Genomic DNA, 56,745 nt, shown 5'->3' with positions numbered 1-56,745 from the left:
ATTATCGCTGTTCTTGTAGCTGCTGCAGACGCGTTATCTGCTGCTCGTCCGGGAGCTCGAAGCGAGACGTTAGAAAACTATATTCGTCGCCTAGAGAAGCTTGAAGAAATCGCTGAGTCATATGAAGGTGTCGAAAAGTCATATGCCATTCAAGCAGGGCGTGAAATCCGTATTATGGTCAAGCCAGACCTAATTGATGACTTGGAAGCGCATCGTTTGGCACGTGATATTCGCAAGCGCATTGAAGAAGAACTTGACTATCCAGGTCATATTAAAGTTACTGTCATTCGTGAAACGCGGGCTGTGGAATATGCAAAATAAAAGCTACTCCTCATATGGGGTAGCTTTTTCGTATTGATAAACGCTTTATTTTGTGCGAAACTGAAAAATAGAGATCATGAGTATAGAAAGGGTAATACGATGAAAATATTATTTATCGGTGATGTTGTTGGACAGCCGGGGAGAAAGATGGTTGATGAATACGTCCCGAAACTAAAGGCGAAACATAAGCCACACGTGATTGTTGTTAACGGCGAAAATGCTGCTGGTGGGAAAGGGATGACTGAAAAAATATATCGCCGTTTTTTAGAGATGGGAGTACATGTGGTGACGCTTGGAAATCATTCGTGGGATAATCGTGAAGTTTTCGAATTTATTGATCAAGCGAAAGTACTTGTTCGTCCGGCAAATTTTCCAACAGGTACACCTGGAAAAGGGATTGTGTTTATTCAAGTAGAAGGATATGAAGTCGCAGTGATTAATTTACAAGGAAGAACGTTTTTGCCAGCGATTGATTGCCCATTTAAAAAAGCAGATGAATTAGTAGAAACGGCGCTCGCGCGAACTCCTGTCATTCTTGTTGATTTTCATGCGGAAGCAACGAGCGAGAAACAAGCGATGGGATGGTATTTAGATGGGCGAGTAAGCGCTGTTGTTGGTACGCATACACATGTCCAAACGGCTGACTCACGCATTTTGCCAAACGGAACAGGTTATATTACCGATGTCGGTATGACGGGTCCTTATGATGGAATTTTAGGGGTGGATCGTGAGGCGGTATTACGCAAATTTTTAACGGGTTTACCGGTTCGTTTTGAAGTGACAGCAGGTCGCGCGCAGTTGAATGCTGTGCTCATTGAGGTAGATGAAAAAAGTGGAAAAACGAAATCGATTCAACGGATTATGATCAATGACGACCACCCGTATTTTGACTAGTTCCTCTTTTAAGATTTTTCAGAAAAAATATATATGGTAGCAGGAATACAAGCAAATAGCAACGAATATATAATGAACAGTACAACTTTTTTACAAGCAATTGTTAGAAACGAGGAGGAGCTAGAAATGGAAATATTAAAAGTTTCAGCAAAGTCTAATCCTAATTCCGTAGCTGGTGCACTTGCAGGCGTGTTGAGAGAACGCGGTGCAGCTGAAATTCAAGCAATTGGCGCAGGTGCATTAAATCAAGCCGTTAAGGCAGTAGCGATCGCGCGAGGATTTGTAGCACCGAGTGGAGTTGATCTTATTTGTATTCCTGCATTTACGGACATTCAAATTGACGGGGAAGAGCGGACAGCAATTAAGCTTATTGTGGAGCCGCGTTAATACACATAAACCTGTTTGCTACACAAGCAAACAGGTTATTTTTGTGGAGGGATGATTGTGCGTATATTTGATGCTCATTGTGATGTGTTATATCAAATATTTTGTGATCAAGATTTATCATTCGAACAAAGCCCATCATTACATGTAACATATGATGGACTAAAGCAGGCTGGTGTAACTGTACAGGGGTTTGCGATTTATATCCCGAAACATGTAAGACCTGAGTCGCGTTTTTTTGTAGCTTTAGAGATGATTGATTATTTTTATGAGAAGGTTGTATCACAGCCGAATATGAAAGTTGTTCGTTCAAAAAAAGAAATTGATCAGTTGCAGCCGAATGAAATTGGGGCGATGCTCACATTAGAAGGGTGTGAGGCCATTGGGGAAAGTTTAACGCAGTTGCGCACACTTCTTCGACTCGGTGTTCGTTCTGTCGGTTTAACGTGGAATGATGCGAATATGGTAGCGGATGGGGCACTCGAGCAACGAGGGGGAGGGTTAACGAAATTTGGGAAAGAAGTTGTTCGTTTATTGAACGAACAACAATGTTGGACAGATGTGTCACATTTAAGTGAACGAGCGTTTTGGGATGTCATTGAATTAGCTCATTATCCGATTGCTTCACATTCAAATGCGTATACTCTTTGCCCGCATCCGCGCAATTTGCGTGATGATCAAATTCAAGCCCTTATTAAGAAAAACGGAGTCATTGGTGTGACGTTTGTTCCACAGTTTTTACGTCATGACACCCAAACGACGACGGTAACAGATGTATTGCGTCATATCGACCATATTTGTTCATTAGGCGGGGAAAATCACATCGGTTTTGGTTCTGATTTTGATGGCATTTTTGAAACAGTCGATCAATTGGCGAAGGTTTCTCATTACACTTATTTCATTGATGAGCTGCTAAAACATTTTAAAGAAGAGCAAGTGAGAAAATTTTTGTTTTGCAATTTTTATGAGCGAATTCCTCAATAAAAAATCGGAAGAAAAATTCACATTTTTGTAACAAATATGTTGCAATTTTTTTGCGATAGGGCTAGAATGAAAGCGTTTAGTATATGAAATTTTTCAAAAAATTTATTAAGCGAAATGGTAGAGCTTTTTTTGGAAAAGTGCTACACTTATAATCGTACAATGTTACGTCACAATTGATGGAACTTTAAAGGGGTGTAAGACATGATTAGTCAACTTTCATGGAAAGTTGGAGGACAACAAGGGGAAGGTATTGAAAGTACGGGAGAGATATTCTCCATTGCGCTCAACCGACTAGGCTACTATTTATACGGTTATCGCCACTTTTCATCTCGAATTAAAGGTGGTCACACGAACAATAAAATTCGTGTTAGCACAACACAAGTTCGTTCGATTGCCGATGATCTTGATATATTAGTAGCTTTTGACCAAGAGACGATTGATTTTAACTTTCACGAGTTGCGTCAAGGTGGGATCGTCATTGCAGACGCGAAGTTTAATCCGACGATTCCAGATGAGTCAAAAGCTACGTTGTATGCGGTTCCATTTACAGATATTGCAACAGAATTAGGAACAGCGTTAATGAAAAACATGGTTGCAGTCGGAGCTTCTAGCGCAGTACTCGGTCTCGACATTAGCGTATATGAAGGGGTCGTTCAGGAGATTTTCGGTCGCAAAGGTGAACAAGTCGTTGCTAAAAACATGGAAGCGATCAGAGCGGGCGCTCAGTTTATGCGAGAACAACTTGGTGACAACATTCAATTAATGCAACTTGATAAAGCAGATGGCAAAAAGAGAATGTTTATGATTGGGAACGACGCGATTGCGCTCGGCGCACTTGCTGGTGGTGCTCGTTTTATGGCAGCTTACCCAATTACGCCAGCATCTGAAATTATGGAATACTTAATTAAAAAGCTTCCACAGTTCGGTGGCACGGTCATTCAAACAGAAGATGAAATCGCAGCTTGTACGATGGCTATTGGCGCAAACTATGCGGGTGTACGTACGTTGACAGCCTCAGCTGGACCTGGTCTTTCGCTTATGATGGAAGCGATCGGATTAGCTGGAATTACAGAAACACCAATTGTCATTGTTGATACGCAACGCGGTGGTCCAAGCACAGGTCTTCCAACGAAACAAGAGCAGTCAGATTTAATGGCAATGATTTACGGTACACATGGAGAGATTCCGAAAGTAGTCATCGCCCCAAGTACTGTACAAGAAGCGTTTTACGATATGGTCGAAGCGTTTAATATTGCAGAAGAGTATCAATGCCCAGTCATCGTTTTAACAGACTTACAACTTTCGTTAGGAAAGCAAACGGTAGAACCGCTAGAATACGACAAAATTGAAATTCGTCGCGGCAAGCTTGTCACAGGAGAACTGCCTGAAATTCCAGACAAAGGTTGTTTTAAACGATATGAAGTGACAGAAGACGGCGTGTCACCACGTGTGTTGCCTGGAATGAAAAACGGTATTCACCATGTGACAGGTGTTGAGCACGATGAAACAGGTCGTCCTTCTGAAGTAGCAGCGAACCGTATTGCACAAATGGATAAGCGTTTACGCAAACTAAAACATATTCAATTCCCGACACCAGTTCATACACATGTGAAGCATGAAGAAGCAGATTTATTAATCGTTGGGTTTAACTCCACTCGTGGAGCAATTGAAGAGGCGATGGAACGTTTAGAGCGCGATGGTATCAAAGTGAACCATGCACACGTTCGTCTTATTCATCCGTTCCCAACTGAAGAAATGTTGCCGCTTGTGCAATCAGCGAAAAAAGTTGTTGTTGTTGAAAATAACGCAACAGGACAACTTGCCAACATTTTAAAAATGAGCGTTGGACATGCTGAGAAAGTATTTAACGTGTTGAAGTATGATGGCAACCCGTTTTTACCGCACGAAGTTTATACAAAATGCAAGGAGTTGTTTTAAACATGGCGACATTTAAAGATTTCCGAAATAACATTAAACCGAACTGGTGTCCAGGTTGTGGTGACTTCTCTGTGCAAGCAGCCATTCAACGCGCAGCTGCCAACGTTGGACTTGAACCACATGAACTTGTTGTTGTATCTGGAATTGGTTGTTCTGGGCGTATTTCTGGTTACATTAATTCATACGGCTTCCACGGCGTGCACGGTCGAGCGCTTCCAATCGCTCAAGGGGTGAAAATGGCCAATCGTGACTTGACTGTCATTGCTGCTGGTGGTGACGGTGATGGATTTGCGATCGGAATGGGTCATACGATTCATGCGATCCGTCGTAATATCGACATTACGTACATCGTCATGGACAACCAAATCTACGGTTTAACAAAAGGTCAAACATCACCGCGTAGTGAAGTGGGCTTTAAAACGAAAAGTACGCCACAAGGGTCAGTTGAACCGGCGTTGTCGATTATGGAAATGGCGTTAACTGCAGGAGCAACGTTCGTCGCTCAAAGCTTTTCTAGCGACTTAAAAGAATTGACGCAATTGATTGAAGAAGGCATGAAGCATAAAGGGTTCTCGCTCATTAACGTATTTAGCCCTTGCGTCACGTACAATAAAGTGAACACATACGATTGGTTTAAAGACAATTTAACGAGTTTAAGTTCTATTGAAGGGTATGATCCATCTAATCGCGAAATGGCGATGCAGACGTTAATGAAACATAAAGGGCTTGTTACAGGGCTTATTTATCAAAATAAAGAGCGTAAATCATATCAAGACCTCGTGCCAGGTTATAGCGAAAAACCGCTGACAGAAGCGGATTTAACAATTAGTAAAGAAAAATTTGATCAACTTGTGGCAGAATTTATGTAAGAAAGAAAATAGGGTGGTAGAGGCCACCCTCTTTTTTATGGAAAAACATTGTTTAAAAGTCCGGAAAATAATATACTATGTTAGTGTGCACGTACGAAAAAAGAAAGGAGAATAACGATGAACGAAAAGCAACGTTTACAGTACACAGCACAAATTGAAGCCGATCATCCAACGGACAAAAAATCCGCTTTGGATGACAATTTACAACGTCTAAAGCAAAAAACAAGTCAAGACTATGAAAAATATTTTTCAACTGTATTTGTGCCACCATCTTTGAAAGAAGCAAAAAAACGCGGGAAAGAGGAAGTGAAATATCATAAAGATTTTTCTATTCCAGAAGAATTTCGTGGCATGGGGAACGGTCGTAAATTTTACATTCGTACGTACGGCTGTCAAATGAACGAGCATGACACAGAAGTGATGGCTGGAATTTTTATGGCGCTCGGTTATGAACCAACGGATCGTCCAGAAGATGCCAACGTCATTTTATTAAATACGTGTGCCATTCGTGAAAATGCGGAGAACAAAGTATTTGGAGAAATTGGTCACTTAAAGCCATTGAAACAAAATAACCCTGATTTATTGCTTGGTGTATGTGGCTGTATGTCGCAAGAGGAATCAGTCGTCAATAAAATTTTAAAACAATTCCAATACGTCGATATGATTTTCGGTACGCACAATATTCATCGCCTTCCGCATATTTTGAAAGAAGCGTACATGTCGAAAGAAATGGTTGTTGAAGTATGGTCAAAAGAAGGCGACGTCATCGAAAACTTACCAAAAGTGCGAAAAGGAAACATTAAAGCGTGGGTCAATATTATGTACGGTTGTGATAAATTTTGTACGTACTGTATTGTTCCGTATACGCGCGGAAAAGAACGGAGCCGTCGTCCAGAAGATATTATCCAAGAAGTGCGGCATTTAGCAGCACAAGGATATAAAGAAATTACGTTACTAGGGCAAAACGTGAATGCGTATGGAAAAGACTTTACGGATATGAAATATGGTCTTGGCGATTTAATGGATGAGTTACGTAAAATTGATATTCCACGTATTCGTTTCACAACAAGCCATCCGCGTGATTTTGATGACCGTTTAATCGAAGTGTTGGCTAAAGGTGGAAATTTAGTCGAGCATATTCATTTGCCGGTTCAATCGGGAAGTAGTGAAGTATTAAAAATGATGGCGCGCAAATATACACGCGAACGATATTTAGAGCTTGTCCGCAAAATTAAAGAAGCAATTCCTGGTGTAGCGCTCACAACAGACATCATCGTCGGGTTCCCGAATGAAACGGATGAACAATTTGAAGAAACGTTGTCGCTATATCGGGAGGTTGAATTTGATTCTGCATTTACGTTCATTTACTCGCCACGGGAAGGAACGCCAGCAGCAAAAATGGTCGACAACGTACCGATGGAAGTGAAAAAAGAACGTTTACAACGATTAAATGCATTAGTGAACGAAATTTCTGCGAAAAAGATGAAGGAATATGAGGGACAGGTTGTCGAAGTATTAGTAGAAGGGGAAAGTAAAAACAACCCGAATGTTCTCGCTGGATATACACGTAAAAACAAACTCGTCAACTTCATCGGGCCAAAGTCAGCAATTGGTCAACTTGTAAAAGTACGAATTACCGAAGCGAAAACGTGGACGTTAAACGGAGAAATGGTAGAAGAAGCGATTGAGGTGAAATAACGTGGCGAAATATACGAAAGATGACATTGTACAAAAAGCAAAAGAATTAGCTAAAATGATTGCTGAAACAGAAGAAGTAGAGATTTTTAAACAAGCAGAAGCGAAAATTCATGAAAATGAAAAAGTGCGCACGATGATTGCTAAAATTAAATCATTACAAAAACAAGCTGTAAATTTGCAACATTACGGTAAAATTGAAGCATTAAAAAAAGTAGAAGCGGAAATTGATGACATTTACGAACAGCTCTCAGAAATCCCGATTGTAGAACAATTTAAACAATCGCAAGTAGAAATTAACGATTTATTGCAACTTGTTGCTTCCACTATTTCAAAGACAGTAACAGATGAAATTATTACATCGACGGGCGGAGATGTATTACGAGGAGAAACAGGCGCTCAAGTGAAACATAGCCATTGTGGCCATTGTCATTAAAGAGTCCATTTTATATGGGCTCTTTTCTATGTTTTTTGTACATATTTCGAATGAGTTGCATACAATGAACTATACGGAATGATTGTTTTTTTTGTACACTTTTATGTTTTTAGTGCATAGGATAAAATGAACAATGCATTTTTGAGGAGGGTTTGCTTCATGTCCCAATACAGAGAAATTATTACAAAGGCCGTTGTAGGAAAAGGTCGAAAGTTTACGCAATCGACACATACAGTTTCCGCTCAACATCGCCCAACGAGCGTGCTTGGTTGCTGGATTATTAATCATCGGTACGAGGCAAAAAAGGTAGATCGCCATGTTGAAATTCATGGCAAGTATGATGTGAACGTTTGGTATTCGTACAACGATAATACAAAAACGGAAGTGCTTACAGAGACGGTATCGTACACCGATGTGATTCCGTTAAAGTATCGTAACGAAGAACTCATTAGTGAAGAACAAGAAGTGATCGCGCGCGTTGTTCAACAACCAAATTGTTTAGAATGTACGATTGCTCCAAACGGAAATAAAGTAACTGTTGAAGTAGAGCGAGAGTTTGTTGCAGAAGTCATCGGGGAAACAAAAGTACGTATTGCAGTCGTCGATACATCATCAGACGAAATAGATGAAGATATTGAGGCGGAATTAGAGAAGTTAGATGAAGAGCTTCTTCAAGAAGAAAGTAATAAAAACTAGGAAGTTTGTTCTTCCTAGTTTTTATTTTTGTTATAATAATTGAAGTCAATATTTCGAACGTTGGAGGAAAGATCATGGCTTATACACCGATGATTCAGCAATATTTAGCGATTAAGTCACAATATAAAGATGCTTTTCTGTTTTTTCGCCTCGGTGATTTTTACGAAATGTTTTTTGAAGATGCAATTAAAGCGTCTCAAGAGTTAGAAATTACTCTGACAAGTCGTGACGGTGGAGGCGAAGAGCGCGTACCGATGTGCGGGGTGCCTTATCATTCAGCTACTATGTACATCGAACGTTTGATTGAGAAAGGCTATAAAGTTGCGATTTGCGAACAAGTCGAAGATCCAAAAACAGCGAAAGGGGTAGTGCGCCGAGAAGTCGTACAACTCATTACACCTGGAACGGTCATGGAAGGGAAACAACTTGAAGAGAAAGCAAATAACTATTTAGCCTCATTGACGTCATTTGAAGACGGTACGTACGGACTCGCGTATACAGATTTAACGACCGGGGAAAGTCGCATCACGCTTCTTCATTCGTTTGAAGATGTGTTCAATGAAATTTATTCCATTGGCACAAAAGAAATTGTTGTTGCGACGACGTCTACAGAGCAATGGAAATCCCTACAAGAACGATATGCTCTTACGATTTCATGTGAAGATGAAACAATGATTCCACCTGTGTGTGAATCCGTTGTTTCTCATTTGAAACAAGAGAAATTACTTGTGACGTTTGGAAGATTATTAAATTATTTAATAAAAACACAAAAGCGGAGTTTAGCTCATTTACAGCGAGTAGAATTGTATGAAGTCGATGCATATATGAAAATGGATGTATATTCCAAACGAAATTTAGAGTTAACGGAAACGATGCGCACAAAAGGTAAAATGGGTTCGCTTTTTTGGCTTCTTGATGAAACAATGACAGCAATGGGTGGTCGCCTGCTTAAGCAATGGATTGATCGCCCGCTATTAGACCGTCAAAGCATTGAACATCGGTTACATCTTGTTGAACAGTTACTAGTGCACTATTTCGAGCGACAAGAATTACGCGAATATTTGCGCGGTGTATATGATTTAGAGAGACTCGCTGGGCGTGTGGCATTTGGAAATGTTAATGCGCGTGATTTAATTCAATTGAAAAAGTCGTTAAAACAAGTGCCGTTGATTGCTACGCTTCTTATGCAAATTGATGACGAAAACGTTCAATTATTTGCGCAACATTTGGATGCATGTGAAGAACTTGTCCAATTGTTAGAAGTAGCGATTGAAGAAAATCCACCGCTTTCTGTGAAGGAGGGTGGAATCATTAAAGATGGTTACAACGAAACGTTAGATCGATTTCGGGATGCTAGTCGAAACGGAAAAACATGGATTGCGCAGTTAGAAGCGAAAGAGCGTGAATTAACAGGAATTAAATCGTTAAAGATTGGTTACAATCGAGTGTTTGGATACTATATCGAAGTAACAAAAGCCAACTTGCATTTGTTGCCAGAAGGACGGTATGAGCGGAAACAAACATTAGCTAATGCTGAACGTTTTGTGACAAAAGAGTTGAAAGAAAAAGAGGCACTTATTTTAGAAGCAGAAGAAAAAAGCATAGAATTAGAATATGAATTGTTTGTTTCTATACGTGAACAGGTAAAACAATATATTATTCGTTTACAAAAATTAGCAAAAAACATAAGCCAATTAGATGTTTTACAATGTTTTGCAACGGTTAGCGAAAAATATAACTACTCTAAACCGCAGTTTTCCGATGATCGCCGTCTTGTTATTCAACAAGGGCGCCATCCTGTCATTGAAAAAGTATTAGGATCAAATATTTATGTTCCAAACGATTGTTATATGAATGCTGAACGGGAAATATTGCTTATTACAGGACCGAATATGTCTGGAAAAAGCACATACATGCGTCAAATTGCATTAACAGCTATTGTGGCGCAAATCGGATGTTTTGTTCCAGCAGAAGAAGCGGTATTGCCGATTTTTGATCAGGTGTTTACGAGAATCGGAGCGGCTGACGATTTAGTTGCGGGTCAAAGTACATTTATGGTGGAGATGTTAGAAGCACGTCATGCGATCGTTCACGCGACACAAAATAGCCTTATTTTATTTGATGAAATTGGTCGTGGAACATCCACATATGACGGTATGGCGCTCGCCCAAGCCATGATTGAATACATTCACGACCGAATTGGCGCGAAAACGTTATTTAGTACGCACTATCATGAATTAACGGCACTCGAACAACGATTGCCACGCTTAAAAAACGTTCATGTGAGTGCAATTGAAGAAAATGGTGAAGTCATCTTTTTGCATAAAATGAAAGAGGGTCCAGCGGATAAAAGTTACGGCATTCATGTAGCTCAATTAGCTAAGTTGCCGTTAGATTTGATTCGACGGGCTGAACAAATTTTACTTGAATTTGAATCAAATTCGACACCGATCATAAAAGAGAAGAAAGAGAAGTTTGAGCAATTAAGCATGTTTGAAGAGCAACATGACAAAGTGCGTTCGGATATATCGAAAAAAGAAAAAGAAGTGATTAAGCGTATTCAGGCACTCGATTTACTTGATATGACACCGCTTGAAGCGATGAATAAATTATATGAAATTCAAAAGCTAATAAAATGAAAGGAGGGAAAACGTGGGGAAAATTCGCAAGCTTGATGATGCGTTAGCGAATAAAATTGCGGCAGGGGAAGTTGTGGAGCGCCCGGCTTCTGTCGTAAAGGAACTTGTTGAAAATGCGATTGATGCTCATAGCACCATCATTGAAGTCGAGTTAGAAGAAGCGGGATTGGCGAAAATTCGCGTCGTTGACAACGGGGATGGATTAGAAGAGGAAGACTGTTTTTTAGCGTTCGAACGACATGCAACAAGTAAAATTAAGGATGAGTCCGATTTGTTCCGAATCCGTACGCTCGGTTTTAGAGGAGAGGCATTACCGAGTATTGCTTCGGTCTCACATTTAGAATTAAAGTCAAGCACAGGTGAGGGGCCAGGGACGTTGATCGTCTTAAAAGGTGGAGAGCTTGTGCAACATGGTCGGACGAGCAGTCGAAAAGGAACGGATATCACGGTTTCTCATTTATTTTTCAATACGCCAGCTCGTTTAAAATATATGAAAACAATTCATACGGAGCTGGGTCATATTGTTGATGTGATGAATCGTTTAGCACTTGCTCATCCACATATTTCGTTTCGATTAACACATAACGGGAAGCAGCTGTTTTATACGAACGGAAATGGGGATGTGCGGCAAGTGTCAGCTGCAATTTACGGATTTGATGTTGCGAAAAAAATGGTTGCAATTTATGCAGAAACGCTTGATTTTACGATTGACGGCTACGTTGCTTTACCTGAAGTGACGCGCGCTTCTCGGAACTACATGACAACGATTGTAAATGGAAGATATATTAAAAACTATTCGTTATATAAAGCGATTGAAGAAGGGTATCATACGCTTCTTCCAATTGGACGGCATCCGATTGCATTTTTAAATATTGTTATGGATCCGCTTCTTGTAGATGTGAACGTTCATCCAGCCAAGTTGGAGGTGCGTTTTAGTAAAGAATCCGAGTTAAACGAGCTTGTCGAGCAAACGATTCGCCAAGCGTTTCAAAAAAAGACGTTAATTCCTGAGATAACTGTACCTCAAGTAGAAAAACCGAAGACAGAGCAACAGACGTTTTCTTTTGAACATATTGTGAAGGAATCGAACATTTTTCCAACGCGAACGATTTCATCTTGTGAGCCAGAAAAAAAAGCAGACCAACAAATCGTATTAGAGAAAAGCGGAGAACATGCTAGCGGTGTGGATACGGAGTCGCCTAATGTGGAGAGCCTAGAGGAAATAGATCAAGAACGCATTCCACCGCTATATCCGATTGGACAAATGCACGGAACGTATATTTTAGCCCAAAATGAAAATGGATTGTACATCATTGATCAACATGCTGCACAAGAGCGAATTAAATATGAATATTTTCGCGAAAAATTAGCAATGGTCACAAATGAGTTACAACCGTTGCTTATCCCACTGACGTTTACTTATTCATCAAGTGAATATTTGCTTATTGACAGTCATCGCGATCAATTAGCTGCGTGTGGTGTATTTTTAGAGCCATTTGGCCATAACAGTTTTATTGTTCGTTCTCATCCTCAATGGTTTCCAAAAGGGGAAGAAGCAACAATTATTGAGGAAATGATTAAGCAAGTGTTAGTGATGAAAAAAGTAGACATTAAGCAACTCCGAGAAAAAGCAGCGATTATGATGAGTTGTAAACAATCCATCAAGGCAAATCAATTTTTGCGCAACGATGAAATATTTGCGTTGCTTGAATCGTTGCGGAAAACGAGCGATCCGTTTACATGCCCGCACGGTCGGCCTATTATTGTTCATTTTTCTACTTATGAGCTAGAAAAAATGTTTAAACGCGTCATGTAGAAAGCGAATATGTTTCGTCCGCTTGCGAATGAAATTTTTCAAAATGAGATGATAAAATGCACAAGGTTTGTCTATAATAAATAAATGTGAATTAGCGTGGAAAGTAGTGGTATTTTATGGGAGAGAAAGTCGTTGTGTTAATTGGTCCAACGGCTGTAGGGAAAACAAAAATGAGCATAGAGTTGGCCAAGCGTTTACATGGAGAAATTATTAATGGAGACTCGATGCAAGTATATAAAGGATTAGATATTGGAACCGCTAAAATTCGTCAAGAAGAAATGGATGGTATTCCCCACCATTTACTAGATATAAAAGAGCCGCATGAATCTTTTTCTGTTGCAGAGTTTCAGACGCTTGCTCGTTCGCTCATTACAGATATAACAAAACGCGGAAAGCTTCCGATCATCGTTGGTGGTACAGGGCTATATATTCAATCTGTGATTTACGATTATCAATTTTCAGATGCACCTTCAAACAACTTGTATCGTCAGTCGCTCGAGCGATATTCGCCTGATAAGCTGTATGAACAACTGAAACGTATAGATCCTTTAAGTGCAGAACGTATCCATCCGAACAATGTTCGCCGTGTCATACGTGCGTTAGAAATTTACCATTGCACAGGGAAAACAATGACAGAATGGCTAAAAGAACAAAAACGGCAACTTGTTTACAACGTTGCGCTCATTGGATTGACGATGGAACGGGAAAAACTATATGAACGTATTCATCGGCGAGTTGATGAAATGATTGCTCAAGGATTGATTGAAGAAGTGAAGCGATTGTATGATCAAGGTTTACACGACTGTCAAGCCATTCAAGCGATCGGTTATAAAGAGCTATATGCACACTTAGATGGAAAAATTACGCTTGAAGAAGCGATCGAACAGTTGAAACAAAACTCTCGTCGTTATGCGAAACGTCAGTTTACATGGTTTCGTAATCAAATGCCTGTTCAATGGTTTGACATGACGGATGACACAATGTTTGAGATGCGAGTCAATGAAATTTTGCATTACATAGAAGGAAAGTTTCACTTTCAAGCGAATATATAGACGTAATGTAGAGAGAAAAAGAGGAGGACGAAGTAATGAAAAACACAATAAACATTCAAGATCAGTTTTTAAACCAATTGCGGAAGGAAGAAACGACGGTTACTGTATTTTTACTCAATGGATTCCAATTGCGTGGTTTAGTAAAAGGATTTGACAATTTTACAGTGTTATTAGAAGTAGATGGAAGACAACAATTAATTTATAAACATGCGATTTCTACATTTGCACCTCAAAAAAATGTGAAAATTGAAATGGAGTAAGCCAAATCGCTCACCATATCGGTGGGCGATTTTTTTCGTTAGGCATTTGTCACGAAATGGGCGACAACAGCGTATATTGATAAAAGAAGCAACGATGAAGGAGAGGTGACGTCGCCTTGTCAGAGTTGACGATGAAGCAAACGAAAAGTCAAATTAATATCGTGCTTAACGCGAAAAATGTCAATTACTTGCCGAAAGAAGAAGCGGTTAATCGAATTGATTATCATCAACATGCGGTGCTGAAAGAGATTCAAAAAGAGCTAGATGAATTAGTCGGGTTAAATGAAGTGAAAAAATTAATTAAGGAAATTTACGCATGGTTATATATTAATAAAGCACGTCAAGCCAATGGATTGAAAGGGAATAAACAATCGCTCCATATGATTTTTAAAGGAAATCCTGGGACAGGGAAAACAACAGTGGCCCGTATTCTTGGAAAGTTATTTTTAGAAATGAATGTCCTATCTAAAGGACACTTTATTGAAGCAGAACGTGCAGACTTAGTTGGGGAATATATTGGACATACGGCGAATAAAACGCGCGATTTAATAAAAAAAGCGCGAGGTGGGATTTTATTTATTGACGAAGCGTATTCACTTGCACGCGGAGGAGAGAAAGATTTTGGAAAAGAAGCAATTGATACGTTAGTAAAAGGAATTGAAGATTTTTCGGATGATTTAGTCGTTATTTTAGCGGGATATCCAGCTGAAATGGATTATTTTTTGTCGTTAAATCCAGGATTACCTTCCCGCTTTCCATTGATGCTCGAATTTCCTGATTACACAACGGAAGAGCTTGTACAAATTGCAAAACAAATGCTCCATATAAGAGAATACGAGCTTACTTCTGAAGCCGAGCGAAAGTTGCGCGAACATATTGAACAACTACTAGCTGGGGGATATCAAAGAAAATTTAGTAACGGTCGCTACATTCGAAATTTGATTGAAAAAGCAATTCGGAAACAAGCAGTGCGCCTGTTGCATGAAGGGCGCTATGACAAAAAAGAATTGATGATCATACGAGAGAGGGATTTAGTTGTTGAATAAATCGGGAAGGGAAACCTTCCTTATTTTTTATGTAAGAAAGAAGGGTTTCTTTTTTATTTTGTAGAATATAATCTGAAAATAAAAAATATTACTTATATTAATATAAAAAGTGAGGAGGGATTATTTTGTATATTACAATTGGAGAACTATTTTCACAGTCTGTAAGGAAATTCCCAAAAAAAGAGGCGCTTGTTGATGTTCGTACAGGGCTTCGTTATACGTACGAAGCATGGGAAAAAGAAGTGGACCAACTTGCAAACGCTTTCTTAGAAGCAGGAGTCCGAAAAGGAGATCGCGTATCGACTGTGTTATTTAATACGGCAGAACTGGCGGCTGCTTTTTTTGCGTGCGCGAAAATCGGGGCTGTCTTCAACCCAATCAACTTTCGTTTACGCTCGCAAGAAATCGCTTACATTTTAGCTGATGCCACTCCAAAAATCGTGCTATTTGAACAAGCCGTTGAACCACAAATCACAGCCATCCATCATGAATTTCCACACATTTCTTTTTGGGTCATTGATGGGCAAGCACCAGCGTATGCAGTTTCCTATCATGAACAAATCCAACGCGCAAGTAGCGAGCTTCCAGCAATCGACGTTTCCGAAAATGATTTGTATGCGATTATGTATACAAGCGGAACGACAGGGCGGCCAAAAGGAGTGATGCATCGGCATCGCGACATAATTGAACAAAGCTTGATTTGCAATTCTGTTATGCGCATTCGCGAAACAGAGCGGGGACTTGTCACCGCACCGATGTTTCATTGCGCAGAATTGCATTGCTGTTTCCTTCCGCGTGTTCACGCTGGCGCAACGAACGTCATCGTCCACCATTTTGACCCGAAACAAGTGTTAAGCGTCATCGAGCAAGAGCGAATTACTATATTATTTGCTGCACCGACGATGTGGAATATGCTGTTGCAAGAAAAATTGTCCGATTATGATTTATCGTCGCTTCGCATCGGATTATACGGAGCTGCTCCGATGGCACCCGTGCTTGTAAAAGAATGCAAAGAGCGGTTAGGCATTGACTTAATTCAAGCGTACGGCATGACGGAAATGGGACCAGCGGTGACTTTCTTATACGAAGATGAGCAATTAACGAAAGCGGGATCTGCCGGGCGCGCGTGCTTAAACCATGAAATTCGCATCGTCAAACCGCGCGAAGATGGACCGTCTGACCCGGATGATATCTTGCCGCCAGGACAAGTCGGCGAAATTATTGTCAAAGGCCCGTGCATGATGGTTGGCTACTACAACCGTGAAGATGCGACGGAAAAAGCGATGTATAAAGGCTGGTATCATTCCGGCGATTTAGGCTATATGGATGAAGAAGGGTATTTATACGTTGCCGATCGCGTCGATGACATGATTATTAGCGGCGGCGAAAACGTCTATCCGCGCGAAGTAGAAGACGTGCTTTATGAACATGAAGGCGTGCTTGATGTCGCTGTACTTGGCGAACCGGATGCGCTATGGGGAGAAAAAGTCGTTGCATTTGTTGTGAAAAAAGACGAATCGCTTAGCGCCGAACAGTTAGAGGCGTTTTGCAAACAAAGCGACAAACTCGCGCCATACAAACGACCGCGCGCCTATTATTTCATTGATGCACTGCCACGCAATGCGAGCGGAAAAATTCAAAAGTTTTTATTGCGCGAGCAAATGAAAAAAATGGCGCAATCATAAGGTGGTGACAGCATGGCAACATATTTACAGGAAGAACATCATATATTTCGCGAAGCGTTCCGCAAATTTTTACAAAAAGAAGCGTGTCCGTTTTATACCGAATGGGAAAAACAAGGAATCATCCCGCGGGAGTTTTGGAGGAAAATGGGGGAGAACGGGTTTCTTTGCCCTTGGGTAGACGAAACATACGGTGGATTTGGTGCCGACTTTGGCTATTCAGTCGTCATTAATGAAGAGTTAGAAAAAGTAGGGTCAAGCCTTGTCGGCATCGGCTTGCATAACGATATCGTCGTTCCGTACATTGCGTCGTACGGAACGGACGAGCAAAAGAAAAAATGGTTGCCAAAATGTGTGTCTGGCGAAATCGTCACCGCCATTGCGATGACCGAACCGGGGGCAGGTTCTGATTTAGCAAGTATCAAAACAACGGCGGTGAAACAAGGCGACCATTACATTGTTAACGGGCAAAAAACGTTTATTACAAACGGTATTCATGCTGATTTAGTTATCGTCGTTTGCAAAACGAACCCGCAGGCAAACCCGCCGCATAAAGGCATGAGTCTCCTTGTCGTCGAACGAGAAACACCGGGATTTACACGCGGCCTGAAACTAGAAAAAGTCGGCTTACATGCTCAAGATACAGCGGAGTTATTTTTTAGCGACGCGAAAGTTCCGGGAGAAAACTTGCTCGGCGAAGAAGGAAAAGGTTTTTATTATTTAATGGAAAAATTACAACAAGAGCGGCTTATCGTCGCCATCGCTGCGCAAACAGCGGCAGAAGTGATGTTTGACTTAACGAAACGATATGTGAAAGAGCGTACGGCGTTTGGAAAAACGATTAGCCAATTTCAAACCGTTCAATTCCGGCTCGCGGAAATGGCGACGGAAATTGCATTAGGGCGCGCGTTTCTTGATGATGTTATCGAACAACATATCGCGGGGAAAGACGTCGTGGCCAACGTATCGATGGCAAAATGGTGGATTACGGAAATGGCAAAGCGTGTCGCTTCGGAAGGAATGCAGCTTCATGGAGGCTATGGCTATATGGAAGAATACGAAATGGCTAGACGTTATCGCGACATTCCGGTTAGCGCTATTTATGCAGGCACGAATGAAGTAATGAAAATGATCATCGCGAAACATCTCGGGCTTTAGGGGGGATTTTATTGCTGGACGGAATCAAAGTGATTGATTTTTCCCACTATCTCCCCGATCCGTTTGCTAGCCTTCGCTTAACGGATTTAGGCGCGGAAGTAATCAAAATCGAGCCAAAAACAGGCGATCGGATGCGAGGGCTAGCCGACGACTGCTTGTTTGACGCGAACAATAAAAATAAAAAAAGCATAGCGTTAAATTTGAAAAATGCAACAGATGTTCAAACGGCGCAACAGCTCATCCGCCAAGCGGACGTCGTTATCGAAAGTTTTCGCCCCGGTGTCATGAAAAAGCTTGGGCTCGGCTATGAAGATGTATCCATCATGAATCCATCGCTCGTATATTGTTCGATTAGTGGCTACGGTCAACATAGCCGGTATGCATCGTTTGGAAGCCATGACTTAAACTACATGGCGCTTTCAGGCGTTTTAGCCCAGCTGAAAGCGGACGGTCGTCCCATTCATCCGACGATCACGTTTGCCGATCTCATTGGGAGCATGCATGTAGTTGAACAAATTACCGCTGCGTTGTATGCGCGCGAACGGACGGGAAAAGGACGCAAAGACGCGTTTCGCGACGGGTGGCTCTATACAGGCGATGTTGTGACAGTAGATGAAGAAGGGTTTATTAAAATCGTCGACCGGACAAAAGATGTCATTAAAAGCGGCGGGGAATGGATTTCGTCTGTCGACTTAGAAAATGCCTTGATGGCGCATGAAGCGGTGTTTGAAGCGGCGGTTGTTGCCGTGCCGCATCCACAATGGCAAGAGCGCCCGATCGCATGCGTCGTAGTAAAAGAAGGAAAACATGTGACAAAGGAGGAACTATACGACTTTTTACGTCCGCAATTTGCAAAATGGTGGCTGCCAGATGACATCGTCTTTATGAGCGAAATTCCGAAAACGAGTGTCGGAAAATTTTTAAAAATGAAATTACGTGAACAATTGCGCGATTATTTTACAAACGTTCAATAGGGGGAGTGGGGATGCAAACAATTGCGGTCATCGGTGCTGGATTAATGGGAAGCGGCATCGCCCAGTCGTTAGCAATGGGCGGAAAAACAGTTTATTTATACGATATTTCTGATGCAGCGCTTGAAAAAGGAATGCAGTCCATTCAAAAAAGCGTTTCTCGTTTTGTAAAAGCTAGCAAACTACAAGAACAAGAGGCAACGGCTATTCTTTCACGCATTCAAACCGAAACGAACTTGCAAGAAGCAGTGAAAGCGGCGGACGTTGTCATTGAAGCGGTGCCAGAACATTTGCCGCTCAAAAAACAAGTATTTGAACAGCTTGACCGCTATGCGAAACAAGCGGCGATTTTAGCGACTAATACGTCGGAATTAAGCGTCACCGCGATTGCTGCAGCGACCAAACGTCCAAGTCAAGTCGTCGGCATGCATTGGTTTAATCCGGCGCCAGTCATGAAGCTCATTGAAATCGTAAAAGGGGTAGAAACATCAGAACAAACGATTGAAGCCATTCAACAATTATCGGAAGCCATTGGCAAAGAAACGGTCATCGTAAAAGATATGCAAGGATTTGTGACAACACGGGCTCTTGCGGCGCATATGTTGGAATGCATTCGCATGTATGAAGAAGGAATCGCTTCCGCGGAGCATATCGACAAGGCGATTCGCCTTGGGCTGAATTATCCGATGGGACCGCTTGAACTTGCCGATTTAGTCGGATTAGATACGATGCTATTTGTCAGTGAAAATATGACAGAAGCATACGGCGACCGGTTCCGTCCGCCGCAAACGCTTCGCAAACTCGTCGAAGCAGGGCGTCTCGGACGAAAAACAGGGAAAGGATTTTACACATACGAGTGAAAGAAGGGAAAAGCATGCGTGAAGTGGTCATTGTCGAAGCGGTACGCACTCCTGTCGGCAAGCGAAATGGGGTGTTTCGCGACAAACATCCTGTTCATTTAGCAGCAATTGTGCTGGATGAAGTTGTCAAGCGTGCTGGGGTGGAAAAACAGGTAATTGAAGACATCGTCATGGGCTGCGTAACGCCGATTGGCGAACAAGGCTACAATATCGGGAGGTTAGCAGCATTGGAGGCAGGCTTTCCCATTGACGTTCCCGCAGTGCAAATTAACCGCATGTGCGGATCGGGGCAGCAGGCGCTTCATTTCGCTGCGCAGGAAATTAAATCAAGCGATATGGACATCACGATTGCGGCTGGTGTGGAAAGTATGACGAAAGTGCCGATTTTAAGCGATGGAAACGAGCGGACGATTCCACCATCGCTCCATGAAAAATATGAATTCGTCCACCAAGGCATTTCTGCTGAATTGATTGCCGAAAAATACGGATTGACACGAGAACAGTTAGATGCATATGCGTACGAAAGCCATCAGCGAGCGCTTCGGGCGCAAGCAGAAGGTCGTTTCACAGAAGAAATGGTGCCCGTCAACGGACTTGATAAAGACGGCAACGACATCATCGTAACAGCTGATGAAGGACCGCGCCAAGATACATCGCTTGAAGCGCTAGCGGCGTTGAAGCCCGTTTTTAAACAAGACGGAAAAATTACAGCTGGAAACGCAAGTCAAATGAGCGACGGCGCAGCGGCCGTGCTACTGATGGAGCGCGAAACAGCGCTTTGTCTTGGTTTGAAACCAAAAGTAAAAATTGTTGCTCAAACCGTCGTCGGCTCCGATCCGACGTACATGTTGGACGGTGTCATTCCGGCGACGAAAAAAATATTGCAAAAAGCGAACCTTACGATTGACGATATCGACCTTGTTGAAATTAATGAAGCGTTCGCATCTGTCGTCCTCGCTTGGCAAAAAGAAATCGGTGTACCGCTTTCGAAAGTAAACGTCAACGGTGGTGCGATTGCGTTAGGCCATCCGCTTGGGGCAACGGGTGTGAAACTCATGACGTCGCTCATTCACGAGCTCGAACGACGAAAGGGACGCTATGGCTTATTAACGATTTGCATCGGGCACGGCATGGCAACCGCGACCATTGTGGAGAGATGGGAAGGATAAAAAAGCAGGAGCTCCCTTTGAGGTCTCCTGCTTTAGTTGTTTGTTTTTAACGATTTATTCGGCAATTTCCAGTTGTATGTATACGATAAAATGCGCAATGCCGCAACGACAATAAACAATACATACAAGCTAATTGGAGAATGTGCGATACCGGTTCCGACCGCAACGCCTGCTAAAATCGCCCAAACAGCATAAATTTCATCACGCAATACGAGAGGTTTTCTTCCCGCTAATACATCGCGAATCATTCCGCCTCCACTTCCAGTCAATACAGCAGCAACAATGACTGCACTTAACGGACGATTCATTTGAACAGCATATAATGCTCCTTGAATGGCGAAGGCTGACAATCCGAGAGCATCAAAAAAGTTTCCCCAACGTTGCCAATGGGGTAACGTTTTTTGTGGAAACAAATAGACAATCGTCATCGCGATAAACGCGATGAAAAAAAGTGTTTGTTGTTGCCAAAGGACAGATACAGGTACGCCAATTAATACGTTGCGTACAGCACCGCCGCCGAATGCGGTTACAATTCCCAGAATGTATACACCTAAAATATCGTATTCCTCTTCCATAGCGACAATCGCTCCGCTAATCGCAAAAGCAACAGTGCCAATTATACTTAATACTTCCCAAGTCATCATCGCAATCCTTTCTGTTATGTAACATTACGTTAAAATTTTATGTATAAAATATAAAAAAATCAATGATCATTTTTCGACCATAGCACTTTTAAACTAGATTTGTTATGATGAGAACAGATGTTCAATAGGAAAGAGGGGAAATATGGGAAAGGAACGAGTCATTATTGTTGGTTGCCAATTGCCACACGTCGACGACGAACGGTTTTCGTACTCAATGGAAGAGCTGGCTTCACTCGTTCATACTGCAAACGGTGAGGTAGTTATAAGTCTTATACAAAAACGGGACACGATTCATCCAGCGACATATATCGGTAAAGGAAAAGTGGAAGAACTTGTTCGGCTTGTTGAACAGCTTGAACCAGATGTCGTTATTTTTAATGATGAATTGTCACCAAGCCAAAACCGCAACTTAACGAAGTTATTAAACGTACGCGTCATTGATCGGACGCAACTTATTTTAGATATTTTCGCAAGCCGTGCTCGCTCAAGGGAAGGGAAATTGCAAGTCGAGCTTGCCCAGTTACAGTATATTTTGCCGCGCTTAAGTGGACAAGGTGTAGAACTTTCTCGATTAGGCGGTGGAATCGGAACGAGAGGACCGGGAGAAACGAAACTAGAAACAGACCGTCGTCATATTCGCCGCCGCATCGACGAAATTAAAGCGCAGCTAAAAGCGGTCGTTGAACATCGCGAACGGTATCGCGAACGACGAAAGAGAAATGCGGTGTTTCAAATCGCGCTAGTCGGCTACACAAACGCTGGGAAATCAACGCTTTTTAACCGGCTCACGAACGCGGATGCGTTTGAAGAAAATTTATTGTTCGCGACACTAGATCCGCTCACAAGGAAACTGGTGTTACCAAGTGGCTATACTACGCTTTTGACGGACACGGTCGGGTTTATTCAAGACTTGCCGACAACGCTCGTTGCGGCGTTTCGTTCGACGCTAGAAGAAGTGAAAGAAGCCGACTTGATTTTACATATTGTTGATTCGTCAAATCCGGACTATATTCAACATGAACAAACCGTTTACCGTTTGCTTGAGGAGTTGGAAGCGACAAACATTCCAATGGCGACGGTATATAACAAACGTGACATCGTCCTTCCAAGCTTTGTACCAAGCCCGAAGACCGATTATATGTTAGTGAGTGCGTTTCATGAACAAGATGTTCAAAATTTGCGCAACTTTATTGAAGAAAAGATGACAGAGGCGATGGAGCGTTACGATGTGACGATTCCAGCGTTTGCAGGAAAATTGCTCGCCCAGCTAAAATCAGAAACAATTGTACGACACATTCATTTCAATGAACAAAGTGGTATGTATGAATGTAGCGGTTACCTATTGCCAGAGCATCCACTTTTGTTACAACTAAGAACATACAGTAAATAGAAAGGGTTTTGTTATGTTTCAGCATTTCACACATGGAGAGAAAATTGCTAGGCTCGTTAAAGAAATTGAAGCACAAATTGCATCGATTCATCAAGCGATTGATGAGCGCATTGATTCCAATCAATATCGCGTATTACAAAGCTTTCGCCGCCATCAAGTAAGCGATGCGCATTTTATTCCGTCGACAGGATATGGCTATGATGACATCGGGCGCGATACGTTAGAAAAAGTGTATGCAGATGTATTCGGTGGGGAAGCAGCGCTCGTCCGTCCACAAATTATTTCTGGCACGCATGCGATTACAATTGCCTTATTTGGCGTGTTACGTCCGGGAGATGAACTATTATATATTACCGGCAAACCGTACGATACGCTTGAAGAAATTGTCGGTATTCGCGGCAAAGGCATCGGTTCGCTAAAAGAGTTTCATATCAGCTATAGCAGCGTACCGCTCACTCCAGAAGGTAAAGTCGATTTTGCAGCGGTAAAACAAGCGATCAATGATCGAACGAAAATGATTGGTATTCAACGGTCAAAAGGGTATGACCCACGTCCATCATTTACAATTGCTGAAATAAAAGAGATGATTGATTTTGTCAAAGCAATCAAACAAGACGTTGTCGTTTTCGTCGATAACTGTTATGGAGAATTTGTCGAGGAGCAAGAGCCGTGTCATGTTGGTGCAGACTTAATTGCTGGGTCGCTTATTAAAAATCCTGGTGGTGGACTGGCAAAGACAGGAGGATATCTCATTGGTAAACGCGAATATATCGAAATGTGTGCGTATCGGATGACATCACCGGGAATTGGAGCGGAAGCCGGTGCTTCTTTATACAGTTTACAAGAAATGTATCAAGGGTTTTTCTTAGCGCCACATGTTGTCGGTCAAGCGCTAAAAGGTGCGGTCTTTACTGCAGCTATGCTTGAACGAATCGGAATGAATACGTATCCGGCATGGAATGCGGCACGCACCGATTTAATTCAGTCCGTGCAATTTGACGATGCAGAACAAATGATCGCGTTTTGTCAAGCGATTCAATTTGCATCTCCTGTCAATTCGCATTTTACGCCATATCCAAACTACATGCCAGGCTATGAAGATGACGTCATTATGGCCGCAGGAACGTTTGTACAAGGTGCAAGCATTGAACTATCAGCTGATGGGCCGATTCGACCGCCTTATGTGGCGTATGTGCAGGGAGGATTAACGTATTCACATGTAAAAATTGCTGTGTGTATGGCAATTGATCGATTGCTCGAAAAACAATTGATTCAATTGTAAAATCTTCCAGAAAAAATATGTGATAAAATATAACATGTTATTGACATATAAAGTGACATAGAATAAAATGAAAATACGTATTACGTAAGGAGGGGTCGACATGAATAGTCACATTCGTCGCTCCATGCCATTATTTCCAATGGGCATCGTTATGCAATTAACAGATTTATCAGCGCGACAAATTCGCTATTATGAGGAACACGGTCTTGTTTCACCTGCTCGGACAGAAGGTAATCGCCGATTATTTTCGTTTAATGACGTGGATCGTTTGCTTGAAATTAAAGATTTAATCGAGCAAGGTGTTAATTTAGCAGGCATTAAACAAATTTTTGCTTCGCGTCAACAACAACATACGGAAACAACGCCGTCTGTTGCGCCGAAAGTGATGAAACAAGATTTGTCCGAAGCGGAGTTGCGCAAACTGTTGCGTGCCGAGTTGATGCAAGCCGGTCGTTTTAATCGGGCATCGCTTCGTCAAGGAGATATAGCTCGCTTTTTTCACTAAAAATTTATGTTTTTTAACATAAATAATCTTTTTCATTTTGGGGGAGGAATATGTATGGCTAAGTACACGAAAGAAGACATTTTTCGTATTGTTAAGGAAGAGAATGTAAAGTACATTCGTTTGCAGTTTACAGACATTCTCGGTACGATTAAAAACGTGGAAATTCCAGTTAGTCAATTACAAAAAGCGCTCGATAATAAAATGATGTTTGACGGATCATCGATCGAGGGATTTGTTCGCATCGAAGAGTCAGATATGTATTTGTATCCAGATTTAGATACATTTGTGATTTTCCCGTGGACAGCAGAAAAAGGGAAAGTGGCGCGTTTTATTTGCGATATTTACAATCCAGATGGTACGCCATTCGAAGGATGTCCACGTTATAACTTAAAACGTGTATTAAAAGAGATGGAAGCGCTCGGATTTACAGAGTTTAATTTAGGTCCAGAACCGGAGTTTTTCTTATTTAAGTTAGACGAAAAAGGAGAGCCGACGTTAGAGTTAAACGATAATGGTGGTTACTTTGACTTAGCTCCAACGGATTTAGGAGAAAACTGTCGGCGCGATATTGTACTAGAGTTAGAGGAGATGGGATTTGAAATCGAAGCATCCCATCATGAAGTTGCACCAGGGCAACATGAAATTGACTTCAAGTATGCCAATGCCGTAAAAGCGTGCGACGATATTCAAACATTCAAACTTGTCGTAAAAACAGTCGCACGCAAACACGGTTTACATGCGACATTTATGCCAAAACCGCTTTTTGGTGTGAATGGTTCAGGTATGCATTGTAATTTATCGCTCTTTAAAAATGGTGAGAATGCCTTTTTTGATCCAAATGGTCAATTGCAACTAAGCGAAACAGCATTGCAGTTTATTGCGGGTGTATTAAAGCACGCTCCGAACTTTACAGCAGTAACAAACCCAACGGTGAACTCATACAAACGTCTCGTTCCAGGCTATGAGGCACCTTGTTATGTGGCATGGTCTGCACGTAACCGTAGTCCACTTATTCGTATCCCGGCGTCACGTGGCATGAGTACGCGCATTGAAGTGCGTAGTGTAGACCCTGCGGCAAACCCATATTTGGCAATGGCTGTATTATTGGCAGCTGGATTGGATGGAATTAAAAATAAGTTAACACCTCCTGCACCAGTCGATCGCAATATTTATGTGATGACAAAGGAGGAACGCTTAGAAGAAGGTATTGTTGACTTGCCTGCAACATTAGCAGAAGCGCTTCAAAACTTAAAATCGGATGAAGTAGTCGTTAATGCGCTTGGTAAACATTTATTTGAGCACTTCGTCGAGGCGAAAGAAATTGAATGGGATATGTTCCGCACAGCAGTACATCCATGGGAACGTGAACAATATATGAGCCTCTACTAAAAAAGCTAACGGTTTTTCCGTTAGCTTTTTTATGTTCTCCTTTTTCTTAATGAATCGCACGATATACACCTATGACTTTTCCTAAAATTATAGCATTTTGAACAATAATTGGTTCCATCGCTGAATTTTCGGGTTGCAAACGGATATAATCTTTTTCTTTAAAAAATCGCTTCACTGTCGCCTCATGATCTTCAGTCATTGCTACAACGATATCTCCATTATTAGCTGTTTGTTGTTGACGAACGATCACATAGTCCCCGTCTAAAATACCGGCTTCAATCATGCTTTCTCCGACAATTTGCAGCATAAATACTTGATCATCTGGTGAGACGAACCGTTCTGGAAGAGGGAAATATTCTTCAATGTTTTCAATTGCAGTAATTGGTTGTCCAGCTGTGACTTTTCCAACGATCGGAACATTGATGACATTGGTTTTCGGGATGGATTCGTGCTCGTCCAAAATCTCAATAGCTCGAGGTTTTGTAGGATCACGTCGAATGAAGCCTTTACTTTCTAAACGAGCTAAATGTCCGTGGACGGTAGAGCTCGAGGCTAAACCGACCGCTTCGCCAATCTCCCTTACTGACGGTGGATACCCTTTTGTACGCACTTCTTGTTTAATAAAGTCCAAAATTTGTTGTTGCCGTTTTGACAATTTCGTCATCATTATACACCTCTTCCTTTTCAATCTTTGTCCGTATTATAACATAATTTTGTATGTTAATACAAACATAAGTTCGAAAAAACAGTTGACACGAACAAAGGTTCTCGTTATTATATATACAAACAAATGTTCTAGGGGGTAGGTCGTGTGGGGAAAGTACATTATGTGGTGATGGTTTTATTTAGTGTACTATTTGCATGGGCATTTTTACACGTAACACAATCTGTGGATAAAGAAAAATATGTTGAGATTACAGTATCAGCAGGTGATACATTATGGGAGCTTGCAGATCAATACAAGCACGAGCATCAATTGTCGCACCAGCAATTTATTGAATGGGTAATGAAAGTGAATGGGCGTTTGGATGATCGATTAATCGTTGGTGAGAAAATCGTCATTCCTGTGTTAAAATCAAATCATGAAAATGAACTTGTTGCTAACAAACCATAGGGAAAGGGATGGCGGATGAACGCAATTATTTATTGTCGTGTAAGTACGACAAAACAGACACAAGAAACATCGTTACAAAGACAAAAAGAGGAGCTTGAAAAGTTAGCCCAAGAATATGAAATGAATATTATCAAGATCATTGAAGAACAAGCAAGTGGTTATGACATTGAACGCGTAGGAATTATGGAGTTGCTTGATGCAATTAAACAACATCGCATTGATGTCGTTCTCGTTCAAGATGAAACAAGGCTCGGACGGGGAAATGCAAAAATTGCCCTTCTCCGTTGTTTACAAAAAGAAGGTATTCGCGTGTATACAGTTAGTCATCGCGGAGAGCTTCAGTTGTCAGAAGCAGATTCGATGGTGTTAGAAATCATTAGTATTGTAGAGGAGTATCAAAGAAAAATACATAACTTAAAAATTAAACGTGGGATGCAACGGGCTGTTCAAAACGGCTATCGACCGGAAAATAATTTGCGAAATGTTGGCGAACAGGCTGGGCGAGATCGGAAAGACGTACCGATAGAAGACATTGTTCGTTTACGTCAAAATCGCTTAACGTTCGCAGAAATTGCGGCTACGCTCCGTTCACTAGGGTATGATGTATCAAAAGCGACCGTTCATCGCCGATACAAAGAATATGAGCAACTTGCCAACAAAGAAAAATTTTTGTATGATGATACGAGTAAAAATGTCAATACAAAGGAATGAGATTGAATGTTATCTTCTGAAAAAATAGCACGAATTAATGCGCTAGCTAAAAAAGCAAAGGTAGGCGGTCTTACAGATGAAGAAAAGCAAGAACAGCTTCAACTTCGTACGGAGTATATTGCTGCCTTCCGAGCGTCGATGATTGAAACATTGCATGCTGTAAAAGTTATTGATCCAAATGGCAATGATGTCACACCAAAAAAATTAAAGGATAGTAAGAAAAAACGTTTGCATTAATGCGCTTATCATGGAGAACATACTACGTAGATGTTCTCTTTTTTCAGCAGTTTGTCAAAAAAAAAATGTTGTGAACCATTGTACATTTTACGAACTTTTCTATATCATAAAAGGTGAGAATGCTTGCAAACGAAAGGATGAAGATAATGACAAACTCTATCGAACAATTATCAATTACAGCCATTCGTACGTTGTCAATTGATGCGATTGAAAAAGCAAATTCCGGTCATCCAGGCATGCCAATGGGTGCAGCACCGATGGCGTATACATTATGGACGAAGTTTATGAACCATAATCCACGCAATCCAAAATGGTTCAATCGAGATCGCTTTGTATTATCAGCAGGACATGGTTCAATGCTATTGTATAGCTTGCTCCACCTAAGCGGTTACGATGTCACGATGGAAGATATTAAACAGTTTCGTCAATGGGGAAGTAAAACACCAGGGCATCCGGAATACGGTCATACACCAGGTGTCGAAGCAACAACTGGACCGCTTGGGCAAGGGATTGCGATGGCTGTCGGAATGGCGATGGCAGAGCGGCATTTAGCGGCTACATACAACAAGGATAAATTCGAAATCGTCAATCACTTTACATATGCCATTTGCGGTGACGGTGACTTAATGGAAGGGGTTTCTGCAGAAGCTGCTTCGTTAGCTGGTCACTTAAAACTCGGTCGCCTCATCGTCCTTTATGATTCAAATGATATTTCGCTAGATGGCGAATTAAATCTTTCGTTTTCAGAAAGTGTAGAACAGCGTTTCAAAGCGTACGGGTGGCAATATATTCGTGTAGAAGATGGTAATAACATCGAGGAGATTGCTCGAGCTATTGCTGAAGCTCAAAGAGATTTAGAACGCCCGACATTAATTGAAGTGAAAACAACAATCGGTTACGGTTCACCAAACAAAGCAGGAACAGCAGATGTACATGGTGCTCCGCTTGGGAAAGATGAAATTAAACTAACAAAACAAGCGTATAAATGGACGTTTGAAGAAGATTTTCACGTTCCAGACGAAGTGTACGCTCATTTTGAAAAAGTAGTAAAAGAAGCCGGGGAGAAAAAAGAAGCAGAGTGGAATGCTTTATTTACTGAATATGAAAAGGCATACCCAGATTTAGCAAAACAATTAAAAATGGCGATTGACGGTAAACTTCCTGAAGGTTGGGAAAAAGCGTTACCGATATATGCAGAAGGAAAGAGTCTAGCGACACGTGCTTCTTCTGGAGAAGTATTGAATGCAATTGCGAAAGTCGTGCCACAATTTTTAGGTGGATCCGCAGACTTAGCAGGTTCAAATAAAACGTTGATTAAAGGAGCAGGGGACTTCTTACCTGGAAGTTACGGAGGTCGTAACATTTGGTTTGGTGTACGTGAATTTGCGATGGGCGCAGCGTTAAATGGTATGGCGCTCCACGGCGGTGTAAAAGTGTACGGTGGTACGTTCTTCGTCTTTTCGGATTACTTACGTCCGGCAATTCGGCTTGCTGCGCTTATGGGATTACCTGTCACATATGTATTTACACATGACAGCATTGCGGTTGGTGAAGATGGTCCAACGCACGAACCAATTGAACAACTTGCTTCATTAAGAGCGATGCCGAATGTATGTGTCATTCGTCCAGCAGATGCAAATGAAACAGCAGCTGCATGGCGATTAGCTGTAGAATCCACAGATCGTCCGACGGCGCTTGTGTTGACGCGTCAAAATCTTCCTACGCTAGCAACGACAGCGGAACGTGCGTATGAAGGAGTGAAAAAAGGAGCGTACGTTGTTTCTGAAGCGCAAGAGGAAGTACAAGCATTATTGCTTGCATCTGGTTCAGAAGTAAGCTTAGCGGTAGAAGCACAAAAAGCGTTAGCGAATGAAGGTATTCACGTTTCTGTTGTAAGCATGCCTTCATGGGATCGTTTTGAAGCACAACCAGCGCAATATAAGGATAGTGTCATTCCAAAGCATGTGAAAAAACGTCTTGCTATTGAAATGGGCTCATCTCTCGGTTGGGAGCGCTATACAGGTGATGAAGGTGATATTTTAGCTATCGATCGCTTCGGGGCTTCTGCACCTGGAGAAAAAATTATGCAAGAATATGGATTTACAGTGGAAAACGTTGTGGCGCGAGTCAAAGCATTATTAGACAAATAATAAAACGGGGAGCACATCTCCCCGTTTTATTATCGAATAAAGATTTTTTACTGAACATATTGTACAAACCGTTATTGTTTAGTATAGTGTAATGTAGACAACATGAAGGAGGAAAAAATATGTGGGAAATGATTTTAGTAGGCATTGTAGCGCTTGCTGCTGGCGTTGCCCTCGGATTTTTTATTGCGCGTAAAACAATGATGAACTACTTAAAGAAAAATCCACCGATTAACGAGCAAATGATTCGAATGATGATGATGCAAATGGGTATGACTCCATCGCAAAAGAAAATTAATCAAATGATGAAAGCAATGAACAACCAATTAAAATAAAAGCAAGGCACTCAGCAACGAGTGTCTTTTTTAGCACAGGAAGAAGCTGTTGCTCGTATTTGTATTTTTTTGATAAAATATAATTAAATGAAGAAAGAATGGAGTGTCAATCATATGGACATTCAACTGCTTATTGCGTTTGGGGCAGGTGTGCTTTCGTTTATATCCCCATGCTGCTTACCACTTTATCCAGCTTTTTTATCATATATTACAGGAATTTCTGTTAGTGATTTAAAATCCGATTATGCATTGTTACAAAAAAGAAGTTTGTTACATACGTTATTTTTTTTGCTCGGATTTTCATTTATTTTTATCGCCATTGGTTTTGGTACATCTATGCTTGGACGTTTTTTTTATACATACCAAGATCTCATTCGTCAAATTGGGGCAATATTGATGGTATTTTTCGGATTTGTTATTATCGGCATCTTTAAGCCCGCCTTTTTAATGACTGATCGACGTTTATCATTTCAACAACGTCCATCAGGTTACATTGGTTCTTTTCTTATCGGTATGGCGTTTGCTGCTGGTTGGACTCCGTGTACAGGTCCGATTTTAGTATCGGTTATTGCTCTAGCAGCGACGAACCCGAGTTTAGGTGTTGTTTATATGACGGCTTATTCACTTGGTTTTGCTTTGCCGTTTTTATTTTTATCGTTTTTTATTGGAAAAATGGGTTGGATTCGAAGACATCATGTTAAGCTAATGAAAGTCGGTGGATATGTCATGATTGGTATGGGGGTTGTATTGTTTTTTGACTGGATGACGAAAATCACGATCTATATGACAAATATATTTGGTGGCTTTACAGGTTTCTAGTTTCTTAGGGTGTGGAGGGAAAGAAGATGGCGAGAATTTTAATTGTCGATGATGCAAAATTTATGCGCATGACATTAGCGAACATTTTAAAAAAAGTAAATCATGAAGTCATTGGGGAAGCAGAAAACGGGAGAGAAGCTGTTGAGCTCTATATAGAGTTAAAGCCAGACGTGGTGACACTCGATATTACGATGCCGGTGATGAGCGGACTTGAAGCTGTCAAGGAAATTAAATTGCATGATCCGGATGCAAAAATTATTATGTGTTCAGCAATGGGACAACAAAAGATGGTCGTTGAAGCCATTGAAGCAGGAGCGCTAGATTTTATCGTAAAACCATTTGATGAGAGCCGTGTGATTGAAGCCATTCGGCGTGTGTTACAGTAAGATGGGAAAGGAAGATTCACTTTGGCTATTTTGAGTTCGGTATTTGCGGTATTTATGGCTGGATTTGTTTTCCTTATTCGTATGAAAGCAGCCGAAAAACCGACAAACGCCAAAAAAATTATATTACCTCCTATTTTTATGAGCACAGGTGCTCTTATGTTTCTTCATCCGATGTTTCGAGTAACGGCGCTAGAATGTGTAGAAGCAATTTTTGTTGGAGCGCTTTTTTCTATTTTGTTAATTAAAACGTCTTCGTTTGAAGCTCGAGGCAACGACATTTACTTACAACGCTCAAAAGCGTTCGTTTTTATTTTTGCTGGTTTAATTGTATTGCGTCTAGCTCTAAAAACATATTTAAGTCGCACCATTGAGTACGGAGAACTCGCGGGAATGTTTTGGATTTTAGCCTTCTCGATGATCGTTCCGTGGCGCGTAGCGATGTATGCATCGTATCGTCGACTTCAACGCGAAATAAAAGAAAAAAGCTAACCCGCAAACAGGCGATTAGCTTTTTTTGGCTAGTAAATGTTCGTATTTTGTAAAATCAATTTGTTTTTCTCGTAGTGCTTTCATTAAAAATTTATGATCTCGTTTTGGTGTGGCGAGAATATAGCCACGGACAACTAAATCTTCCGTAATTCGATTCGCTTTCTCTTGTAACGCTAACTCTCCAATTTTGCCAGCAATTTTTTGACGAGCTACATCACGAAACAGCTCGGGAACAGGACGAACTAAATCTTCAAGTAACTCTTTTTCTTTTTCAGACCATAGATGACGCGTTTGTTCAATGTAATACTCTTGCCAGTCTAATTCGGATTTTCCATCTTCTTTTGGTAAGCGTTTTAAAAATTTTCGAAACATAAAAAACCCACCGATCGACATCATAACGAGAAGAAAAACGACCCAGAATAAAATAAACCATAAAAACCAACCTGTTAGCATACATTCCACCTCAACGTTTATTATGTAAAAAAATAATAACGGAATCAAGTAAAAGAGCTGACAATGGCGTCAGCTCTTTTACATATCGTGACTTGAGTTATGCTTTTGACGGGTATGATTCTGATTTTTTACTTTTTTTGAACCACTAAGTGGCTCTGGTTGTCCCGGGTTATCTCCTTTTGGGGCATTTTTGCGCATATCTTTGCTTGTATTTTTGTTCATGCGGACACACTCCTTTCCTTTCATATGATGGCATGATAAACGGTATTTATGCATATTTCGTCCGTGAATAGGCACGATAATATTAAAAAGGGAGGAAGTGAATCACATGCCTTATCATAAAAATAAGCAACAAGCGTTTGAAGCTGCCCAACAAGGAACAATGGAAGCAAAAGAATGGTATGATCATCTTGTAAAAAGCGATGCAGATTATGGAAGTCAATTGCACCATTTAAAACAAGAGGTAAATGAAGCGTTTGAGCAAATTAATAACGCACTTGAAGTAGCTTCGGAAAAACAACGAAAACAGCTTGAACAATTTCGCCACGATTTGCAAGCAATTGTCGACGAAGTCAACATGTATGAATAATCCCGCTTGAAGCGGGATTATTGATTTTTCTTCCGTTTTTTATTATTTTGTTTTTGAGCTTCAGTAAGTGGTTCATTGGAGAGTTCTTCATTGTAACCTGTGCCTTTTCCTTGAGCGCTTGCATCATTCATGCCCGGAATGATGTGATTTGCTTTTCTTTTTACCATCTTTTTTCACCCCCTACAACTATTGTTGGAAAGAGAGCAAAAAAATATGCATTTATCTGAAACTTATAAACAATTATTATTTACTTATGTAGAGCATTGTATTAAGATAAAAGCGTAGGAATTTTGTGGGTGTGGGAGAAGATGATTTGTTTAGAAGGGGGTAATACATAATGGTGAAAAATGATGTGTTTCAAGCTCGTTCTACATTTGAGGTAAACGGAAAAAAATATCATTACTATCGCTTACAAGCGCTTGAAGAAGCAGGAATCGGAAACGTATCATGCCTTCCGTATTCCATTAAAGTGCTTCTTGAATCGGTACTTCGTCAAGTTGATGGACGGGTCATTACAAAAGAGCATGTTGAAAATTTGGCGAAATGGGGAACGAGCGAACTGAAAGATGTAGACGTTCCGTTTAAACCGTCTCGCGTTATTTTGCAAGACTTTACAGGTGTCCCTGCTGTTGTTGATTTAGCATCTATGCGCAAAGCGATGGCGGACATCGGTGGAGATCCGTACGAAATTAACCCCGAAATTCCTGTTGATCTTGTGATTGACCACTCTGTTCAAGTAGATAAAGCTGGAACAGAAGATGCGCTCGAGTACAACATGAATTTAGAATTTGAGCGCAATGCAGAACGCTACAAGTTTTTAAAATGGGCACAAAAAGCGTTTAGCAATTATCGTGCTGTCCCTCCAGCAACAGGTATCGTGCATCAAGTAAACTTAGAGTATTTAGCAAACGTTGTTCACGTTGTTGAAGGGGAAAATGGTGAATATGAAGCGTTCCCGGATACACTTGTAGGTACAGATTCCCATACGACAATGATTAACGGCATTGGTGTATTAGGTTGGGGTGTTGGTGGTATCGAGGCAGAAGCAGGTATGCTTGGACAACCTTCTTACTTCCCAGTGCCAGAAGTGATTGGTGTGCGCTTAACAGGGAAATTGCCAAATGGAACAACGGCAACAGACCTTGCGCTAAAAGTGACGCAAGTGCTTCGCAAAAAAGGCGTCGTCGGTAAGTTTGTTGAATTTTTCGGCCCAGGTGTTGCAACATTGCCATTAGCTGATCGTGCCACAGTAGCAAACATGGCACCTGAATATGGTGCAACGTGTGGCTTCTTCCCGGTCGATGCGGAGGCGTTAGATTACTTGCGTTTAACAGGTCGTGACGAGCAACATGTGCAAGTCGTTGAAGCATATTGTAAAGCGAATGGTTTGTTCTATATACCAGATGCCGAAGAGCCTATATTTACAGATGTTGTTGAAATTAACTTATCTGAAATTGAACCAAATCTTTCTGGACCAAAACGTCCGCAAGACTTAATCCCGCTTTCAAAAATGAAAGAATCGTTCCGTCAAGCTGTTGTTTCTCCGCAAGGAAACCAAGGCTTTGGCTTGACTGAGGCGGATTTTGATAAAGAAATGACAGTAACGTTAAACGGCGAAGAAGTAAAAATGAAAACAGGTGCGATTGCCATTGCGGCGATTACAAGCTGTACGAACACATCTAACCCATATGTGTTAATCGGAGCGGGTTTAGTAGCGAAAAAAGCGGTAGAGAAAGGGTTGAAAGTTCCGAAATACGTAAAGACATCGCTTGCACCTGGTTCAAAAGTCGTCACAGGATACTTAAAAGATTCAGGTCTTCTCCCTTACCTAGAGCAAATTGGTTTTAATATTGTCGGTTACGGTTGTACGACATGTATCGGTAACTCTGGTCCACTTGCTCCAGAGCTTGAAAAGGCGATTGCAGAAAACGATTTGCTTGTAACAAGCGTATTGTCTGGTAACAGAAACTTTGAAGGGCGCATTCATCCGCTCGTCAAAGGTAACTATTTAGCATCACCGCCGCTTGTTGTGGCATATGCACTAGCTGGAACAGTCGACATTGATTTATTAAATGAGCCGATCGGCAAAGATCAAAACGGAAATGATGTGTACTTTAACGATATTTGGCCATCTACCGAAGAAGTGAAAGAAGTTGTAAAACAAACGGTAACACCAGAATTGTTCCGTAAAGAATACGAGCGAGTATTTGATGATAACGCGCGTTGGAACGCGATTGAAACGACAGACGAGCCGCTTTATCAGTGGGATGGGAATTCAACGTACATTCAAAATCCACCATTCTTTGAAGGATTATCGCCAGAAGTGGAAGAAGTAAAACCACTTACTGGTTTGAGAGTGGTTGGTAAGTTTGGCGACTCTGTTACAACAGACCACATTTCACCAGCTGGATCAATCGGTGTAAATACACCAGCAGGACAATATTTAATTTCTAAAGGTGTCGATCCAAAAGACTTTAACTCGTATGGGTCTCGACGTGGTAACCATGAAGTAATGATGCGAGGTACGTTTGCTAACATTCGTATTCGCAACCAAATTGCACCAGGTACAGAAGGTGGCTATACGACATATTGGCCAACAGGAGAAGTCATGTCGATTTACGATGCTTGCATGAAGTATAAACAAGATGGCACAGGTCTTGTTGTCATTGCAGGAAAAGATTACGGTATGGGAAGTTCACGTGACTGGGCAGCAAAAGGAACATATTTACTTGGCATTAAAACAGTCATCGCTGAAAGCTTTGAGCGTATTCATCGTTCAAACCTTGTGCTGATGGGTGTGTTACCACTTCAATTTAAAGAAGGGGAAAATGCGGAAACGCTTGGATTGACAGGTAAAGAAGTATTTGAAGTGCATATTGATGAAAACGTCAAACCGCGCGACTACGTCAAAGTAACAGCAACAGACGAACAAGGAAACAAAAAAGAATTTGAGGTGCTTGTCCGTTTCGATAGCGAAGTAGAAATTGACTACTATCGCCATGGCGGTATTTTACCAATGGTATTACGCGAAAAATTAAAACGATAAGAAGAGAGCAGACCCCTCTCTTCTTTATTTTTTGTTCGTTTTTTTCGCCGCATTTTCTAATGCACTTTTTGGTTCGGGTGTAAATGTAGCATCATATCCTTGTGGATTGACGCTTGGAGCGTTTTGGCCGCGATTTCTTCCATTATTTTTGCTCATTACGTCCACCTCCTGTGCATATTGTATCCGTCTTTTCGAAAAATATATACAAGGAGGCAAGGATATGAATCGAGCCATTCAAACAGCATTGTGTACAATTGCGTTAGCGCAATTTTTAAAAATTCCATTGACGAAAAGGAAAACGAAAAAGTGGGATTGGTCGCTTTTTTTTGAAACGGGAGGCATGCCAAGTTCACATTCTGCAGGAGTAGCTTCACTAGCTACGTATATTGCATTAAAGCGGGGAGTGCATAGCATAGATTTTGCTCTTGCAACTATTTTTGGGTTAATTGTTATGTACGATGCTCAAGGAGTGCGCCATCAAGCAGGAGAGCTAGCTATTCGTGTGAACGAATTAACTGAAGAGATTGAGCGATTAAAAGGTGCTCAAGATGATGGAAAGCTAGATCAAAAAGAAGAGTTGTTGCGCGAGCGTCTCGGTCATCAACCAATTGAAGTCATTGGTGGGGCGTTTCTTGGTATCGCCACAGGGGGATTATCTTATGTAATAAGTAGATGGAAGCGCTCGCTATGAGAGGCGAGCGCTCTTTTTTCTTTGCCATATATGTTGAGGGAGTTCAGACAAAACCATCCCTAATAAAATGAGTGCAGCTCCGAATAAAGCGGCCTGTTGAAGACGCTCATCATTCCATATATACGCAGTCAAAGCAGCAAAAACAGGTTCGAGAGCAAAAATTAAAGCAACACGCGTTGGAGATGTATATTGTTGGAAATGCGTTTGAATAAAGAAAGCAATTGTTGTTGCGAATAGTGCGGTAATAAGTAAAGCGACCCATACATCAAATTTCAAAAAAATGGAGAGCGGAACAACGGACCAATCTTCGAACAAATATGAACATATAAAACAAATAATAGATACGGTCTGAACTTGAACGGTTGTTAGTAGGACGGCTGAAAATTTTGTCGCATAAATGCTTGTTGAAACGATATGTAATGCAAAAGCAATCGCACATAAAAAGACGAAGAGATCACCTTTGTTCATTGACATATCTCCGCTTACAGTCAAGAAATATAGCCCACATGCAGCTAATACACTTCCAATGACAGCATTAAGTGAAGGTTTTTGTTTTAAAATCATAAATGAAAGAAAAGGGACGAGAACAACATTTAATCCAGTAATGAATCCCGCTTTTGATGAAGTAGTGTACAATAAGCCGACTGTTTGAAAAGCATATCCAAGACATAACCAAATGCCAAGAATAAATCCAGCGCGTATAAGTTGCTTATCTAGCGGCTTTCGTTCAAAGATAAATACCCAAATCCATAGCAATATACTTGCGACCGCAAAACGTACGCCATTAAATAACAACGGGGGCAAAAAAGCAATGGCGTTTTGAACGATGACAAACGTAGCGCCCCAAACGAAAGCAACAAACAATAAACTTATATCTGCTTTATACTTCATATTCCGCTCCTTTACAAAAAAATGTTGTATAAGACCGAAGTCTCATACAACATTTTACCATCATTCCATATATTTTGGTGTTATTTTTTTTGCGACATATACAAAAGGTGTATCTAGCATCGCCACAATCCATTTTAGTACATACGTTGTAATAAAAATTTGCATCCAATCATGTAACGGAAATACGCCGAGAAATGCAATGGATGTGAAAACGAGCGTATCGATCAATTGGCTAATCATCGTACTTCCGTTATTGCGAATCCAAAGTTGAGAATCATGCGGAAATTTCTTTTTAAACCAATGAAACAAGTGAACATCAAGTGATTGGCTAATTAAAAAAGCAAGCAAACTACCAAGTGCGATACGTGGCAACAAACCGAAAATGGTTTCTAACGCTGGTTGAGCAAAGTCGCTGGCATGCGGTTTAAATAGTAAAGCAAGTTGCATGACGATTGTGAGAGAAATAAGTGTAAAAAAGCCAAGCCATACCGCTTTTTGTGCTTCTTTTTTCCCATATTTTTCACTTAAAATGTCAGTCACTAAAAAGGCGGTTCCGTACATGACGTTTCCAAGTGTAGCTGTCATGCCAAGCAATTCAACCGTTTTAACGACTTGTAAATTAGCGACAACAGTAGAAAAGCCGATCCAGACGAATAAACCTGAGCGACCAAAGAAACGATAGATGAGCAATACAAGTGAAAATGTAATGATTGCAGAAAAAAGACCGAGTATTTCATTGAACAAGATGATCCCTCCCTTGTATGAAAGTATAAAGGCACAAAGGATATTATACAATTGAGATCATTTTTTGTCTAAACTGTTATAATAAAATCAAAAAGAAAAGGTGAGCGACATGAAGGTGTTTATGGAGTGGACGTATGTAACACCGAAAAAAAAGGAAATGGTTTGGACATCAAAAGAAATGGAAGTGGAGGAGGCTTTATCTTTTGCAGAAGATATAGAGAAAACAGGGAGAGTAAAGCAACTTTTATTTTATGATACACGTGGTGTGGCATGGACGAAGAAAGAGCTAATCAAGCTAATGAAAGAAATTGAAACAGAGCCCTATGATGTGATTGCTTATTTTGATGGTGGGTTTGATCGTCAGTCCAGAAAAGCGGGGGTTGGAATTGTGATTTATTATAAACAAAACGGCAAATCATTTCGTATGCGCGCAAATGCGCAGCTAGATGAATTGCAGTCCAATAATGAAGCGGAGTATGCAGCATTCTATTTTTTACTCGAACAAATCGAGCATCTTGGTGTCCATCATTTGTCTGTTGTATTTCGTGGGGATGCGCATGTTGTATTGCATCAATTATCTAGTGATTGGCCTGTATTTTCAGACGAGGGGAGATGGGTTGAGCGAATTGAACAAAAAATGAAGAAGCTTCGTATTTCTCCTATTTATGAACCAATTAGTAGAAAAGAAAATAGTGAAGCCGATCAGTTAGCAACGCAGGCGCTTCGAGGAACGATGATTAGAAGTACAATACAGCTGGAGCGTGAACGATGAATCGAAAAGATGTGTTGCTTCGGCTAAATGAATTATTTGATACGTATTGCGAAGGTTGTTTGGTAAAGAGAACGTTTCGTAAAGAGCGCGGAAAATCGTATGCGCAATCGTTTTGTATTCAAACGTGTACAGTAGGAGAAAAAATTCAACGATACGGTCAGTTGCTCGTTAAACAAAAAGCGTAACAAGGTGCCCCAAGTATATGGGACACCTTGTTGCTACATATGATTCATCGTTTCGGTTAATTGATGGTGTGCATCTGCTAGTTCTTTTTCGCATTGTAAAAGCAGTGGATTTTGCGTGCTTGTTTTGGCACGCGTAATCGCTTCTTTCGCGTTTTCAATCGCCTGTTTTGCATGATCAAAAGCGTGTTCATCTAAGCTCATCGTTGCCGCTGCAACCATCTTTTTTGCCGACTCAACCGCTAAATGTGCATCTTCAATTTTCGTAAATACGCTATCAGCCTGAAGATGTGGCTTTTTTGGATTTTGTGTCATCGTCATCCCTCCTCGTTTTATAGTATTTGTGTGAAAAGAGGACAGTATGTAATAAAAAAGACCAGCGTTTGCTGGTCTTTCCGTCGAGCTATATATGAATCATCTCAGACGATTATAATTTCACTACGTTTGCAGCTTGAGGACCACGGTTTCCTTGAACGATTTCAAAAGAAACAGCTTGACCTTCTTCTAACGTTTTGTAGCCTTCACCTTGGATTGCTGTGAAGTGTACGAATACATCATCTCCGCCTTCAACTTCGATGAATCCGTAACCTTTTTCATTGTTAAACCATTTTACTTTACCGTTTTGCATAATACTGAATCCTCCTAATACCTTTTAGCCGAACAGGCTAATAAAAAAATTTTTCATATAACGGAATATACTCACAGCAACCAATCGGTGCAGGACATATATTCAGTTAGATGATACTTAGACTATACACGAATGATGAGGAAGAGTCAAGACAAAAAGGCGATTTTTTCAAAAAATTTTTTAAGAGGAGGATTTTCACCATAAGTGCATAACATTAAAAGTAAGGAGAATAGAAAGGGGAGTGAACGGCATGTATCGTGGTCACATTTGCGGGAAAGAAGTGATCATTAAGTTAAGCAATCATGTACGGAAGCAAAAAGTCGATCAAGAAAAGCTATATCAAACGGTTTTAGCATTTAGCGAGGCAGCATTTGATCAACAGAAAGAACAATTTGGCATTGTAAGCAAACAAGGTTTAATTGTAGCCTCAGTTGAACAGCACGATTTGCCTGTTATTTCGGTGGATTATATTATTCCGTCCCATCATGTGTATGAATAAAGTCCAGAAAAATCTGGGCTTTATTTATGTTGTAATCGTCATCGGGTGAATTTTTTATAGAAAAAAATTTTGAAAATATGTATGATCTTAAGTATACACATGAGAATAAAGGCGGGAAGGTATAATGGTAAAACAATGGACGATTCGGACGACGAGGCGAGATGAGTTTGTAGACATTACTTCACTTGTTCAATCCTTTATTACAGAGAGTGGGATACAAGAAGGAATTGCCGTTGTTTATTGTCCACATACAACGGCTGGGATTACGATTAATGAAAATGCTGATCCAGATGTTAAGCGGGACATGATTCGCCGTTTTGATGAACTGTATCCTTGGTATCATTCGCTCGATCGGCATGGTGAAGGGAACACAGCAGCACATATGAAAGCAAGCACAGTTGGATCATCAGCGCATGTCGTGGTCACAAAAGGTCAGTTGCTTCTCGGGACATGGCAAGGTATTTATTTTTGTGAATTCGACGGACCGCGAACACGCACATTTTATGTGAAGGTGATCGAAGGATGAATGGACAACGTATTTTGCCAGCAGTGCGCTCAATGAAAGATTTTGATAAACTAATAAAAATGAATTATGAATACGGGGTATTTTTAGACATTCATATCGGTATGTTGAAAAGTGTGTATACATATGCAAATGAGCATGGGAAAAAAATGTTTCTTCACGTTGATTTAATACAAGGGTTAAAAAGCGATGAATATGCAACAGAATTTTTATGCCAGCTCGTTAAACCATACGGACTGATCTCAACAAAAAGTAGTGTGATTACGAAAGCAAAGCAAAAAGGTGTTGTTGCGATTCAACGCACATTTATTATTGATTCAAATGCGTTTGAGCGAAGCGTTCAACTTGTAGAAAAAACAAACCCGGACTACATTGAAGTGTTGCCGGGTGTTGTTCCGAAAGTCATCTCTCAACTTCATGAACGAACCGGGAAAAAAATTATTGCTGGAGGGTTAATTGAAAATGGAACCGAAGTTGAAGCCGCACTTGCGGCAGGGGCTGTTGCGGTAACGACATCAAATGTCGAACTTTGGCGATATTTTGAACCAAAATAATGCAAAAAATCTGTTGACAACGTTTTCAAAGTTTATTAGTATTGTAGACAAGTTAATCAATTTTGTGACGGAGAAACGGAGACTCACGCATGTTCCATGTGACGGGATATGTGTGAGTCTTTTTGTTTCTGTCAAAATAAAATAGCAAAGGGGTGGGAGAGGCTATGACACCATTTATAGCCGAAATTGTAGGAACTGCATTATTAGTTATTTTTGGGGGGGGGTGTGCGCTGCTGTTAGTTTGAAGAAGTCATTTGCTCAAAATGGTGGTTGGATTGTGATCGCAATGGGATGGGGACTTGGTGTAGCCATTGCAGTATATGTCGTTGGGCAATATAGTGGCGCTCATCTAAATCCTGCGGTTACGTTAGCTTTAGCATTTAACGGAGATTTTCCTTGGACTCAGGTTCCTAAATATGTTCTAGCTCAAATGATTGGTGCGATGATTGGTGCAACGTTTGTGTTTTTGTATTATTTACCACATTGGAAAGAAACAGAAGATGCAGGTGTGAAGCTTGGTGTTTTCTCTACAGGACCGGCAATTCCAAATCGTTTTGCCAACTTGCTTAGCGAGACTTTAGGGACATTTATTTTAATTATTGGAATTCTAGCAATTGGAGCAAATAAGTTTACAGAAGGTTTAAATCCGATTATTGTTGGATTTTTTATAGTTAGTATAGGTCTTTCTCTCGGTGGAACAACTGGATATGCGATTAACCCAGCGAGAGATTTGGGTCCAAGAATTGCACACTTTTTGTTGCCTATACCAGGAAAAGGGAAATCGAATTGGGGATATGCTTGGATCCCAGTTATCGGTCCGATATTAGGTGGCTCGTTAGGTGGACTTTTTTATAAAGCTGTTTTTACAGGACAAATGACCCAATCATTCTGGTATATTTTCATTCTAACGATATTTGTTTTAATGATCGCGTTTGTATCAGAATACAGAAAAAATGACAACCCACAGATAGCAAAAAAAATGACAATACAGTAGAAATCATGAGAGGAGAATGAAATATGGATAAGTACATTTTAGCTCTTGATCAAGGAACAACAAGTTCACGTGCCATTTTATTTAATCAAAAAGGAGAAATTGTGCATATGGCACAAAAAGAGTTTACACAATATTTTCCTCAGCCAGGATGGGTCGAGCATAATCCGAATGAAATTTGGGGATCTATTTTAGCCGTTATTGCGACAGTATTGTCAGAAGCAGCTGTTGAACCAAAACAAATTGCGGCTATCGGTATTACGAACCAACGAGAAACGACGGTAGTATGGGATAAACAAACAGGACAGCCAATTTATCATGCGATTGTATGGCAATCACGTCAAACAGCACAAATTTGCGAGCAATTAAAACAGGCTGGATATGATGAGATATTTCGAAAAAAAACAGGTTTGCTCATTGACGCTTACTTTTCAGGAACGAAAGTGAAATGGATTTTAGATCATGTCGAAGGCGCACGTGAAAAGGCGGAACGCGGTGACTTATTGTTCGGAACAATTGACACATGGCTTACTTGGAAATTATCTGGAGGAAAAGCACATGTAACGGACTATTCTAATGCGTCAAGAACGTTAATGTTCAACATTTATGAACAAAAATGGGATGATGAGCTACTTGATATTTTACGTGTGCCAAAAACGATGTTGCCGGATGTTCGACCATCTTCAGCAATTTACGCACATACAGCACCGTACCATTTCTTTGGGCAAGAAGTGCCGATCGCTGGCATTGCAGGAGATCAACAGGCAGCTTTGTTCGGGCAAGCATGCTTTGAAGAAGGAATGGCGAAAAACACATATGGTACAGGATGCTTTATGTTAATGAATACAGGTGAAAAAGCAGTTCAATCTAAACACGGCTTATTAACGACAATTGCATGGGGAATTGATGGGAAAGTTGAATATGCGCTAGAAGGAAGCATTTTCGTTGCTGGATCTGCCATTCAATGGTTACGTGACGGATTGCGGATGATTAAGGAAGCAAAAGATAGCGAAGCATATGCGATAAAAGTACAATCAACAGATGGCGTATATGTGGTGCCTGCGTTTGTAGGACTCGGAACACCATATTGGGACAGCGATGTACGAGGAGCGGTATTTGGTTTGACACGTGGCACAACAAAAGAACATTTCATTCGAGCGACACTTGAGTCGCTTGCATACCAAACAAAAGATGTATTAACAGCAATGGAAGCAGATGCAGACATTACGTTAAAAACATTGCGTGTTGATGGTGGAGCAGTAAAAAATAACTTTTTGATGCAATTTCAAAGCGATATTCTTGGCGTACCAGTTGAGAGACCAGTTGTGAACGAAACAACTGCTCTCGGTGCTGCTTATTTGGCGGGACTTGCAGTTGGATATTGGCAAAGTAAAGAAGAAATTGCGAAGCAGTGGAATATTGATCGTGCTTTCGAACCGAAAATGGAGGATGGCACTCGACAACGTCTATATGATGGATGGAAAAAAGCAGTTCGCGCTGCACAAATGTTTAAATAAAGAGTCAAATCGACTGTCTTTTGGACAGTCGGTTTTTTTACAAATAAAACTATGTTCTAAATAATCAATAAGAAAAACGAAATATTTCGTCAATATAATCGTTTTCATATGAAAGAAAATGTGCTAATATAATCAGTAAAAAGACAAAAAATTTTCGTTTTTAAAGAAATGTGAGGGTTATATGGTATACGATGGCATTATTTTAGGCATTTTAATTGGTTTATTTCGCGGAGGTAATTTTAAAGGAATTGCAACGTTGAAACTAAAAGGCGGTTGGATTTTCCCAGTGTTGTTGCTTGTGCAATGGATTTTCTTCCTATTGCAAGACCGAATCGCGGTTTTAGCGAATATAAGCAACACTACATTTATTATCGTTTACATTATTGGATTAACATTTATTTGGCTTAACCGTCATTATCCAGGAATGAAAACGATTTTTGTCGGGGTGCTCTTGAATTTCGTTGTCATCGCCTTAAACGGTGGGAGAATGCCTGTATCGCTCGAAGCTACACAAGCAGTTTTAGGACAAGAATACGTTGAACTTTTAAAAACGGGACTTTACGGAAAACATACGATTATTACAGCTGATACCATTCTCCCGTTTTTAGGTGACATTATCCCATTAGCACCGCCTTATCCGCGAGCAAAAGTCATTAGCATTGGCGATGTTGTTATGAATATCGGTGTCTTTTTGTTTATTCAGTACTTAATGATGAAAGAAAAACAAACAAATTCTCTTCAACCAACACATGAAGGGAGGTGAAAAGCATGAACGCACGCGTGAAAAATGTACTTATCAATCTCATCGTTATCGGTTCTGTTGTTGTGGCGTTGACGTCTGCAATTAAAGTAATTGGATAGGGGGGGTATCACTCCCTTTATTTATATTGTTCTTATAAAAAATACAGCTTCAGGATGAGTGATAGGCATATGACGATTCGATCCAAAGTATATATTTGTATTTTAGGGATATTTGCTTGCGTTTTGAGTGCTTTAATGTTTGATTTCTCTATTCCCTTTCCAACTCTTGAAGAATGGGTGTGGATTTATTTTTTATCTATTTCGTCATTTATTCTTAGTCGTTTTGAAATTCAGATTGTCCAAAATAAAAGCTCGTTTTCTATGGATTCAGCTGTTTTTTTGGCAGCATCTCTTCATTTCGGATTTTTTATTTCATTTTGGGTTTTGTTGCTTTTTTATTTGATGCAAATGACTTATAATCGAACTGTTCCAATATGGGCTCATTTTCTGAATTTTTTTATGTATTTAATCATGATACTTGTTACTAGCTTTTCGTTTAGTTTTTTGAACGGAAAAGTGGGAGGAGAAATTGTATATAATCTATCTCCTTATTTTTTGAGTTTAATTGTGTATTTTTCAATTAATGTAATTATTTTGATTGGATTTTATCGTTCTGCACAATCAAGATTTACTGGGATATTTAACCTAGGTCTTTTAAAAGAAGTATTTTTTGTGTATTTTGTCACGCTTCTTCTTTCTTTAGTGCTTATTATTTTAATTGATAACGAAGGATTTTTCGGATTGTTTTTGTTTACGGTTTTAGTTGTTTTATTATCCATTACATTTGGAAAAGTGCTCGAGTGGTATCAAGAAATGTCCAATCAAGTAAATAAAGATTACCTCACCGGCTTATATAACCACGGATATTTTAAAGATTATTTAAAGGAATTGTTTCGAGAGACGAAAAAAACGGGCGGGCAGTTCTCACTTGCTTTTTTAGATTTAGATGATTTCAAAAAATATAATGATTATCATGGTCATGTGCAAGGTGACCGATTATTAAAATTTGTTGGGGAGTATTTAAAAAACGAAACGAAAGAACGTGGTTTTACTGTTGCACGGTACGGTGGAGAAGAGTTTGCGATTATTTTACCAAATATATCTAAATATGAAGCGGCAGCTTTTATGGATCAATTGCGAAAAAAATTGAATGATACACCGTTTGATGGAGTTGAGCGCCTTCCGTACCGTTGTATTTCGTTCTCGTGTGGAATTGCTGAGTATGAATCTGGCATGTATGAGGAAAGTGAATTGTTACATAAGGCAGACGAAGCGCTTTATTATTCGAAAGCGCAAGGGAAAAATAACGTACAATTATATGATGCGAAAAGAATATCTCGTGATGCGTTAAAATTTAAAGAAGATTTAGATGCTATTGAAGAGCAGTTGAAACTGCTTCTCTATAAGGATGTATATACATATCGCCATAGTAAACGTGTATTCAAATATGCGATGGAATTTAGCGATCGCTTACCTCTTACAGAGGAAGAAAAACGAACTCTCGTTTTAGGAGCACTTGTTCATGACATCGGAAAAATCGAAGTTTCGCGGGATATTATTAACAAAACAAGCCAACTTGATCCTGATGAATGGGAAATAATGAAAAAACACGTCATATGGGGGAAAGAAATTGTCCTTTCTGATGGTCGATTTGAAGAAGTCATTCCTCTTGTTGAACTTCATCATGAACGTTACGACGGACGAGGCTATCCTTATGGATTAAAAGGCGAAGAAATTCCAAAATTAGCACGTATTTTATGCATTATTGACTCATTTGATGCGATGACAACAGACCGCCCGTATCAACGAACAAAAACATTCTCCGAAGCCATTGTTGAATTGCGACGTTGTTCTAGTACGCAATTCGATCCTCAATATGTCGAGCCATTTATCCAAATGATTGAAGAATATTATCCTGAGAAAATTGCAAATGAAACTGTCTCAACATGAGGCAGTTTTTATTTTTCTGAAATATGATTGTTTTTGAATGATATGTGAAAAAATAATGATAATTTTTGATTGAAAATGAATGAATTTGATTGATTTTTTGATGATACTTCGGTATGATAAAGATGTAAGCGGTTTAAAAAGGAGGTGTAAAATTGTTAACACCAGAACGACATCGTATTATTTTGCAGTTGTTACAGGAAAAAGAAGTGGTAAAGTTGCATGAATTCGTTGAAGCTACACAATGTTCAGAGTCAACAATTCGACGTGATTTAAGCCAGCTAGAGAAAGAAAAAAAATTAAAGCGTGTCCACGGCGGGGCGGCGTTATTACAACAAAAAAGAGAAGAGTTGAGCGTTTTTGAAAAATCGACCAAAAACATTCATGAAAAACAGCTCATCGGCAAATATGCAGCCAGTCTTATTCAAGATGGAGATTGTATTTATTTAGATGCGGGAACGACAACCTTACAGATGATCCCTTATATCGAAGCAAAAAATATCGTTGTAGTCACTAACGGTATTATGCATATTGAGGCACTATTAGAAAAAGACATCCCAACATATCTCGTTGGCGGACTCATTAAGAAAAAAACGAATGCATTAATTGGTCGAGGAGCTATTCACTCGTTGCAACAGTATAGCTTTGACAAATGTTTTATCGGTGTAAACGGCGTTCATATTGATTTTGGTTATACAACCCCAGATCCTGAAGAAGCATTTATGAAACAAACAGCGATTCATTTATCACAACAAGCTTTTGTATTAGCCGATCACTCAAAATTAAACGAAAGTACGTTTGCCAAAATTGCACCATTACAAGAGGCAACGATGATTACGGATGAAACAGATGAAGAGTTGCTGGCAATGTATGAAGCAAAAACGACAGTAGAGGTTGTGAAATCATGATTTATACATGTACGTTAAATCCTTCCGTCGATTATGTTGTTGAAGCACAACAGATCGAACTTGGAAAATTAAATCGAGCAACAAAAACGGCATATTTTCCAGGCGGGAAAGGGATTAATGTATCACGCGTATTGAAGCGACTACATGTTCATAATGTTGCGCTCGGTTTTATTGGTGGATTTACGGGGCAATTTATTGCCGATGAATTGAAACGAGAGCATATTTTAACAGATTTTATTACTGTGCCTGGACAAACGCGACTAAACATTAAATTAAAAGGGGAAAAAGAAACGGAAATAAATGGGGAAGGACCGATCATTAGCGACGAACATAAAGAAGCGTTAATTGCTAAAATTAAGCAATTAAAAAAAGGAGATATACTCGTTTTAGCAGGAAGCCTTCCGCCGTCAGTAGATGATACATTTTACGTCACGATGATGGAAGAAGCAAAAAAACGGCGGGTTGCTGTTGTTGTTGATACGAGTGGCAATGCACTGAAACAAGCCGTTGCATACGAGCCGTTTTTACTTAAACCGAACCAAATCGAGCTTGGAGAATTGTTTGGAGTCAGTATTCATAGTCGTCATCAAATGTTGGAATACGGGAAAAAACTGATTAACGATGGTGTCCAGCACGTTATTGTTTCACTTGCTGGGGATGGGGCCATTTTGTTCCATAAAGATGTGATATTAGTCGCTCAAGCTCCAAAAGGAATAGTAAAAAATTCGGTTGGTGCTGGTGATTCGATGGTAGCGGGGTTTTTAGCTGCATATATGAACGAAGCATCGCTTGAAGAAGCGTTTCGTTATAGTGTTGCCGCGGGGAGTGCCACAGCATTTTCTGAAGATTTATGCACAGAAGAAGAGGTTCATCGCTTATTAGATGAAGTAAAAATCATACGAATGGAGGAGCGTGTATGAGAATAACTGAGTTGTTGACGGAAGATACGATTGTTCTTGATTTGAACGCGCGAACAAAAAAAGAAGTGATTGAAGAATTAGTAGACGTTCTTGAGAAGGAAGGAAAATTAAACAATCGTCAAACGTTTATTGAAGCAATTTTTGCCCGTGAAGCGCAAAGCACGACAGGGATTGGCGAAGGAATTGCGATCCCTCATGCAAAAACGAAAGCGGTGCGCACGCCAGCTGTTGTTTTTGGACGTTCAAAAGAAGGAATTGATTACGATTCGTTAGACGGAAAACGAAGCCATTTGTTTTTTATGATTGCAGCACCAGAAGGAGCCAATAACACACATTTAGAAGCGTTATCTCGATTATCCACATTATTAATGGACTCATCATTTCGATCAAAAATTGAAAACGCTTCAACAAAACAACAGATTATTCAAGCGATTCAAGAGAAGGAGGGAGAAATGGTGACAGAAGAAAAACAACCATATGGAAAGAAAAAAGTGTTAGCTGTTACGGCTTGTCCGACAGGAATTGCGCATACGTATATGGCTGCTGACGCTTTAAAGGCAAAAGCAAAAGAAATGGGAGTAGATATAAAAGTAGAAACAAACGGCTCAAGTGGTGTGAAAAATGAGTTAACACAACAAGAAATTGAAGAAGCGGTCGCGATTATCGTCGCGGCGGATAAACAAGTGGAAATGGATCGATTTGATGGCAAATATGTCATCCAAGTACCTGTTGCCGATGCGATTCGTAAACCAGAACAACTCATTGATCGAGCATTAAAGCAAGATGCTCCAATTTATCGTGCAAGTGGTGGAAACCGTTCGTATGAACCAAAAGAACGAACAGGGTTTTATAAACATTTAATGAACGGCGTATCGAATATGCTTCCGTTCGTTGTTGGTGGCGGTATTTTAATTGCAATCTCATTTATTTTCGGTATTAAAGCATTTGATCCAAATGATCCGTCATTCCACCCGATTGCGAAAGCGCTCATGGACATTGGTGGAGGCAGTGCTTTTGCGCTTATGATTCCTGTGTTAGCTGGCTTTATCGCAATGAGCATTGCAGATCGCCCAGGATTTGCGCCCGGAATGGTCGGGGGATTTATGGCAGCAAATGGTGGTGCTGGTTTTTTAGGTGGTCTTATCGCTGGCTTTTTAGCAGGTTATCTTGTTGTAGGGTTGAAAAAATGGTTTGGTCGTTTGCCACAATCGCTTGAAGGAATTAAACCTGTCCTTCTTTATCCGTTATTCGGGATATTGCTTACAGGACTTATTATGATGTATATCGTTATTGATCCAGTAAAAGCACTAAATGAAGGAATGAAAACATGGCTTGAAAATATGGGTACAGGCAACCTTGTTTTACTTGGTCTTGTTCTTGGGGGGATGATGGCGGTTGATATGGGTGGACCGATTAATAAAGCGGCGTTTACGTTTGGCATTGCGATGATTGATGCGGGAAATTATGCACCACATGCAGCTATTATGGCAGGTGGAATGGTTCCACCGCTCGGATTGGCGCTTGCAACAACGTTATTTAAAAAGAAATTCACAAAAGCAGAGCGAGAAGCGGGCAAAACGTGCTATATTATGGGAGCTTCGTTTATTACAGAAGGAGCTATTCCGTTTGCGGCAGCTGATCCAGGACGCGTCATTCCATCCATCATCATCGGTTCAGCGATTGCTGGAGCATTGACAATGATGTTTGGTATTGGTCTTCCTGCACCACATGGCGGAATTTTCGTAATCCCGATTGTAAAAGGAAATTCGTTCTTGTATATGCTTGCGATTTTAATTGGTTCGCTTGTCACAGCATTAATGGTCGGATTGTGGAAAAAAGAAGTAAAAGAGTAATAGATAAAGAGCGTACGATGACAAAATCGTGCGCTTTTTTTAAAAAAACATTTTGACACAGATAATCATTATCACTTAATATATAATTATTGAAAATGATTATCAATAATATAGATAGGGGGATGACTAATGTCAAAAGTGATTATGATATTTACAAGCATGACAGGAAATACAGAGGAGATGGCTGAAGCGATTGCTGAAGGTGTTCGCGAACAAGGGATTGAATTAGATGTCAAAGAGGTATTAGACGCCACCGCGACAGAGCTTGGGCAATACGACGGTATTTTACTCGGGGCGTATACGTGGGGAGACGGTGAATTACCAGATGATTTTTTAGATTTTTATGATGAGTTAGATGATGTTGATTTAACAGGAAAAAAAGCGGCAGTTTTCGGTTCGTGCGATTCAAGTTATGAAAAATACGGCGCTGCGGTTGATATTTTAATTGAAAAGTTGCAACAACGAGGAGCGGAAGTCATTCTCGATGGACTAAAGATCGAACTGACGCCCACAACTGAAGATAAACAATTATGTATTACCTTCGGTCGAGACTTTGCAAAACAGTTATAAAAGGTCGTTTCGCACACGACCTTTTATAAATTAAACTATGTTCTAAATAATCTATATAAAAAGAACAAGTTAATAACTCAATAACTAACTTGTTCAAATGAAGAGCGCTCTGATGATTTTTCGATATCCGACTTATAATAAGATGGAAAATACATATATACATCTGTTCCTTCACCAACTTCGCTATGAATAAATAAATCTCCTTTCATTGTTTCAACAATACGGTATACAACCATCATCCCAAGCCCCGTCCCTTTTGTTCCTTTCGTTGTAAAATAAGGTTCTCCTAAACGTTCAATTTGTTCTTTTGTCATTCCAACTCCTGTGTCACCGATATGAATAAGTACGTAATCTTTATCAATAGACACATGAATACGCAATACTCCTCCGTTTGGCATCGCTTCAATCGCATTTTTCATGACGTTTAATAAACATTGTTGGAACTTTTGGCGTTCTCCTTTCACTGCAAATGGTACAAGAGATGTTTGAATTTCGATGCTGTTCATATTGGCGAGAGGGCGTAAAATATCAATTACTCGCTCAATTTCGGTTTTTACATTTAATTTTTCGACGTGCTCTGGTGCTGGTTTTGCGAACGTTAAATAATCGGTAATAATCGCCTCTGCACGATCAATTTCTTCAATGGCGATTTGAATATATTGTTTATCTTTATAATTCATTCGTTCGCTTTGTAATAACAATTGCATAAATCCTCTCGATACGGTTAATGGGTTGCGCACTTCATGTGAAATCGAGGCGGCTAAATGTCCAACAACTTCCATTTTTTCAGCACGAATAATACGTCGGCGAAGCTCGCTATGTTTTCGAATCGTTTCAGTAATATAAGCCCCTAAAAACGCGGCAAGTGGTTGCGCTGGAAAATATGTAGAGATGATATGTAAAATTTCATATTCATTGTCAATCCATATGCTAGAAAGTATTGTTGTTAAAATAGCTGTTCCGATAGATAAAAGAATAATGAAAGTCATTCGTTGTTTGGAAGACCAAGATGTTTGAAATTTTCGATAAAAGAAGAAACAAGCACTAACTTGAATTGTTGTAATCACTATTGTTACAACAATACCTTCTGCGCTTCCAACGATGATACGATAAATCACAGTAATAACTGAAAGAAAAAGAGCAGAAAATGCCCCGCCATATAAACCGCCAATCCAAATAGCGACTTGATGTAAATCAAAAATAAATCCATCTGTCGTACTTATAGGAAATGTCATACAAAATATAATGCATACCCCAATAGCAATCGTTTTCAAGATTGTTTTTAAGTGATCGGATATGCGGCGTTCTTCAAGCCAAATCGGAATGATTAATAGCGCTAATATAATAAAAAATAAGTTTAGCAAAATCTCTTTAATTAGCGAGGGCATATAAAGCCGCTCCTTTCGACATATGTTTGAATAATTTGAATATTTTCGTCGAATCGTCTCCCTTTATTGTAAGCTAAGTTAATAATGGTGTGAATGTATAATTGTTCGATGTTTTTTGTCATGTTTCAACAAAATTTGCGCTATTTTGCATTTTCTATGATATGATGAGGAAAAAAAGGGGATGAGAGAAATGATTGAGAAAGCATTAGCAAATAAAAAAATTGTGTTATGTGCCTCGCGTAAAATAGAGGAAATGAGTTCACTTATTTCTAAACAGGGAGGTATTCCAATTTCTCGACCGGCTCAAGGAACGATGTTTTTTAATGAAGAACTAAAACAACAACTTCATCAAATCGTCAATGAGCCAGTCGATTGGTTTATTTTTACGACAGGAATTGGTGTTGAAACATTAATGAAAAAAGCAGACGAGTGGGGAGTAGGAGAAATGTTTCTTCAAGCCATTCGTCAAGCACATGTGGCGGTACGTGGTTATAAAACGATGAATGTGCTACGTACATACGGTATAAGTCCGCATATAACAGCAGATGATGGAACGACACAAGGTCTTATATGCGCTTTGGAAGGTGTGGGATGGAAAAACAAAAACGTAGTTGTTCAGCTTTACGGAGATTCCGTTCCATCATTACAACAGTTTTTAGTTAAACAAGGGGCTTTGTATAAAGAAGTATGGCCGTATCTTCATACTCCACCTACATCAGATGTAATGAAACAGCTTATTGACGAAATTATTTCTCGTTCTGTGCAAGCGGTTTGTTTTACATCAGCGATTCAAGTACGCTTTTTCTTTTCGTTTGTGAACGAAGGTGGATATGCACAAGAAATAAAACGAGCATTTGACGGTGACGTTGTGGCTGTTGCGGTAGGAAAAGTAACGAAAGAAGCGTTACACGAGGAAGGGATTGCGCATGTCATTGCTCCAGCTCACGAACGGATGGGGGCGATGATCGTTGAATTAGCGAAGTATTTTGACAAGAAGTAGACGTGCATACATCTATGCACGTCTATATACGAAATGATTCAACTGCTGTGCGTAACTGATCGCCAAATTGTGCAAGCGTTTGGGCAGCGGAAGAAATTTGTTCGTTCATCGCTAACTGTTGTTCCATTGTCACGGCACTTTCTTTACTTCTTTTTATCACTTCGTCCGCTATTTGTTTTAGTTGTTTCATTGTTTCGGTTATTTCGTTTGAAATCGCGGTCATTTGTTCAATTGCTGCGGATGTCGTTTGTACTTTAGAAAACACTTGTTCTACTGATTGATTAATAACTTGAAATGAACGTTCTGCTGTGTCATAGTATGTCGTGCCATCAACAAGTTTTTTCGTGTTTTCCTCCATGGCTTGCGTTACTCTTTTGTTTCGACCTCTATTTGATTTAGGCTTCTTACTCCTTTCTCTATTTGTCCAATTTATTATATGTTATATGTTTGAAAAAAGAAGATGTTTGGATAAACAAAATAAAAAGGCATCCCACTGTTAACTTGGGATCCCTTTTTTGAGTTTTGAAATCGTTGGGATTGAAAGTGTCCGATGTTCACGCGCTTGACCGATAAAAAGTAAGCTAAATGGTGTGGCTTGTATCATATAACAAATGCCGACCGAAGCCACGGTTGTAATTGTAAACAAGATCACCGCTTGTAACAGTGAATATATCGTTGTCGGAACGGTCGGTGCAAGCACATATAAGAAAAACATATGCCCGATATATGCCCCATACGTATATCGGCTAACGAAACGTAACGTTGTATATAGTCGTGATTTTGTTTGTACGATAGTAATTGACAAACCGTATAACAAAACAATTTCTGATGTAACATATAACCCCATCGACGGCTTTAAATACGTAATCGCGCTTAAATTGATAGAAAAAACACCTTGAGATATAAACAACTCATAACAAACAAAAATAAAAAGCGATAAAAATAAAAACGTGTTAAGCGGAATGGCTCGAATAACAAATTTTCTCCAAGATGGCAATGTGTACGCAGCCATACTACCTAAACAAAAATAGAAAAAATAAGCTAAAAATGTACGGTCAACGTAATGTATATATGATTTGCTTTGAACGATTGGAGAAATGAATGTAATGAAGCCCATGTAAGTGATCGCACTAACGATAATAAATAATTTCCAATATTTCTTTTCATTAAGCCATCGGAAAAATGGAACAATGGCGGCAATAAGCAAATGAAATTGTATAATCATGACGACGTACCATAAATGAGGAGCTGCTTCTCCAAGCAATAGTTGTTTCACCGCTTCAAATACATGTGAATGACTAGAAAATAATATCAAATAAATAAACGACCATGTTATATATGGAACAATGAGCTCTCTCCATTTATGGGACATGTAACGTGAATAATGAATCGCATCTGTTTGTTGTGCGATATGAAATCCGACTAAAAAGACGAACACGGGCGCAGAAAATTTGACGACTTGAAACAATATACTGATCATAATCGCTTCCTCAGCATGTGGAGAGCGATGATTCATAACATATAATAACGCACTTTGAAAAACAACAGCGAAAAATGCTAAACTTTTCATAACGCTTAGTTCTGCAGGTGTTTTTTTTATCATTTTTTCTCACCAGCTTCATTTGTCAATTTGTTCATATACTAGTATAATGCTAATAGTTTCACAAAGTTGGTTGAAGAAATGAATATTTATTGAAAAAACAGTCGCAAATTCATGAATGTTAATAATAAATGTCATGTGAAACGTTTACAAAAAGGGAGGTGAAAAACCATGCGTTATCATACTCATATTGTTTCATCATTAGCCATTGGTGCTGGAATTGCAACGTATACCTCTATATCTTTTACTGTTACCTATGCAGCCGGATTAGCGATTGGAGGATTGCTTCCTGATATCGATGAGCCAAACTCATACATTGGTCGCCGTTCGCTTGGTGTGGCAAAACAAGTAAAAAAGGCGTTCGGTCATCGCGGGTTTACGCACTCGCTATTAGCATGGGGAGCGATCACAGCCGTTTTATTATCACAACATTTTTCTCCTTTTACGCTCGGGATATGTCTCGGTTATGCATTTCATGTTTTAGCTGATTATTGTTCGAGTCAAGGTGTTCCGCTACTTTGGCCATTTTCTAAAAAAAGATATCGTTTTATTGTTACATATCGAACATCTAGTTTTCTTGAAACCGTGCTTTTTTACTGTTTTCTCGCATTGTTCATCTATTTTTTAACAAACGTTGCGATAGGAGAGAACAGTTCGTTCTTTTCGTTTTCATTTATTGATTTTTCTGAATAAATTGAATATGATTATGTTGAGATTGACAAAAATGGGGGATGAGGATGAAAACGGCAGATTTATGTGATCAATACAGGGAACGTGTACGAGTTTGTTCACTGACATTTCGAAGTTACGGTGGAAAAACATCATTTTATGGATCGATTACAACGGTAGATGTTTTCGAAGATAATGTCCTTGTTCGAGAAGCGTTAGAAACAGTACCAGCAGGAAGTGTAGTCGTTGTTGATGGAAAAGGATCAAAACAATGTGCGCTTGTGGGTGATCGCCTCGCACAAATTGCATGTGACCGTCAATTAGCAGGCATTATTGTACATGGATGTATTCGTGATTCGAAAGAAATAAGTACGATGCCGATTGGTGTACTCGCCCTCGGAACATGTCCGCGCAAAAGTAAAAAAGAAGGAAAAGGGAAACGAGACACAGTTGTTTATTTCGGGGATATAGAGTGGAAGCCGGGTACATACGTATATGTTGATGAAGATGGTGTGATTGTTTCAGACGATCCATTACATGAATAGCAATGTTTTTGGTTATCCTATCGTCTAGGGGATAAGAACAGCTAAAATAATTTTACCCGTGGTGCTAGATAAAATCGAGTAAGCAAAAAAGTAGCCCTTGCCTGTGGATCTCCTGTAGAATGAAAGTGCGATCCAACATTCGAAAG

62 protein-coding genes and 1 pseudogene (1 of these 63 only partly in view) are annotated in these 56,745 nt (G+C 40.1%); 50 read left to right on the top strand and 13 right to left on the bottom strand.

The window, feature by feature from the left end; all coding sequences use genetic code 11:
* The 19 genes from rny to ACYQY7_RS04405 all read left to right on the top strand — a co-directional run.
* A protein-coding gene (gene rny, locus ACYQY7_RS04495) for a ribonuclease Y (RefSeq protein ID WP_461200920.1) crosses the window boundary here: on the top strand, positions 1-321 show its 3' end. 1,236 nt of this gene lie to the left of the window's left edge; only the last 321 of its 1,557 coding nucleotides appear in the window; its start codon lies beyond the left edge, outside the window; the stop codon is at positions 319-321.
* Positions 322-420: 99 nt separating this feature from the next.
* A complete protein-coding gene (locus tag ACYQY7_RS04490) occupies positions 421-1,215 on the top strand; it encodes a TIGR00282 family metallophosphoesterase (protein ID WP_461200919.1) in 795 nt (264 codons plus the stop codon).
* Between the two features lie 126 nt (positions 1,216-1,341).
* The gene (spoVS, locus tag ACYQY7_RS04485) at positions 1,342-1,602 is read left to right on the top strand and encodes a stage V sporulation protein SpoVS (protein WP_003181955.1); all 261 of its coding nucleotides are present in this window, start codon (positions 1,342-1,344) and stop codon (positions 1,600-1,602) included.
* A gap of 51 nt (positions 1,603-1,653) precedes the next feature.
* The gene (locus tag ACYQY7_RS04480) at positions 1,654-2,583 is read left to right on the top strand and encodes a dipeptidase (protein ID WP_461200918.1); all 930 of its coding nucleotides are present in this window, start codon (positions 1,654-1,656) and stop codon (positions 2,581-2,583) included.
* Positions 2,584-2,784: 201 nt separating this feature from the next.
* A complete protein-coding gene (locus tag ACYQY7_RS04475; RefSeq protein ID WP_461200917.1) occupies positions 2,785-4,521 on the top strand; it encodes a 2-oxoacid:acceptor oxidoreductase subunit alpha in 1,737 nt (578 codons plus the stop codon).
* A gap of 2 nt (positions 4,522-4,523) precedes the next feature.
* Positions 4,524-5,390, top strand: coding sequence for a 2-oxoacid:ferredoxin oxidoreductase subunit beta (locus ACYQY7_RS04470; protein WP_021094607.1), 867 nt, complete (start codon positions 4,524-4,526; stop codon positions 5,388-5,390).
* Between the two features lie 117 nt (positions 5,391-5,507).
* Positions 5,508-7,088, top strand: coding sequence for a tRNA (N6-isopentenyl adenosine(37)-C2)-methylthiotransferase MiaB (miaB, locus tag ACYQY7_RS04465; protein WP_461200916.1), 1,581 nt, complete (start codon positions 5,508-5,510; stop codon positions 7,086-7,088).
* Position 7,089: 1 nt separating this feature from the next.
* Positions 7,090-7,521, top strand: coding sequence for a YlbF/YmcA family competence regulator (locus ACYQY7_RS04460; RefSeq protein WP_461200915.1), 432 nt, complete (start codon positions 7,090-7,092; stop codon positions 7,519-7,521).
* A gap of 159 nt (positions 7,522-7,680) precedes the next feature.
* Positions 7,681-8,217, top strand: coding sequence for an outer spore coat protein CotE (locus ACYQY7_RS04455; protein ID WP_461200914.1), 537 nt, complete (start codon positions 7,681-7,683; stop codon positions 8,215-8,217).
* 74 nt (positions 8,218-8,291) lie between these two features.
* The gene (gene mutS, locus ACYQY7_RS04450) at positions 8,292-10,856 is read left to right on the top strand and encodes a DNA mismatch repair protein MutS (protein WP_461200913.1); all 2,565 of its coding nucleotides are present in this window, start codon (positions 8,292-8,294) and stop codon (positions 10,854-10,856) included.
* A 13-nt stretch (positions 10,857-10,869) separates the two neighbouring features.
* A complete protein-coding gene (mutL, locus tag ACYQY7_RS04445; RefSeq protein WP_461200912.1) occupies positions 10,870-12,672 on the top strand; it encodes a DNA mismatch repair endonuclease MutL in 1,803 nt (600 codons plus the stop codon).
* A gap of 116 nt (positions 12,673-12,788) precedes the next feature.
* Positions 12,789-13,724, top strand: a complete 936-nt coding sequence (gene miaA, locus ACYQY7_RS04440; RefSeq protein ID WP_461200911.1) for a tRNA (adenosine(37)-N6)-dimethylallyltransferase MiaA — start codon at positions 12,789-12,791, stop codon at positions 13,722-13,724.
* Between the two features lie 35 nt (positions 13,725-13,759).
* Positions 13,760-13,984, top strand: coding sequence for an RNA chaperone Hfq (gene hfq / locus ACYQY7_RS04435; protein ID WP_009362664.1), 225 nt, complete (start codon positions 13,760-13,762; stop codon positions 13,982-13,984).
* Between the two features lie 116 nt (positions 13,985-14,100).
* Positions 14,101-15,030, top strand: coding sequence for a stage V sporulation protein K (gene spoVK, locus ACYQY7_RS04430; protein ID WP_461200910.1), 930 nt, complete (start codon positions 14,101-14,103; stop codon positions 15,028-15,030).
* Positions 15,031-15,155: 125 nt separating this feature from the next.
* Complete coding sequence (locus ACYQY7_RS04425; RefSeq protein WP_461200909.1) at positions 15,156-16,715, top strand: fatty acid--CoA ligase; 1,560 nt, start codon at positions 15,156-15,158, stop codon at positions 16,713-16,715.
* 12 nt (positions 16,716-16,727) lie between these two features.
* Complete coding sequence (locus ACYQY7_RS04420) at positions 16,728-17,870, top strand: acyl-CoA dehydrogenase family protein (protein WP_461200908.1); 1,143 nt, start codon at positions 16,728-16,730, stop codon at positions 17,868-17,870.
* An 11-nt stretch (positions 17,871-17,881) separates the two neighbouring features.
* A complete protein-coding gene (locus ACYQY7_RS04415) occupies positions 17,882-18,844 on the top strand; it encodes a CaiB/BaiF CoA transferase family protein (RefSeq protein WP_461200907.1) in 963 nt (320 codons plus the stop codon).
* Between the two features lie 11 nt (positions 18,845-18,855).
* Positions 18,856-19,701 carry a 3-hydroxyacyl-CoA dehydrogenase family protein gene (locus ACYQY7_RS04410; protein WP_461200906.1) on the top strand — a complete coding sequence of 282 codons (846 nt, stop codon included), beginning with the start codon at positions 18,856-18,858 and terminating at the stop codon, positions 19,699-19,701.
* A 14-nt stretch (positions 19,702-19,715) separates the two neighbouring features.
* A complete protein-coding gene (locus ACYQY7_RS04405; protein WP_461200905.1) occupies positions 19,716-20,870 on the top strand; it encodes a thiolase family protein in 1,155 nt (384 codons plus the stop codon).
* A gap of 32 nt (positions 20,871-20,902) precedes the next feature.
* On the opposite strand, the gene ACYQY7_RS04400 is transcribed toward ACYQY7_RS04405, so the two are convergent.
* On the bottom strand, positions 20,903-21,511 hold the full coding sequence (locus ACYQY7_RS04400; RefSeq protein WP_461200935.1) for a trimeric intracellular cation channel family protein: 609 nt from the start codon (positions 21,509-21,511) through the stop codon (positions 20,903-20,905).
* A 145-nt stretch (positions 21,512-21,656) separates the two neighbouring features.
* On the opposite strand from ACYQY7_RS04400, the gene hflX reads away from it, so the two are divergent.
* The 4 genes from hflX (at position 21,657) to glnA (ending at position 26,080) form a co-directional block, all read left to right on the top strand.
* Entirely contained in the window at positions 21,657-22,904 is a 1,248-nt protein-coding gene (gene hflX / locus ACYQY7_RS04395) for a GTPase HflX (protein WP_461200904.1), read from the top strand.
* A 13-nt stretch (positions 22,905-22,917) separates the two neighbouring features.
* Positions 22,918-24,186, top strand: coding sequence for a methionine gamma-lyase family protein (locus ACYQY7_RS04390; RefSeq protein WP_461200903.1), 1,269 nt, complete (start codon positions 22,918-22,920; stop codon positions 24,184-24,186).
* A gap of 100 nt (positions 24,187-24,286) precedes the next feature.
* Positions 24,287-24,691: a MerR family transcriptional regulator gene (locus tag ACYQY7_RS04385; protein ID WP_055441337.1), complete on the top strand. Its 405-nt coding sequence runs from the start codon at positions 24,287-24,289 to the stop codon at positions 24,689-24,691.
* Between the two features lie 54 nt (positions 24,692-24,745).
* Positions 24,746-26,080: a type I glutamate--ammonia ligase gene (glnA, locus tag ACYQY7_RS04380; RefSeq protein ID WP_461200902.1), complete on the top strand. Its 1,335-nt coding sequence runs from the start codon at positions 24,746-24,748 to the stop codon at positions 26,078-26,080.
* Between the two features lie 46 nt (positions 26,081-26,126).
* On the opposite strand, the gene lexA is transcribed toward glnA, so the two are convergent.
* Positions 26,127-26,744 carry a transcriptional repressor LexA gene (lexA, locus tag ACYQY7_RS04375; RefSeq protein WP_461200901.1) on the bottom strand — a complete coding sequence of 206 codons (618 nt, stop codon included), beginning with the start codon at positions 26,742-26,744 and terminating at the stop codon, positions 26,127-26,129.
* Between the two features lie 147 nt (positions 26,745-26,891).
* On the opposite strand from lexA, the gene yneA reads away from it, so the two are divergent.
* The 8 genes from yneA to ACYQY7_RS04335 all read left to right on the top strand — a co-directional run bounded on the left by yneA (position 26,892) and on the right by ACYQY7_RS04335 (position 32,318).
* Positions 26,892-27,194: a cell division suppressor protein YneA gene (gene yneA, locus ACYQY7_RS04370; RefSeq protein WP_461200900.1), complete on the top strand. Its 303-nt coding sequence runs from the start codon at positions 26,892-26,894 to the stop codon at positions 27,192-27,194.
* A 15-nt stretch (positions 27,195-27,209) separates the two neighbouring features.
* Positions 27,210-27,905, top strand: coding sequence for a YneB family resolvase-like protein (locus ACYQY7_RS04365; protein ID WP_461200899.1), 696 nt, complete (start codon positions 27,210-27,212; stop codon positions 27,903-27,905).
* Positions 27,906-27,911: 6 nt separating this feature from the next.
* On the top strand, positions 27,912-28,142 hold the full coding sequence (locus ACYQY7_RS04360; RefSeq protein WP_461200898.1) for a DUF896 domain-containing protein: 231 nt from the start codon (positions 27,912-27,914) through the stop codon (positions 28,140-28,142).
* A gap of 146 nt (positions 28,143-28,288) precedes the next feature.
* A complete protein-coding gene (gene tkt, locus ACYQY7_RS04355; protein WP_461200897.1) occupies positions 28,289-30,292 on the top strand; it encodes a transketolase in 2,004 nt (667 codons plus the stop codon).
* Positions 30,293-30,411: 119 nt separating this feature from the next.
* The gene (locus ACYQY7_RS04350; protein WP_003398951.1) at positions 30,412-30,624 is read left to right on the top strand and encodes a YneF family protein; all 213 of its coding nucleotides are present in this window, start codon (positions 30,412-30,414) and stop codon (positions 30,622-30,624) included.
* Positions 30,625-30,738: 114 nt separating this feature from the next.
* On the top strand, positions 30,739-31,443 hold the full coding sequence (locus tag ACYQY7_RS04345; RefSeq protein ID WP_461200896.1) for a cytochrome c biogenesis CcdA family protein: 705 nt from the start codon (positions 30,739-30,741) through the stop codon (positions 31,441-31,443).
* Between the two features lie 26 nt (positions 31,444-31,469).
* A complete protein-coding gene (locus ACYQY7_RS04340) occupies positions 31,470-31,829 on the top strand; it encodes a response regulator (RefSeq protein WP_461200895.1) in 360 nt (119 codons plus the stop codon).
* 21 nt (positions 31,830-31,850) lie between these two features.
* Positions 31,851-32,318: a CcdC family protein gene (locus tag ACYQY7_RS04335; protein ID WP_461200894.1), complete on the top strand. Its 468-nt coding sequence runs from the start codon at positions 31,851-31,853 to the stop codon at positions 32,316-32,318.
* A gap of 15 nt (positions 32,319-32,333) precedes the next feature.
* On the opposite strand, the gene ACYQY7_RS04330 is transcribed toward ACYQY7_RS04335, so the two are convergent.
* Complete coding sequence (locus ACYQY7_RS04330; RefSeq protein WP_183243669.1) at positions 32,334-32,771, bottom strand: DUF2621 domain-containing protein; 438 nt, start codon at positions 32,769-32,771, stop codon at positions 32,334-32,336.
* 78 nt (positions 32,772-32,849) lie between these two features.
* Positions 32,850-32,993 (bottom strand): small acid-soluble spore protein P, encoded by a 144-nt coding sequence (locus tag ACYQY7_RS04325; RefSeq protein ID WP_006318326.1) that lies wholly within the window; start codon positions 32,991-32,993, stop codon positions 32,850-32,852.
* Positions 32,994-33,099: 106 nt separating this feature from the next.
* On the opposite strand from ACYQY7_RS04325, the gene ACYQY7_RS04320 reads away from it, so the two are divergent.
* The gene (locus ACYQY7_RS04320) at positions 33,100-33,360 is read left to right on the top strand and encodes a hypothetical protein (RefSeq protein ID WP_035019584.1); all 261 of its coding nucleotides are present in this window, start codon (positions 33,100-33,102) and stop codon (positions 33,358-33,360) included.
* A gap of 17 nt (positions 33,361-33,377) precedes the next feature.
* Here the strand turns inward: ACYQY7_RS04320 and sspO are convergent, their stop codons facing one another.
* Complete coding sequence (sspO, locus tag ACYQY7_RS04315; RefSeq protein WP_461200893.1) at positions 33,378-33,527, bottom strand: small acid-soluble spore protein O; 150 nt, start codon at positions 33,525-33,527, stop codon at positions 33,378-33,380.
* A gap of 170 nt (positions 33,528-33,697) precedes the next feature.
* Between sspO and acnA the strand changes: the two genes are divergently transcribed.
* Positions 33,698-36,406 carry an aconitate hydratase AcnA gene (gene acnA, locus ACYQY7_RS04310; protein WP_461200892.1) on the top strand — a complete coding sequence of 903 codons (2,709 nt, stop codon included), beginning with the start codon at positions 33,698-33,700 and terminating at the stop codon, positions 36,404-36,406.
* Between the two features lie 24 nt (positions 36,407-36,430).
* Here the strand turns inward: acnA and ACYQY7_RS04305 are convergent, their stop codons facing one another.
* On the bottom strand, positions 36,431-36,562 hold the full coding sequence (locus ACYQY7_RS04305; protein ID WP_021094632.1) for a Small acid-soluble spore protein: 132 nt from the start codon (positions 36,560-36,562) through the stop codon (positions 36,431-36,433).
* Between the two features lie 64 nt (positions 36,563-36,626).
* Between ACYQY7_RS04305 and ACYQY7_RS04300 the strand changes: the two genes are divergently transcribed.
* Positions 36,627-37,097, top strand: coding sequence for a divergent PAP2 family protein (locus ACYQY7_RS04300; protein ID WP_461200891.1), 471 nt, complete (start codon positions 36,627-36,629; stop codon positions 37,095-37,097).
* Here ACYQY7_RS04300 and ACYQY7_RS04295 read toward each other — a convergent pair.
* Positions 37,092-37,988 (bottom strand): DMT family transporter, encoded by an 897-nt coding sequence (locus ACYQY7_RS04295; RefSeq protein ID WP_461200890.1) that lies wholly within the window; start codon positions 37,986-37,988, stop codon positions 37,092-37,094. The genes ACYQY7_RS04300 and ACYQY7_RS04295 overlap by 6 nt on opposite strands.
* Before the next feature lie 60 nt (positions 37,989-38,048).
* A complete protein-coding gene (locus ACYQY7_RS04290) occupies positions 38,049-38,732 on the bottom strand; it encodes a queuosine precursor transporter (protein WP_461200889.1) in 684 nt (227 codons plus the stop codon).
* A 121-nt stretch (positions 38,733-38,853) separates the two neighbouring features.
* Here ACYQY7_RS04290 and ACYQY7_RS04285 point away from each other — a divergent pair, with 121 nt between their 5' ends.
* On the top strand, positions 38,854-39,504 hold the full coding sequence (locus tag ACYQY7_RS04285) for a ribonuclease H family protein (RefSeq protein WP_461200888.1): 651 nt from the start codon (positions 38,854-38,856) through the stop codon (positions 39,502-39,504).
* Entirely contained in the window at positions 39,501-39,689 is a 189-nt protein-coding gene (locus ACYQY7_RS04280; RefSeq protein WP_461200887.1) for a zinc-finger domain-containing protein, read from the top strand. Before ACYQY7_RS04285 ends, ACYQY7_RS04280 begins: the two co-directional genes overlap by 4 nt.
* Positions 39,690-39,722: 33 nt before the next feature.
* Here ACYQY7_RS04280 and ACYQY7_RS04275 read toward each other — a convergent pair whose 3' ends face one another.
* Positions 39,723-40,001, bottom strand: a complete 279-nt coding sequence (locus ACYQY7_RS04275; protein WP_461200886.1) for a DUF2564 family protein — start codon at positions 39,999-40,001, stop codon at positions 39,723-39,725.
* 112 nt (positions 40,002-40,113) lie between these two features.
* Positions 40,114-40,314 (bottom strand): cold-shock protein CspD, encoded by a 201-nt coding sequence (gene cspD / locus ACYQY7_RS04270; protein ID WP_003398931.1) that lies wholly within the window; start codon positions 40,312-40,314, stop codon positions 40,114-40,116.
* A 250-nt stretch (positions 40,315-40,564) separates the two neighbouring features.
* Between cspD and ACYQY7_RS04265 the strand changes: the two genes are divergently transcribed.
* The 11 genes and pseudogenes from ACYQY7_RS04265 (at position 40,565) to ACYQY7_RS04215 (ending at position 51,397) form a co-directional block, all read left to right on the top strand.
* A complete protein-coding gene (locus tag ACYQY7_RS04265; protein WP_461200885.1) occupies positions 40,565-40,813 on the top strand; it encodes a hypothetical protein in 249 nt (82 codons plus the stop codon).
* 124 nt (positions 40,814-40,937) lie between these two features.
* Positions 40,938-41,339 (top strand): secondary thiamine-phosphate synthase enzyme YjbQ, encoded by a 402-nt coding sequence (locus ACYQY7_RS04260; RefSeq protein ID WP_461200884.1) that lies wholly within the window; start codon positions 40,938-40,940, stop codon positions 41,337-41,339.
* Complete coding sequence (locus ACYQY7_RS04255) at positions 41,336-41,890, top strand: glycerol-3-phosphate responsive antiterminator (protein ID WP_461200883.1); 555 nt, start codon at positions 41,336-41,338, stop codon at positions 41,888-41,890. The genes ACYQY7_RS04260 and ACYQY7_RS04255 overlap by 4 nt, the downstream gene beginning before the upstream one ends.
* A gap of 164 nt (positions 41,891-42,054) precedes the next feature.
* Positions 42,055-42,884 (top strand): annotated as a pseudogene (locus ACYQY7_RS04250) (MIP/aquaporin family protein).
* Positions 42,885-42,907: 23 nt separating this feature from the next.
* A complete protein-coding gene (gene glpK / locus ACYQY7_RS04245; RefSeq protein WP_461200882.1) occupies positions 42,908-44,398 on the top strand; it encodes a glycerol kinase GlpK in 1,491 nt (496 codons plus the stop codon).
* A 181-nt stretch (positions 44,399-44,579) separates the two neighbouring features.
* The gene (locus ACYQY7_RS04240) at positions 44,580-45,161 is read left to right on the top strand and encodes a DUF5317 domain-containing protein (RefSeq protein WP_461200881.1); all 582 of its coding nucleotides are present in this window, start codon (positions 44,580-44,582) and stop codon (positions 45,159-45,161) included.
* 152 nt (positions 45,162-45,313) lie between these two features.
* Positions 45,314-47,149 carry a bifunctional diguanylate cyclase/phosphohydrolase gene (locus ACYQY7_RS04235; RefSeq protein ID WP_461200880.1) on the top strand — a complete coding sequence of 612 codons (1,836 nt, stop codon included), beginning with the start codon at positions 45,314-45,316 and terminating at the stop codon, positions 47,147-47,149.
* Positions 47,150-47,301: 152 nt separating this feature from the next.
* Positions 47,302-48,054 carry a DeoR/GlpR family DNA-binding transcription regulator gene (locus ACYQY7_RS04230; RefSeq protein WP_461200879.1) on the top strand — a complete coding sequence of 251 codons (753 nt, stop codon included), beginning with the start codon at positions 47,302-47,304 and terminating at the stop codon, positions 48,052-48,054.
* On the top strand, positions 48,051-48,974 hold the full coding sequence (pfkB, locus tag ACYQY7_RS04225) for a 1-phosphofructokinase (protein ID WP_461200878.1): 924 nt from the start codon (positions 48,051-48,053) through the stop codon (positions 48,972-48,974). The genes ACYQY7_RS04230 and pfkB overlap by 4 nt, the downstream gene beginning before the upstream one ends.
* Positions 48,971-50,827: a PTS fructose transporter subunit IIABC gene (locus ACYQY7_RS04220; RefSeq protein WP_461200877.1), complete on the top strand. Its 1,857-nt coding sequence runs from the start codon at positions 48,971-48,973 to the stop codon at positions 50,825-50,827. The genes pfkB and ACYQY7_RS04220 overlap by 4 nt, the downstream gene beginning before the upstream one ends.
* Positions 50,828-50,956: 129 nt before the next feature.
* Positions 50,957-51,397, top strand: a complete 441-nt coding sequence (locus ACYQY7_RS04215; RefSeq protein WP_461200876.1) for a flavodoxin — start codon at positions 50,957-50,959, stop codon at positions 51,395-51,397.
* A 77-nt stretch (positions 51,398-51,474) separates the two neighbouring features.
* Here the strand turns inward: ACYQY7_RS04215 and ACYQY7_RS04210 are convergent, their stop codons facing one another.
* Positions 51,475-52,785, bottom strand: a complete 1,311-nt coding sequence (locus ACYQY7_RS04210) for an ATP-binding protein (protein WP_461200875.1) — start codon at positions 52,783-52,785, stop codon at positions 51,475-51,477.
* A 190-nt stretch (positions 52,786-52,975) separates the two neighbouring features.
* On the opposite strand from ACYQY7_RS04210, the gene ACYQY7_RS04205 reads away from it, so the two are divergent.
* Positions 52,976-53,785 carry a uroporphyrinogen-III synthase gene (locus tag ACYQY7_RS04205; RefSeq protein WP_461200874.1) on the top strand — a complete coding sequence of 270 codons (810 nt, stop codon included), beginning with the start codon at positions 52,976-52,978 and terminating at the stop codon, positions 53,783-53,785.
* A 22-nt stretch (positions 53,786-53,807) separates the two neighbouring features.
* Here the strand turns inward: ACYQY7_RS04205 and ACYQY7_RS04200 are convergent, their stop codons facing one another.
* A complete protein-coding gene (locus tag ACYQY7_RS04200) occupies positions 53,808-54,143 on the bottom strand; it encodes a DUF1216 domain-containing protein (RefSeq protein WP_461200873.1) in 336 nt (111 codons plus the stop codon).
* Between the two features lie 138 nt (positions 54,144-54,281).
* Positions 54,282-55,388, bottom strand: coding sequence for an acyltransferase (locus ACYQY7_RS04195; RefSeq protein WP_461200872.1), 1,107 nt, complete (start codon positions 55,386-55,388; stop codon positions 54,282-54,284).
* A gap of 168 nt (positions 55,389-55,556) precedes the next feature.
* Between ACYQY7_RS04195 and ACYQY7_RS04190 the strand changes: the two genes are divergently transcribed.
* Complete coding sequence (locus tag ACYQY7_RS04190) at positions 55,557-56,078, top strand: metal-dependent hydrolase (protein ID WP_461200871.1); 522 nt, start codon at positions 55,557-55,559, stop codon at positions 56,076-56,078.
* A gap of 44 nt (positions 56,079-56,122) precedes the next feature.
* Positions 56,123-56,599, top strand: a complete 477-nt coding sequence (gene rraA, locus ACYQY7_RS04185; protein ID WP_461200870.1) for a ribonuclease E activity regulator RraA — start codon at positions 56,123-56,125, stop codon at positions 56,597-56,599.
* Positions 56,600-56,745 lie beyond the last annotated feature (146 nt).

This window comes from Anoxybacillus sp. TBDG-1, assembly GCF_054815885.1.
Note: the sequence above shows the minus strand (reverse complement) of the source record. Positions and strands in the feature narration are given on the sequence as shown.

What these genes read in the sequence shown, in the direction of transcription:
- ACYQY7_RS04390 (WP_461200903.1), top strand. Translation starts at nt 22,918, where the DNA reads ATGTTTCAGCATTTCACACATGGAGAGAAAATTGCTAGGCTCGTTAAA.
- ACYQY7_RS04365 (WP_461200899.1), top strand. Translation starts at nt 27,210, where the DNA reads ATGAACGCAATTATTTATTGTCGTGTAAGTACGACAAAACAGACACAA.
- hfq (WP_009362664.1), top strand. Translation starts at nt 13,760, where the DNA reads ATGAAAAACACAATAAACATTCAAGATCAGTTTTTAAACCAATTGCGG.
- ACYQY7_RS04200 (WP_461200873.1), bottom strand. Translation starts at nt 54,143, where the DNA reads ATGGAGGAAAACACGAAAAAACTTGTTGATGGCACGACATACTATGAC.
- ACYQY7_RS04345 (WP_461200896.1), top strand. Translation starts at nt 30,739, where the DNA reads ATGGACATTCAACTGCTTATTGCGTTTGGGGCAGGTGTGCTTTCGTTT.
- ACYQY7_RS04305 (WP_021094632.1), bottom strand. Translation starts at nt 36,562, where the DNA reads ATGAGCAAAAATAATGGAAGAAATCGCGGCCAAAACGCTCCAAGCGTC.
- ACYQY7_RS04210 (WP_461200875.1), bottom strand. Translation starts at nt 52,785, where the DNA reads ATGCCCTCGCTAATTAAAGAGATTTTGCTAAACTTATTTTTTATTATA.
- ACYQY7_RS04385 (WP_055441337.1), top strand. Translation starts at nt 24,287, where the DNA reads ATGAATAGTCACATTCGTCGCTCCATGCCATTATTTCCAATGGGCATC.
- ACYQY7_RS04295 (WP_461200890.1), bottom strand. Translation starts at nt 37,988, where the DNA reads ATGAAGTATAAAGCAGATATAAGTTTATTGTTTGTTGCTTTCGTTTGG.
- ACYQY7_RS04320 (WP_035019584.1), top strand. Translation starts at nt 33,100, where the DNA reads ATGCCTTATCATAAAAATAAGCAACAAGCGTTTGAAGCTGCCCAACAA.
- ACYQY7_RS04190 (WP_461200871.1), top strand. Translation starts at nt 55,557, where the DNA reads ATGCGTTATCATACTCATATTGTTTCATCATTAGCCATTGGTGCTGGA.
- tkt (WP_461200897.1), top strand. Translation starts at nt 28,289, where the DNA reads ATGACAAACTCTATCGAACAATTATCAATTACAGCCATTCGTACGTTG.
- sspO (WP_461200893.1), bottom strand. Translation starts at nt 33,527, where the DNA reads ATGGTAAAAAGAAAAGCAAATCACATCATTCCGGGCATGAATGATGCA.
- rraA (WP_461200870.1), top strand. Translation starts at nt 56,123, where the DNA reads ATGAAAACGGCAGATTTATGTGATCAATACAGGGAACGTGTACGAGTT.
- ACYQY7_RS04195 (WP_461200872.1), bottom strand. Translation starts at nt 55,388, where the DNA reads ATGATAAAAAAAACACCTGCAGAACTAAGCGTTATGAAAAGTTTAGCA.
- hflX (WP_461200904.1), top strand. Translation starts at nt 21,657, where the DNA reads ATGGGAAAGGAACGAGTCATTATTGTTGGTTGCCAATTGCCACACGTC.
- ACYQY7_RS04215 (WP_461200876.1), top strand. Translation starts at nt 50,957, where the DNA reads ATGTCAAAAGTGATTATGATATTTACAAGCATGACAGGAAATACAGAG.
- glpK (WP_461200882.1), top strand. Translation starts at nt 42,908, where the DNA reads ATGGATAAGTACATTTTAGCTCTTGATCAAGGAACAACAAGTTCACGT.
- ACYQY7_RS04360 (WP_461200898.1), top strand. Translation starts at nt 27,912, where the DNA reads ATGTTATCTTCTGAAAAAATAGCACGAATTAATGCGCTAGCTAAAAAA.
- ACYQY7_RS04405 (WP_461200905.1), top strand. Translation starts at nt 19,716, where the DNA reads ATGCGTGAAGTGGTCATTGTCGAAGCGGTACGCACTCCTGTCGGCAAG.
- ACYQY7_RS04220 (WP_461200877.1), top strand. Translation starts at nt 48,971, where the DNA reads ATGAGAATAACTGAGTTGTTGACGGAAGATACGATTGTTCTTGATTTG.
- ACYQY7_RS04490 (WP_461200919.1), top strand. Translation starts at nt 421, where the DNA reads ATGAAAATATTATTTATCGGTGATGTTGTTGGACAGCCGGGGAGAAAG.
- glnA (WP_461200902.1), top strand. Translation starts at nt 24,746, where the DNA reads ATGGCTAAGTACACGAAAGAAGACATTTTTCGTATTGTTAAGGAAGAG.
- ACYQY7_RS04275 (WP_461200886.1), bottom strand. Translation starts at nt 40,001, where the DNA reads ATGACACAAAATCCAAAAAAGCCACATCTTCAGGCTGATAGCGTATTT.
- ACYQY7_RS04325 (WP_006318326.1), bottom strand. Translation starts at nt 32,993, where the DNA reads ATGAACAAAAATACAAGCAAAGATATGCGCAAAAATGCCCCAAAAGGA.
- cspD (WP_003398931.1), bottom strand. Translation starts at nt 40,314, where the DNA reads ATGCAAAACGGTAAAGTAAAATGGTTTAACAATGAAAAAGGTTACGGA.
- ACYQY7_RS04280 (WP_461200887.1), top strand. Translation starts at nt 39,501, where the DNA reads ATGAATCGAAAAGATGTGTTGCTTCGGCTAAATGAATTATTTGATACG.
- pfkB (WP_461200878.1), top strand. Translation starts at nt 48,051, where the DNA reads ATGATTTATACATGTACGTTAAATCCTTCCGTCGATTATGTTGTTGAA.
- ACYQY7_RS04240 (WP_461200881.1), top strand. Translation starts at nt 44,580, where the DNA reads ATGGTATACGATGGCATTATTTTAGGCATTTTAATTGGTTTATTTCGC.
- ACYQY7_RS04255 (WP_461200883.1), top strand. Translation starts at nt 41,336, where the DNA reads ATGAATGGACAACGTATTTTGCCAGCAGTGCGCTCAATGAAAGATTTT.
- ACYQY7_RS04420 (WP_461200908.1), top strand. Translation starts at nt 16,728, where the DNA reads ATGGCAACATATTTACAGGAAGAACATCATATATTTCGCGAAGCGTTC.
- miaB (WP_461200916.1), top strand. Translation starts at nt 5,508, where the DNA reads ATGAACGAAAAGCAACGTTTACAGTACACAGCACAAATTGAAGCCGAT.
- ACYQY7_RS04300 (WP_461200891.1), top strand. Translation starts at nt 36,627, where the DNA reads ATGAATCGAGCCATTCAAACAGCATTGTGTACAATTGCGTTAGCGCAA.
- ACYQY7_RS04470 (WP_021094607.1), top strand. Translation starts at nt 4,524, where the DNA reads ATGGCGACATTTAAAGATTTCCGAAATAACATTAAACCGAACTGGTGT.
- mutS (WP_461200913.1), top strand. Translation starts at nt 8,292, where the DNA reads ATGGCTTATACACCGATGATTCAGCAATATTTAGCGATTAAGTCACAA.
- lexA (WP_461200901.1), bottom strand. Translation starts at nt 26,744, where the DNA reads ATGACGAAATTGTCAAAACGGCAACAACAAATTTTGGACTTTATTAAA.
- ACYQY7_RS04235 (WP_461200880.1), top strand. Translation starts at nt 45,314, where the DNA reads ATGAGTGATAGGCATATGACGATTCGATCCAAAGTATATATTTGTATT.
- ACYQY7_RS04340 (WP_461200895.1), top strand. Translation starts at nt 31,470, where the DNA reads ATGGCGAGAATTTTAATTGTCGATGATGCAAAATTTATGCGCATGACA.
- ACYQY7_RS04475 (WP_461200917.1), top strand. Translation starts at nt 2,785, where the DNA reads ATGATTAGTCAACTTTCATGGAAAGTTGGAGGACAACAAGGGGAAGGT.
- ACYQY7_RS04480 (WP_461200918.1), top strand. Translation starts at nt 1,654, where the DNA reads ATGATTGTGCGTATATTTGATGCTCATTGTGATGTGTTATATCAAATA.
- acnA (WP_461200892.1), top strand. Translation starts at nt 33,698, where the DNA reads ATGGTGAAAAATGATGTGTTTCAAGCTCGTTCTACATTTGAGGTAAAC.
- ACYQY7_RS04350 (WP_003398951.1), top strand. Translation starts at nt 30,412, where the DNA reads ATGTGGGAAATGATTTTAGTAGGCATTGTAGCGCTTGCTGCTGGCGTT.
- ACYQY7_RS04205 (WP_461200874.1), top strand. Translation starts at nt 52,976, where the DNA reads ATGATTGAGAAAGCATTAGCAAATAAAAAAATTGTGTTATGTGCCTCG.
- ACYQY7_RS04330 (WP_183243669.1), bottom strand. Translation starts at nt 32,771, where the DNA reads ATGCTAACAGGTTGGTTTTTATGGTTTATTTTATTCTGGGTCGTTTTT.
- ACYQY7_RS04260 (WP_461200884.1), top strand. Translation starts at nt 40,938, where the DNA reads ATGGTAAAACAATGGACGATTCGGACGACGAGGCGAGATGAGTTTGTA.
- ACYQY7_RS04455 (WP_461200914.1), top strand. Translation starts at nt 7,681, where the DNA reads ATGTCCCAATACAGAGAAATTATTACAAAGGCCGTTGTAGGAAAAGGT.
- miaA (WP_461200911.1), top strand. Translation starts at nt 12,789, where the DNA reads ATGGGAGAGAAAGTCGTTGTGTTAATTGGTCCAACGGCTGTAGGGAAA.
- ACYQY7_RS04400 (WP_461200935.1), bottom strand. Translation starts at nt 21,511, where the DNA reads ATGACTTGGGAAGTATTAAGTATAATTGGCACTGTTGCTTTTGCGATT.
- ACYQY7_RS04285 (WP_461200888.1), top strand. Translation starts at nt 38,854, where the DNA reads ATGGAGTGGACGTATGTAACACCGAAAAAAAAGGAAATGGTTTGGACA.
- spoVS (WP_003181955.1), top strand. Translation starts at nt 1,342, where the DNA reads ATGGAAATATTAAAAGTTTCAGCAAAGTCTAATCCTAATTCCGTAGCT.
- ACYQY7_RS04265 (WP_461200885.1), top strand. Translation starts at nt 40,565, where the DNA reads ATGTATCGTGGTCACATTTGCGGGAAAGAAGTGATCATTAAGTTAAGC.
- ACYQY7_RS04410 (WP_461200906.1), top strand. Translation starts at nt 18,856, where the DNA reads ATGCAAACAATTGCGGTCATCGGTGCTGGATTAATGGGAAGCGGCATC.